Annotated in this window: 49 protein-coding genes and 10 pseudogenes (2 of these 59 cut by a window edge); 34 read left to right on the top strand and 25 right to left on the bottom strand. The window is 38.4% G+C overall.

Annotation, left to right across the window (positions count from 1 at the left end; genetic code table 11):
- Positions 1 to 1,142: pseudogene (locus AAZO_RS19050) on the bottom strand (glycosyltransferase); it reaches 41 nt to the left of the window's first position.
- A gap of 151 nt (positions 1,143 to 1,293) precedes the next feature.
- Here AAZO_RS19050 and AAZO_RS31340 point away from each other — a divergent pair.
- The 6 pseudogenes from AAZO_RS31340 to AAZO_RS19010 form a co-directional block, all read left to right on the top strand.
- A pseudogene (locus tag AAZO_RS31340) lies at positions 1,294 to 1,711 on the top strand (squalene--hopene cyclase); the annotation flags it as partial.
- Positions 1,712 to 1,865: 154 nt separating this feature from the next.
- Positions 1,866 to 2,889: pseudogene (locus AAZO_RS32920) on the top strand (IS630 family transposase).
- Positions 2,890 to 2,907: 18 nt separating this feature from the next.
- Positions 2,908 to 3,948 (top strand): annotated as a pseudogene (locus AAZO_RS19025) (squalene--hopene cyclase); the annotation flags it as partial.
- Positions 3,949 to 4,096: 148 nt separating this feature from the next.
- Positions 4,097 to 5,206: pseudogene (locus AAZO_RS19020) on the top strand (ISAs1 family transposase).
- Positions 5,207 to 5,475: 269 nt separating this feature from the next.
- A pseudogene (locus tag AAZO_RS19015) lies at positions 5,476 to 6,027 on the top strand (metallophosphoesterase family protein); the annotation flags it as partial.
- Between the two features lie 188 nt (positions 6,028 to 6,215).
- Positions 6,216 to 6,888: pseudogene (locus AAZO_RS19010) on the top strand (metallophosphatase).
- A gap of 215 nt (positions 6,889 to 7,103) precedes the next feature.
- Here the strand turns inward: AAZO_RS19010 and AAZO_RS19005 are convergent.
- Both AAZO_RS19005 and AAZO_RS39215 read right to left on the bottom strand, forming a co-directional pair.
- Positions 7,104 to 8,063 carry a class I SAM-dependent methyltransferase gene (locus AAZO_RS19005; RefSeq protein ID WP_013192499.1) on the bottom strand — a complete coding sequence of 320 codons (960 nt, stop codon included), beginning with the start codon at positions 8,061 to 8,063 and terminating at the stop codon, positions 7,104 to 7,106.
- A gap of 748 nt (positions 8,064 to 8,811) precedes the next feature.
- A complete protein-coding gene (locus AAZO_RS39215; RefSeq protein WP_228371287.1) occupies positions 8,812 to 8,961 on the bottom strand; it encodes a hypothetical protein in 150 nt (49 codons plus the stop codon).
- Between the two features lie 151 nt (positions 8,962 to 9,112).
- On the opposite strand from AAZO_RS39215, the gene AAZO_RS34220 reads away from it, so the two are divergent.
- The 3 genes from AAZO_RS34220 (at position 9,113) to AAZO_RS18990 (ending at position 10,189) form a co-directional block, all read left to right on the top strand.
- Complete coding sequence (locus AAZO_RS34220) at positions 9,113 to 9,340, top strand: helix-turn-helix domain-containing protein (RefSeq protein WP_041640488.1); 228 nt, start codon at positions 9,113 to 9,115, stop codon at positions 9,338 to 9,340.
- A 45-nt stretch (positions 9,341 to 9,385) separates the two neighbouring features.
- Positions 9,386 to 9,616, top strand: a complete 231-nt coding sequence (locus AAZO_RS44030) for a winged helix-turn-helix domain-containing protein (RefSeq protein WP_049790818.1) — start codon at positions 9,386 to 9,388, stop codon at positions 9,614 to 9,616.
- 93 nt (positions 9,617 to 9,709) lie between these two features.
- Positions 9,710 to 10,189, top strand: a complete 480-nt coding sequence (locus AAZO_RS18990) for a transposase (RefSeq protein WP_041641447.1) — start codon at positions 9,710 to 9,712, stop codon at positions 10,187 to 10,189.
- Here AAZO_RS18990 and AAZO_RS27265 read toward each other — a convergent pair.
- Both AAZO_RS27265 and AAZO_RS39210 read right to left on the bottom strand, forming a co-directional pair.
- Positions 10,184 to 10,681 (bottom strand): hypothetical protein, encoded by a 498-nt coding sequence (locus AAZO_RS27265; RefSeq protein WP_228371286.1) that lies wholly within the window; start codon positions 10,679 to 10,681, stop codon positions 10,184 to 10,186. The genes AAZO_RS18990 and AAZO_RS27265 overlap by 6 nt on opposite strands.
- A gap of 15 nt (positions 10,682 to 10,696) precedes the next feature.
- The gene (locus tag AAZO_RS39210; RefSeq protein ID WP_013192497.1) at positions 10,697 to 10,975 is read right to left on the bottom strand and encodes a hypothetical protein; all 279 of its coding nucleotides are present in this window, start codon (positions 10,973 to 10,975) and stop codon (positions 10,697 to 10,699) included.
- Positions 10,976 to 11,324: 349 nt separating this feature from the next.
- On the opposite strand from AAZO_RS39210, the gene AAZO_RS44025 reads away from it, so the two are divergent.
- From AAZO_RS44025 to AAZO_RS44640, 4 genes are all read left to right on the top strand, one after another.
- Positions 11,325 to 11,492, top strand: coding sequence for a type II toxin-antitoxin system HicB family antitoxin (locus AAZO_RS44025; RefSeq protein ID WP_144031410.1), 168 nt, complete (start codon positions 11,325 to 11,327; stop codon positions 11,490 to 11,492).
- A 17-nt stretch (positions 11,493 to 11,509) separates the two neighbouring features.
- Positions 11,510 to 11,809: a hypothetical protein gene (locus AAZO_RS44650; RefSeq protein WP_041641445.1), complete on the top strand. Its 300-nt coding sequence runs from the start codon at positions 11,510 to 11,512 to the stop codon at positions 11,807 to 11,809.
- A 298-nt stretch (positions 11,810 to 12,107) separates the two neighbouring features.
- A complete protein-coding gene (locus AAZO_RS44645) occupies positions 12,108 to 12,320 on the top strand; it encodes a hypothetical protein (RefSeq protein WP_476691468.1) in 213 nt (70 codons plus the stop codon).
- A 45-nt stretch (positions 12,321 to 12,365) separates the two neighbouring features.
- Positions 12,366 to 12,488: a hypothetical protein gene (locus AAZO_RS44640; protein WP_476691467.1), complete on the top strand. Its 123-nt coding sequence runs from the start codon at positions 12,366 to 12,368 to the stop codon at positions 12,486 to 12,488.
- A 1,093-nt stretch (positions 12,489 to 13,581) separates the two neighbouring features.
- Here AAZO_RS44640 and AAZO_RS42775 read toward each other — a convergent pair.
- From AAZO_RS42775 to AAZO_RS18960, 3 genes are all read right to left on the bottom strand, one after another.
- Entirely contained in the window at positions 13,582 to 13,677 is a 96-nt protein-coding gene (locus AAZO_RS42775; RefSeq protein ID WP_228371285.1) for a transposase family protein, read from the bottom strand.
- 271 nt (positions 13,678 to 13,948) lie between these two features.
- Complete coding sequence (locus AAZO_RS18965; protein ID WP_013192495.1) at positions 13,949 to 14,131, bottom strand: hypothetical protein; 183 nt, start codon at positions 14,129 to 14,131, stop codon at positions 13,949 to 13,951.
- 144 nt (positions 14,132 to 14,275) lie between these two features.
- Entirely contained in the window at positions 14,276 to 14,635 is a 360-nt protein-coding gene (locus tag AAZO_RS18960) for a ParB N-terminal domain-containing protein (protein ID WP_041641439.1), read from the bottom strand.
- A gap of 702 nt (positions 14,636 to 15,337) precedes the next feature.
- Between AAZO_RS18960 and acnB the strand changes: the two genes are divergently transcribed.
- The 4 genes from acnB to AAZO_RS18940 are packed head-to-tail and all read left to right on the top strand — an operon-like array spanning position 15,338 to position 18,422.
- Entirely contained in the window at positions 15,338 to 17,905 is a 2,568-nt protein-coding gene (acnB, locus tag AAZO_RS18950) for a bifunctional aconitate hydratase 2/2-methylisocitrate dehydratase (RefSeq protein ID WP_013192493.1), read from the top strand.
- Between the two features lie 59 nt (positions 17,906 to 17,964).
- Positions 17,965 to 18,078 (top strand): type II toxin-antitoxin system RelE family toxin, encoded by a 114-nt coding sequence (locus AAZO_RS44020; RefSeq protein WP_420807028.1) that lies wholly within the window; start codon positions 17,965 to 17,967, stop codon positions 18,076 to 18,078.
- A 6-nt stretch (positions 18,079 to 18,084) separates the two neighbouring features.
- Positions 18,085 to 18,213 (top strand): type II toxin-antitoxin system RelE family toxin, encoded by a 129-nt coding sequence (locus AAZO_RS41635; RefSeq protein ID WP_266886152.1) that lies wholly within the window; start codon positions 18,085 to 18,087, stop codon positions 18,211 to 18,213.
- A 20-nt stretch (positions 18,214 to 18,233) separates the two neighbouring features.
- Complete coding sequence (locus AAZO_RS18940; protein ID WP_013192492.1) at positions 18,234 to 18,422, top strand: hypothetical protein; 189 nt, start codon at positions 18,234 to 18,236, stop codon at positions 18,420 to 18,422.
- 654 nt (positions 18,423 to 19,076) lie between these two features.
- On the opposite strand, the pseudogene AAZO_RS44015 reads toward AAZO_RS18940, so the two are convergent.
- From AAZO_RS44015 to priA, 4 genes and pseudogenes are all read right to left on the bottom strand, one after another.
- Positions 19,077 to 20,710, bottom strand: a pseudogene (locus AAZO_RS44015) (IS1634 family transposase).
- Between the two features lie 227 nt (positions 20,711 to 20,937).
- On the bottom strand, positions 20,938 to 21,168 hold the full coding sequence (locus AAZO_RS18920) for a hypothetical protein (RefSeq protein WP_013192490.1): 231 nt from the start codon (positions 21,166 to 21,168) through the stop codon (positions 20,938 to 20,940).
- Positions 21,169 to 21,228: 60 nt separating this feature from the next.
- Positions 21,229 to 21,525: a hypothetical protein gene (locus tag AAZO_RS18915; protein ID WP_013192489.1), complete on the bottom strand. Its 297-nt coding sequence runs from the start codon at positions 21,523 to 21,525 to the stop codon at positions 21,229 to 21,231.
- 677 nt (positions 21,526 to 22,202) lie between these two features.
- Positions 22,203 to 24,749 (bottom strand): primosomal protein N', encoded by a 2,547-nt coding sequence (priA, locus tag AAZO_RS18910; RefSeq protein ID WP_013192487.1) that lies wholly within the window; start codon positions 24,747 to 24,749, stop codon positions 22,203 to 22,205.
- 751 nt (positions 24,750 to 25,500) lie between these two features.
- Between priA and AAZO_RS18905 the strand changes: the two genes are divergently transcribed.
- The 6 genes from AAZO_RS18905 (at position 25,501) to AAZO_RS18880 (ending at position 29,694) form a co-directional block, all read left to right on the top strand.
- Positions 25,501 to 26,670 (top strand): RpoD/SigA family RNA polymerase sigma factor, encoded by a 1,170-nt coding sequence (locus AAZO_RS18905; RefSeq protein WP_013192486.1) that lies wholly within the window; start codon positions 25,501 to 25,503, stop codon positions 26,668 to 26,670.
- Between the two features lie 138 nt (positions 26,671 to 26,808).
- Entirely contained in the window at positions 26,809 to 27,300 is a 492-nt protein-coding gene (locus tag AAZO_RS18900; RefSeq protein WP_013192485.1) for a GNAT family N-acetyltransferase, read from the top strand.
- 263 nt (positions 27,301 to 27,563) lie between these two features.
- Positions 27,564 to 27,899 carry a cytochrome c6 PetJ gene (gene petJ / locus AAZO_RS18895; RefSeq protein ID WP_013192484.1) on the top strand — a complete coding sequence of 112 codons (336 nt, stop codon included), beginning with the start codon at positions 27,564 to 27,566 and terminating at the stop codon, positions 27,897 to 27,899.
- An 86-nt stretch (positions 27,900 to 27,985) separates the two neighbouring features.
- Positions 27,986 to 28,903, top strand: a complete 918-nt coding sequence (locus AAZO_RS18890) for a tetratricopeptide repeat protein (protein WP_013192483.1) — start codon at positions 27,986 to 27,988, stop codon at positions 28,901 to 28,903.
- Positions 28,904 to 29,024: 121 nt separating this feature from the next.
- Positions 29,025 to 29,312, top strand: coding sequence for a response regulator (locus tag AAZO_RS18885; protein WP_041641433.1), 288 nt, complete (start codon positions 29,025 to 29,027; stop codon positions 29,310 to 29,312).
- 85 nt (positions 29,313 to 29,397) lie between these two features.
- Complete coding sequence (locus AAZO_RS18880) at positions 29,398 to 29,694, top strand: hypothetical protein (RefSeq protein ID WP_013192482.1); 297 nt, start codon at positions 29,398 to 29,400, stop codon at positions 29,692 to 29,694.
- Between the two features lie 756 nt (positions 29,695 to 30,450).
- Here AAZO_RS18880 and AAZO_RS18875 read toward each other — a convergent pair.
- Complete coding sequence (locus AAZO_RS18875; protein ID WP_041641430.1) at positions 30,451 to 30,678, bottom strand: transposase family protein; 228 nt, start codon at positions 30,676 to 30,678, stop codon at positions 30,451 to 30,453.
- Positions 30,679 to 31,233: 555 nt separating this feature from the next.
- Here AAZO_RS18875 and AAZO_RS41630 point away from each other — a divergent pair.
- Complete coding sequence (locus AAZO_RS41630; protein ID WP_013192481.1) at positions 31,234 to 31,368, top strand: hypothetical protein; 135 nt, start codon at positions 31,234 to 31,236, stop codon at positions 31,366 to 31,368.
- Positions 31,369 to 31,383: 15 nt separating this feature from the next.
- Here the strand turns inward: AAZO_RS41630 and truB are convergent, their stop codons facing one another.
- From truB to AAZO_RS34200, 4 genes are all read right to left on the bottom strand, one after another.
- Positions 31,384 to 32,259, bottom strand: a complete 876-nt coding sequence (truB, locus tag AAZO_RS18870; protein WP_013192480.1) for a tRNA pseudouridine(55) synthase TruB — start codon at positions 32,257 to 32,259, stop codon at positions 31,384 to 31,386.
- Positions 32,260 to 32,323: 64 nt separating this feature from the next.
- The gene (locus AAZO_RS18865) at positions 32,324 to 34,129 is read right to left on the bottom strand and encodes an alpha/beta hydrolase (RefSeq protein WP_013192479.1); all 1,806 of its coding nucleotides are present in this window, start codon (positions 34,127 to 34,129) and stop codon (positions 32,324 to 32,326) included.
- Between the two features lie 420 nt (positions 34,130 to 34,549).
- Positions 34,550 to 35,488: a DMT family transporter gene (locus tag AAZO_RS18860; RefSeq protein ID WP_013192478.1), complete on the bottom strand. Its 939-nt coding sequence runs from the start codon at positions 35,486 to 35,488 to the stop codon at positions 34,550 to 34,552.
- 763 nt (positions 35,489 to 36,251) lie between these two features.
- Positions 36,252 to 36,455, bottom strand: coding sequence for a hypothetical protein (locus AAZO_RS34200; protein WP_144031331.1), 204 nt, complete (start codon positions 36,453 to 36,455; stop codon positions 36,252 to 36,254).
- Between AAZO_RS34200 and kdpA the strand changes: the two genes are divergently transcribed.
- The 7 genes and pseudogenes from kdpA (at position 36,447) to AAZO_RS18825 (ending at position 46,180) form a co-directional block, all read left to right on the top strand.
- Positions 36,447 to 38,132, top strand: coding sequence for a potassium-transporting ATPase subunit KdpA (kdpA, locus tag AAZO_RS18855; RefSeq protein WP_013192476.1), 1,686 nt, complete (start codon positions 36,447 to 36,449; stop codon positions 38,130 to 38,132). The genes AAZO_RS34200 and kdpA overlap by 9 nt on opposite strands.
- A 124-nt stretch (positions 38,133 to 38,256) precedes the next feature.
- Positions 38,257 to 40,386: a potassium-transporting ATPase subunit KdpB gene (kdpB, locus tag AAZO_RS18850; RefSeq protein ID WP_013192475.1), complete on the top strand. Its 2,130-nt coding sequence runs from the start codon at positions 38,257 to 38,259 to the stop codon at positions 40,384 to 40,386.
- Positions 40,387 to 40,702: 316 nt separating this feature from the next.
- Positions 40,703 to 41,302 (top strand): K(+)-transporting ATPase subunit C, encoded by a 600-nt coding sequence (gene kdpC / locus AAZO_RS18845; protein ID WP_013192474.1) that lies wholly within the window; start codon positions 40,703 to 40,705, stop codon positions 41,300 to 41,302.
- Positions 41,303 to 41,397: 95 nt separating this feature from the next.
- Positions 41,398 to 42,504 (top strand): annotated as a pseudogene (locus tag AAZO_RS18840) (sensor histidine kinase KdpD).
- Between the two features lie 77 nt (positions 42,505 to 42,581).
- Positions 42,582 to 43,766: an anhydro-N-acetylmuramic acid kinase gene (locus AAZO_RS18835; protein WP_013192473.1), complete on the top strand. Its 1,185-nt coding sequence runs from the start codon at positions 42,582 to 42,584 to the stop codon at positions 43,764 to 43,766.
- A 167-nt stretch (positions 43,767 to 43,933) separates the two neighbouring features.
- Entirely contained in the window at positions 43,934 to 44,380 is a 447-nt protein-coding gene (locus AAZO_RS18830) for a hypothetical protein (protein WP_013192472.1), read from the top strand.
- A gap of 198 nt (positions 44,381 to 44,578) precedes the next feature.
- Complete coding sequence (locus AAZO_RS18825; protein WP_013192471.1) at positions 44,579 to 46,180, top strand: serine/threonine-protein kinase; 1,602 nt, start codon at positions 44,579 to 44,581, stop codon at positions 46,178 to 46,180.
- A 469-nt stretch (positions 46,181 to 46,649) separates the two neighbouring features.
- Here AAZO_RS18825 and AAZO_RS18820 read toward each other — a convergent pair whose 3' ends face one another.
- The 4 genes from AAZO_RS18820 to AAZO_RS18805 form a co-directional block, all read right to left on the bottom strand.
- The gene (locus AAZO_RS18820) at positions 46,650 to 46,847 is read right to left on the bottom strand and encodes an NblA/ycf18 family protein (protein WP_013192470.1); all 198 of its coding nucleotides are present in this window, start codon (positions 46,845 to 46,847) and stop codon (positions 46,650 to 46,652) included.
- A 420-nt stretch (positions 46,848 to 47,267) separates the two neighbouring features.
- Positions 47,268 to 48,002: a Stp1/IreP family PP2C-type Ser/Thr phosphatase gene (locus AAZO_RS18815; RefSeq protein WP_013192469.1), complete on the bottom strand. Its 735-nt coding sequence runs from the start codon at positions 48,000 to 48,002 to the stop codon at positions 47,268 to 47,270.
- Between the two features lie 17 nt (positions 48,003 to 48,019).
- The gene (locus AAZO_RS18810; RefSeq protein ID WP_013192468.1) at positions 48,020 to 49,705 is read right to left on the bottom strand and encodes an ABC1 kinase family protein; all 1,686 of its coding nucleotides are present in this window, start codon (positions 49,703 to 49,705) and stop codon (positions 48,020 to 48,022) included.
- A gap of 150 nt (positions 49,706 to 49,855) precedes the next feature.
- The gene (locus tag AAZO_RS18805) at positions 49,856 to 50,179 is read right to left on the bottom strand and encodes a DUF6825 family protein (protein ID WP_013192467.1); all 324 of its coding nucleotides are present in this window, start codon (positions 50,177 to 50,179) and stop codon (positions 49,856 to 49,858) included.
- A 775-nt stretch (positions 50,180 to 50,954) separates the two neighbouring features.
- Between AAZO_RS18805 and AAZO_RS18800 the strand changes: the two are divergent.
- Positions 50,955 to 51,697, top strand: a pseudogene (locus AAZO_RS18800) (Uma2 family endonuclease).
- Positions 51,698 to 51,884: 187 nt separating this feature from the next.
- On the opposite strand, the gene glgB reads toward AAZO_RS18800, so the two are convergent.
- From glgB to AAZO_RS18780, 4 genes are all read right to left on the bottom strand, one after another.
- Positions 51,885 to 54,176 (bottom strand): 1,4-alpha-glucan branching enzyme, encoded by a 2,292-nt coding sequence (gene glgB, locus AAZO_RS18795; protein WP_013192465.1) that lies wholly within the window; start codon positions 54,174 to 54,176, stop codon positions 51,885 to 51,887.
- Positions 54,177 to 54,381: 205 nt separating this feature from the next.
- Positions 54,382 to 54,696, bottom strand: a complete 315-nt coding sequence (locus tag AAZO_RS18790) for a hypothetical protein (protein ID WP_013192464.1) — start codon at positions 54,694 to 54,696, stop codon at positions 54,382 to 54,384.
- A gap of 24 nt (positions 54,697 to 54,720) precedes the next feature.
- On the bottom strand, positions 54,721 to 55,389 hold the full coding sequence (locus AAZO_RS18785) for a glutathione S-transferase family protein (RefSeq protein ID WP_013192463.1): 669 nt from the start codon (positions 55,387 to 55,389) through the stop codon (positions 54,721 to 54,723).
- 245 nt (positions 55,390 to 55,634) lie between these two features.
- Positions 55,635 to 55,940, bottom strand: a complete 306-nt coding sequence (locus tag AAZO_RS18780; protein ID WP_013192462.1) for a hypothetical protein — start codon at positions 55,938 to 55,940, stop codon at positions 55,635 to 55,637.
- A gap of 292 nt (positions 55,941 to 56,232) precedes the next feature.
- On the opposite strand from AAZO_RS18780, the gene AAZO_RS18775 reads away from it, so the two are divergent.
- Positions 56,233 to 56,901: a hypothetical protein gene (locus AAZO_RS18775; RefSeq protein ID WP_041643433.1), complete on the top strand. Its 669-nt coding sequence runs from the start codon at positions 56,233 to 56,235 to the stop codon at positions 56,899 to 56,901.
- 90 nt (positions 56,902 to 56,991) lie between these two features.
- Positions 56,992 to 57,671: the beginning of a peptidoglycan D,D-transpeptidase FtsI family protein gene (locus AAZO_RS18770; protein ID WP_013192460.1), read on the top strand. The gene runs 1,132 nt beyond the window's last position; the window shows 680 of its 1,812 coding nt (coding positions 1-680); its start codon is at positions 56,992 to 56,994; its stop codon lies off the right edge, out of view.

Genomic DNA, 57,671 nt, shown 5'->3' with positions numbered 1-57,671 from the left:
CTTGCCAATGACGGTTAGCAGAGTCTAAAGTCATCAAGGTATAGAGAAAGGCAATGATGCGTAAATGAAATGCTAACCAAGGGCTGCATTTGTAAAAACGGATGATGGAAAAATATGCAAATGTCATTAATAGCTAGGTTAATAAACACGTGAGAGTCATTAGCAAATTTCCTAATACTAAACCCAAGATAATTCCCATGACTGGTATTATATAAACTAAGGTCATTTTTAACACGCTACCTGTTAATAACAAGGGTGAATAATTGAGTTGTATGTAGGTACTATGGGCTACCATATTGCAGATAGAATCTAAGGAATTGTAAGGACGCAAACTATAAGTTAACGCACTTAATCCTAACCAAATTTTTCCTTGATTAGATTTAACGGCTTTTGCTAAAGAACAATCATCAATTAAAGCTTGGCGAATAACTTGCAGTCCACCAATATTGTTGAGAGTTTCGCGCCGAATTAAAATACAACCACCAGCGGCTGCGGCAGTGGCTTTTTTGGAGTTATTTACCCAGTGAAAAGGGTAGAGTTTTTGGAAGAAAAAGACAAAAGTAGGCATCAATAATTGTTACTAAAAACTTTGACAACGCAGTCGGACGATGATAGATACTAAATCTAAATTCTCTTTTTCAGCTTTGCCAATTAATCGGCGCAGATTACTAATATCATGTTCTATATCTGTATCGGTAAGTAAAAAATAATCGGGTTGTAATTGACTGGCTTTTTGTACACCTTGTTCCATTGCCCAAAGTTTACCAGTCCAAGTAGCAGGCAAATCTACACTAGAGACTATATGTAATTGTGGCAGTTTGTCTACTGCGTAAGGTACTCCCTCGGGAAAATTTGCTGTACCATCTGTACTTTGATCATCCACCAAAAAGACTTGGAAATTACCAGGATACTCTTGGAGAAGAAGCGATCACAAAGTAAAGTAATGGGGATGACTCAACTTCATTCCGCGCTGGAACTACCACACACACAGTAGGTAGTGATTGTTTTGTAGAGGGTTTGTATACAACGTCTTTATTGGTTCCTAACTGCTGATCTACCCGCCAAAACTGCCCCCAAAACAAGAGTAAAAATAACCATATTGCTAAAGATAAAACTATCAACCCCAACAAAGTTCCTACCATAACGCTTGCAAATTCTCACTAACTCAGACAAAAGACATTGTGTGTTAATTTTGGGGAAGAATATCCTCTACCCACGGTTATGTTCTTAATTATTATTTGGTGCTGAGGTAAATAATTTATGAAAACATAAGATAGGGGCAAAGTCAAGCAAATTACAGAAGCGATTGCAGTTAGTCAACAACATCTGTTGTCAATTCAAAAACCAGATGGTTACTGGTGGGGAGAATTAGAATCTAATGTCACCATCACGTCCGAAGCTGTACTGCTACATAAAACTTGGGGAACAGATAAAACTCGACCTTTGCATAAAGTTGAAACCTATCTGCCATCGCAACAACGAGAACATGTGGCCTGGGAACTATTCTACGGAGATGCTGGGTACACCTAATAACTGTAGAAGCCTAAATGGCCTGCGGTTATTAGGTGTACCCACCACAGATCCCCCCCTAATTCGCGCTAAAACTTTGATACTTGAAAAAGGTGGAATTAGCAAAACACGCATTTTCACCAAATTACATCTGGCCTTAATTGGTTGCTACCATTGGCGCGGTTTACCATCATTACCACCTTAGGTAATGCTACTACTACCCAATAGTTTCCCCTTCAATATTTATGAACTTGCTATAGAAATCATATTTGATTTTTGAAAAAGACTAAGAGATAATACCGAGAAAGTGTCTTGTCTAATAGCTAACAATCATCAACCAGGAGCTACAATCTAAAATTGCAGAACTACAAGAATTTATAGATGAGCGTCCAGATGCAAGGGAAGTAAGAAAAGCATTGGCAGTGAAGCTGGTTTATCAAAGCTACAAGTATGAGGAAATTCAAACAATTTTAGATGTTTCAGTTGGTTCAATAACAACATGGAAACAAGCCTATGAGAAAGATAGAATTTTAGGACTGCGCCTGAAACACAAAGGGAGAAAAAGCCACTTGAATACTCAACAAAGAGAAGAAGTACTGGCTTGGTTACAAACGAAGGAATGTTGGAAGCTTGGCGAAATTGAGTATAAATTGGCTTTTGAATATGATGTACTTTATGAATCAAAACGTAGTTATTATGACTTGTTTGATGCGGCAGGAATTAGTTAGAAGAAAACATCTTCAGGAAATCCAAAAGCTAATGAAGAAGCAGTTGCCGCAAAAAAAAGAGATTTCATCATTGTTGGCGACCTGCCGAGAAGATATAGAAGCTGGGCTATTGAGAGTTTTGCTATTAGATGAGTGTCATTTACTTTGGGGAGATAGTATTGGATATGTTTGGGGTAGAACTGACCAAGAAATAAGCATTCCAATTAGTATTAGTAACGAACGAGATAAACAAACTTATTATGGAGCAGTTGACTATTTAGGTAAAAATTTATTGCTGAAAACCTATGATACAGCTAACTCAAAAAATACTATTGATTATCTCAGCTATTTACTAGAAGAGTCACCTAACCAACAATTGCTTATTTTTTGGGATGGAGCTAGTTATCATCGTTCAAAAGAAATTCAAAATCCTTTAGCATCTATTAACCAAGGTTTACCTTTAGAGCAATGGAAAATTTATTGCGTCCGCTTTGCTTCTAACTGTCCCTCTCAAAACCCCATAGAAGATGTTTGGTTGCAAGGGAAAACTTGGCTGCGACGTTTTTGTGCTTTAATCCCAACATTTTCTCATCTTAAGTGGATGTTTGAGTGGTTCATTCAAAACACTACCTTTGATTTTCCATCTCTCCAGATGTACGGAGCATTTTCATAAATCAAATACTAGTCCTATAGCTGGGCGCGTTCTAGCACAGTTCCATTATTAATCGTCTTTGATCGTAAACCAATCTTTGAAATTCAACAACCCATAAATTTAGATGAACTATATCTAGAAGGTGTGAATAACGTCAAATGGGAATTACCAAAAAATGGTGATTTGTCATATATATTCAACATCTTTGATAATGGGTTTAAAATAGCAGAGGTGTTAAACTTCATACCTTTTAGAAACGAAGGAATTAAAGCCGGAGAAAAGTGGATTTTAGAACGGCAAGAAGCCACCGGTAACTGGGAGGGAATTATTGCCGCCATGTTAAATTCTCTATTATCCTTAAAGTGTTTAGATTACGATGCTAACGACCCAATTATATATGGTGCTTTAAAAGCAGTTGATAATGTTACGATTGAAACAGAAAAGAGTTACTGTGTCCAACCTTGTGTTTCTCCCGTGTGGGATACAACTTGGGCAATTCGCTCCTTAATTGATTCAGGTTTAGCACCAGATCATCTCAAAATAGTCAAAGCTGGAGAATGCTTAATAGACAAACAAATCCTCGATTATGGGGATTGGTCTGTAAAAAATCACCAGGGAAAACCCGGCGCTTAGGCGTTTGAATTTGACAACTGCTTTTATCCCGACGTTGATGATTCTGCCGTAGTTGTCATGGCTTTAGATCACGTACAATGACCCAATCAAACACTAAAAAAACAAGTAATGAATCTGGCCCTCAACTGGATTGCATCAATGCAATGTCAACCAGGAGGGTGGGCAGCTTTTGATGTTGATAATAATCAAGATTGGCTCAATTCTGTACCCTATGGTGATTTAAAAGCCATGATTGATCCTAACACAGCTGATGTCACCGCTAGAGTATTAGGAATGTTGGGGGCTTGTAACTTATCAATTCAACCAGATAACTTAGAAAAATCCCTTGATTATCTTCTTAATGAACAAGAAATAGAAGGTTATTGGTTTGGACGTTGCCGTGTAAATTACATCTATGGAACTAGCGGTGTTTTATCAGCTTCAGCTTTAATCAATCCACAAAAATACCCCACCACTTCAGGGCGAACGCATGTAGATATAGTACATATATACTAAGAAATCAGAAAGGTAGGGAGGGCTGATGATATGGAGGTTGACCAATGAGGCTCTGATGGTAAAGTCATTGTAAAAGTAGAAGAAGAAAGTCCCAAAAAGTGTGAAGCTCAAGCCCAAAATCACGATTAATGACCACCTTGCACAGATGGAAGATCCAAGAGTAGAGGGGAGGAAACGACACAAGTTAATTGACATTCTTACCATTGGAATTTGTGCAGTAATTTGTGAAGCAGATAGTTGGGTGGCAATTGAACTGTATGGCTGCACAAAATATAAGTGGTTAAAAACCTTTTTAGAACTAGGAAATGGGCTCCGGTCCCAGGACACATTTGGAAGGGTATTTGCACAATTGAATCCGCAAAAATTTCAAAATTGTTTCTTGAACTGGATCAAATCAGTACATAAGATAAGGGATGGTGAAGTTGTGGCAATTGACGGGAAAACTTTATGTAGTTCTCATGGTAAAAATAGTGACTAGAGTGCAATCCAAATGGTAAGTGTATGGGCAACTACAAATAGATTAGTGTTGGGACAGGTGAAGGTGCATGAGAAGTCACATGAAATTACAGCAATTCCCGAATTATTAAAGGTTTTAGAATTAGCTGGATGTATTGTCAGGATTGATGCCATCGGGTGTCACAAAGACATAGTAAAGTTAATTACGCAAGAAAATGCAGATTATGTAATCACTTTAAAAAAGAACCAAGGTAATCTGTATGAGTCAGTAGAACAGCTATTTAAGTCAGGGATAAGTACAGGTTTTTAAGAGCTTCAACATAGCACATATAAACCCGAAGCAATATGGCATAGTCGTCATGAGATCCGCAATTATGTGATGTTACCTGGAATTGGGTTTCAGCTTGACCCTGATTCGGTTTGGTCAAATCTAAAAAGTGTTGGGATGGTAGAATCTATCGGACAAGTGGATGATAAAACAACAGTAGAGACTCGTTATTTTATTAGTAGTCTTGACTCAAATGGAGAACAATTGGCTAATTCTGTCCGCAGCCATTGGGCAATAGAAAATTCATTGCATTGGGTATTAGATGTAGCTTTAAAACAAGATGACTGCCAGATTAGGAAAGATAATGCTCCACAAAACTTTGCAGTAATGCGGCAGATAGCAGTCGATCTTTTGGGTAAAGAGAACCCCGTGAAGCGGGGGATAAAAAATAAACAGTTTTTGGCAGCAGTGGATAATAACTCTTGAGAAAGAGTTTTAGCTTTAGCCTCAACTAACTTGTCAACAATTTACTTAATATTTTCTTCTACTTATTTTTACAGATAAGTTTACTTATTTATGGATGAATAGTTAGCTCATTTATCCTTAGCTAAGAGTTATTCAATTGGAGATAAGCTAATCCATGGCTTAATAAAAAAGTGATTGATTTTGTTTATATATCCATTAAGCTTTGCACTTATATAGGTGATTTTAAAATTTTCATTAGTTTTTATTAGGAAATAAGGTGCGTTTCCCCTGGTATCCAAGCCCACCAATGGACAAACCAAGAAATTCATTCGGAAAATCGTAAATTTTTAGCCTAATTACCCTATAACTTAAAATTAGGAAATTGAGCCTTTGTTTATGGTAGTCCCCATAGTAACCATGAATATTTATTACCGCAAATTAATAGCTTTGTTACCGTAGAAAGGGTGCTTTCTACAGTTGCAGATGTGCTATTTTGCGGACATACTCATGTTCCTTATAGTCGCATCCTTGATGAGGGTAAATTACAGGTGCGAGTTAATCGTGAAAAAGTCACCCAAGACATCTGTTTAACAGACCCTTTACAACGAATTATTAACGTAGGTTCGGTAGGAGAACCACGACATGGTATAGCAAATGCAACTTATGTAAGTTATGATGTTGATACTCAAAACGTGGTATTAAGAGAAGTCGAATATGACTATCAAAAAACTTGTGCAGCAATTATAGAAAAACGATTACCAAAAATCCTCGCTTGGCGTTTATCTCAAGGGTTGGAATTTGCAGAACGAGCAGATAATCCTACTTATGTATGTACTAGATAATTTATCTTAGGTGACGGAGTTAAAAATCTTTTGCTATCTAATAGCACAGCGTTGTCATTTCTTTATGATTACTGTATATTTTTATCCAAGTGACAACTCCTATAACGAATCAAATCTAAAATCTAAAATTGACTATGTGGGCTATTTTGAGTGGAACTGTAGGAAATCTATTAGCTTAGGAAGCTGTTATAGCTGATATTAAGTATCAAAAAAATTATGTGCAATAATTGTATATTCAGGGTGATTTGGTTGGACCAACAAAGGAATGTGAACAATTGATTAAAATGGTTCAATTACCGCGTATAGACTAATTAAAACCTATGATTTCTAAGGGATGTTGGGAATAAAGATGTTTAATTTTGCATGGTTTGGGTCTAACTGGGGACACACCAGAATTAATTGCTAAATATGGGGGTGATACAGTTAAAAGATTATGGGACTCTATTTCTCCTGCAACTGTACAATGGTTGAGGAGTTTAGATTTTGGTTTTTTTGAATTAGACTGTTTGTTAATTCATGGTTCAACACTGGGTATGAATGAAGAACTTACCCCGGAAACTCCTCCTATTCAAATGCTAGATAGACTTTCGAGAATGTCAGCAAATAACTTATTTTTTTTGTGGTCGTTCTGGTTTAACTTTTCAGTATCGGCTACATACTGGTTCTACTATCAGTAAGATCACGACTCTTGATCAACAAATTTCTCCACAGACTGTTACCGTTACCCCCCATCAAGTAATTGGTGTAGGAAGTGTGGGAGGTACAGCAGTTAAAGCAACATATACTCTCTACAACCCAGGTACCAATCCAGTGGAATTTAAAACTGTTTCTTACGGAAATAGTAAAGGTTTTCAAAATTAAGGTCAGAACAAACCATTTAAATCTAATCTTATTTACTCTATACACCAAGAGCGAAATAAAATATCAGAAATTGTGCGATGCCTAGAGGGAAGTAAGCTACGCACAGCACGTTCAAGAGAGAAAAAATATCGCCTTTTTACAGTTGATATGACAAGCGAGTACTCTCTAGAAAAATAAATCATTGAGGTGTGAAACTATTGCTAACATCACCCTATTTATCTCGTTAATTTATTTTTTTCTGCTACAATAGTACGGTGTCTTGTATCACTAGCAACAGTAGTTAGAACTTGAAAACCTACAGATTTCAAACATTCTTCAATATCAAACATATAGTAATTATCACTCCAAGGTTCTGTACTCTTCATTAATGTGAACAGTATAGGAGGTAAGTTTTGAATTACAGATGATTTTGGGTTATTATCTACTATAGCCAAGGAACCACCAGGACGCAGCAACCGTAATGCTTCTTGGAAAATAGCTTTACTAGCAAAACCAGGAAGTTCATGAGTAATAAACTGGAGAGTTACCAAATCAAAGGACTGGTCTGGTAATTCTGTATTTTCTGCTTGAGTGTGTAGCCATTGGGATATCTCATTATAAGTATCTAGTTCTTTCGCTACACTCAGCATGTAGGGAGATAAATCTAAACCCACTGTATGCACTGGATGATTTTGTTTTTGCTGGTAGTAGCGGTGCAGAGTTAAAGTAGAAATACCAACAGAACAGCCAATATCGAGGATATCTTGTACATCTTGAGTGACATACTTAGCTAGAACTTCGTGGAAACTTGACCTTAATCTGCGGTGTGCCGTTTCCCAAGTGATATTCTCTTTTGGCCATACCCGTAATGCTACAGCATAGGTAGCACTAGGCGCTTCAAAAGCAGCTTGCCAACACAGGTTTCCTTCAGCATAAGCATGAAAAGGAACTTTGTAATAATCAGGATAAACTACTTTAGGATTTGTATTTTCTTTCAGCTTTTGTTTTACCCCTGATGTCTCTAATTTATTGTAGCTTTTACCCCAGGGAATACCATTCTTTTCAGCAGTTTTGATCATAACTCGTCTAGCCTGCTGTTTCATCAAATTGTAGATAGGTTTAGTATTTATTAGCAGGTTAACAAACTGCGATAGCAAACTTTCTCCAGCCCAGTCTGGCTTAATTTTTGCAGTCATTGGTAAGGTAAGTGTAGAGGCAATTTTGTTATTTATATTGTATCTAATTTGGGTATTGTCTGAATCAGGATTGACAAGATTTAAGTATTTACAGGACTTAGGTACTTTTGATAATGAGATATTAAGTGCTCGCTCTCCAAATTTACTCTATCATTAAGAGCGAGCACCTGGAGTGATACACTGCTAACCCAGACGTAACAATCAACCTGATATAAACATAACTAATTGTAGTATAATAGTAAAGTTTCACCAATTATATTCTAGTTTACCTGGAAAATTATACAAGTTTATTTGCAATTAGAATTAAAAATGTTTTAGTATGATATATGCCCAAGGAAATTAGAGAATTAAAAACTTCATTACTTCAAGCTGGGTTTACCTGTCGTTCTGGAAAAGGTACTCATACTAACTGATATCATCCCTTGCTTACTGGAAGAGTTACTATATCAGGTAAAGATGGAAAGGATGCTAAATAATATCAGGAGAAAGATGTTAATAATGTATACCCTGAATACTTGGGGGGAAGAAGTTATTCAGGCATCCATGAGCAACCAAAAGGATCGAGAGCAGATTTTTCGTCAAAAATACTCCCCAAACAGCGAATATTCCCAACCTTAGAAAAAATGCGGTCACGAATATATTCAAAAAAGCTAATTCCCAACTTACGAGTAGTAGCAACAAGAGATATAAAAGTATCCCAAGCCTGACTCCCTTCGAGAGTCTGAGTGGCATCACTAATATTACCTCGCTACACCATAGTTCTAGCACCTAAGTCAGCCGGGTTATTGTGCAAAGGTAATTCAGGATGCTCTAAAACATAAAGCAAGTCAGAAATTTTGACTAGAGTTAATGGTTTTCGCTCATCCAATTGTTGATAACCACTGTCAGTGTGGAACAACTTCGAAAACTTATACCGGAGTTTATCTGCCGTTTGCTGACTGGGAGAATCTTGATCAGGGAGTAAGTCTCGGTAGTAATACCAAGTCTAAATGAGTGTACATAGAACTGTAGAATAAAGAATATGGAAGATAAAGAGTCATGAGGAAGCAATGGCACGCCCTTTCAATCTAGAAGTTCAAGAAAGTGCTGAGTATTTGTCAAAAAGCCTGAAAAATGCGCGGACAGCATTAGACAAAGAACGTTTACAAATGCTGTGGTGGATAAAAACAGAACAAGTAACCCAGCATCAAGAAGTGAGCCGAAGATTGGGCAGAGATGGGTCAACAATAACAGGATGGTTACAAAGGTATGGAAAAGGAGGACTATCTTCTCTTTGAGAGGTAAAAACTGCGCCTGGGGCAACTCCTTTAATACAAGGTGAAATGCTATCACAACTAATATCAAAGTTAGAATCCCCCCAAGGGTTTAGCAGTTATAGGCAAATTGTGGAATGGCTAGAGCAAGAATGGCACGTCCGAGTCAAATACAAGACAGTTTACAGTTTAGTGCCCTACAAACTAGGGGCAAAATTGAAAGTACCTCGACCCATCAGCTCATCACAAGATGAGCAAGCTATAAACCTTTTTAAGAAAACATCCCCCTTGCCTTGGTAGCTTTAGAGAAACTATTGGGTGGGGGAAAACGACTGAGTTACCTGTGCCAGGACGAAACCAGATTAGGTTTGAAGACCGAAACTGGACGAGTGAGTGATTACGGCTCGTGGTGTTAAACCTGTAGTGAGGGTGCAGTGGCCACGAAAAGCATTTTGGCTTTATGGAGTTGTTGAACCCACCTCTGGATGGCATTTTTGTCAGGAATATCCTCATCTAAACAGTGAAAATTTTCAGAAATTCTTGGATGTCCTATCTCAAGAATTAGGTTCTGATATGGGATTAATGCAGATGGATCAAGCTTCTGCACACCAAGCTTTGGCACTGTCTTGCCCTAAAAATATTATTCCCATTTTTCAACCATCTCACTCTCCTCAACTTAACCCCATGGAGCGATTATGGCAGTTTATTAAACGTCAGTTCAAAGGTGAAAGTTTCTCACATCTCGACCAATTGCGTCAAGGAGTTCAACATGAATTAGCTCAATTATCTTCTGAGGTCATCTCCTCTTTGACCAGTTATGATTTCATCCTTGAAGCTCTTTTTCACCAAGCTTTATTCTGTGCAGCCTCATAGAGAATTGGTATAATTCCAGAAACCATCCAGGAATTTATCTAAAACCTTTTCGTGACAAGCAATAAACGCACTTAACTTCTTATAATTTCTTCCTTCATCTACCCAACACAAAGCGATATTACCAGTCAGTAACTTCAATTGAGGAGCATCATTACAGACCAGAGTTTGCACCACTGGCCAATCAGTTTGTTGATGATAGAAAGCAATAGCTGCTGCTTCCATAATCCGAGTCCGTTGTTGTGAACCCAGTTTAGGCAGATGTGTATCCAGTAGGGTATGAAACTCTGCCTCACTCAACACAGTTTCTTGAGGTAATACTTGGAGAGCATTTTTCCATTTAGTTGGTAGTTGAAAATGCTCCAGCAAGTCAATATTGTCTAGGAACTCTAACAACTTGCCTTGGGTCATGTTACCCCCATAGTACAAGCTCATAATAAGGGTTTTCATTCCTAGACCGAATTCTCCCTCATAACCCCAAGGAGGTTCTGCCAAATAGGTTTTTCCTTCTCATGGTGAGTAGTATTTCTCTTTCCGGAATAGTACGTTATCGGTTGCCAGGATGATGTCTTGGATGATTACTTCTTCATACCCTTTGAACTGCGCCTCTGCTGGCAGTAATTCTTGGGGATATTCTAGTATTTCTTCTCTGTCTATTTTAATCCCAGCCTTCTTACTGCCTTTGTTCTCCTTTTTTGGCGTTTGTCGCTCTTTCTCCGATGAGTGATTGCTTGTGAAGCCTTTTTGATTCTTGGCTTTTATCTTTGCCTGACCCTTTTCTCCCTTCAATCGGTTGTTTTCATCTCTTAACCCTTGATTTTCTGCCCGTAATTCTTTTACTTCTAATTGTAACTGCTCTATTAGATTCAGTCATATCTCTACTTTCTGACCCATGGGTTCTTCTGCAATTCCTTTTCGCTCAATGCTTTGGAGCAACTCTGTTTGTGATAAGTCTTTTGCTAAAATTTTTGGCCTCATGTCTCATATTTTATAACGCCCTGTGTCCCACCCTCAACTTTTTCTTTTGTTCTTTTACCCCTACTTATTCCGCCGATACGCTAAGGATTATATCAAAAAAATAGAAGAAATTAAAAAAATGCAAGGAGGAATAATAAGAATAATTATTATTACACAATAAATAATTATTCAATGGTCTGAAGAAGATAATTGTCTTGTTGTCAGTGTTCCTGAATGGGGAGAGTTTTGTGATACTCATGGGGAAACTTATCAAGAAGCATTAGAAAATGCTCAGGAAGTTTTAGAAATGTGTAAGGATTCAGGTGGTCGGGTGTTGACAAGTAGGTGAGGCAGAATATAGCAGTTATGGAAAAGAAGCTGGGACCAAAACTAGACAGAGAGATATTGAAGCAGTTGGGAACGGAGCAACTGGTAGAAATTATTATTGATCAGGGGAAAAGTATAGAGAACCTAAGAAATAGAGTAGTAGAACTGGAAAAAGAAATAGAGAAACTTAAAGTCATTAGAGATTTAGAGACCATAACATTATCCAAACCACCGTCGGGAGACATCCTCAAAAAAACCGAGAACAAACAAGAAGAGAAACCAGAAGAAAACCAGACACAAATTTCCCCAACGGAAACCAAGAGGACAACCAGGGCATAGGGGAAAAAGTAGAAAGGGGTTTGGTGGAGTAGATAGAATAGATTTGAGATAGTAGGACGGCAAGTGTATGGATGGTGAGGTGAGGGGCAATTGTTTGGCGAACCAATAAAAATCCAAACACAACAAGTAGGGGAGTTGGTGGACAGGCCAATGGAAGTGGATTTGCAGTGTGTGTGCGGAAACACAAAGGGCACACTGGTCAGCAGAGATAGTACCGGGACAAGATATAGGAATCACAGGACAAGCTTTTTTGGGATGGATCAATAACTAGGGCCATTGACCCTATGAAAAACAACACTTGTTGTTGTGGGAACTGGGTCAAATAGAAATTGGAGTGGGAACATTAGTAGGTACCAATGAAGGAATAGATGGTCCAGTGGCTCAAAGTATTCATAGCCTCAAACGGTGGATCAAACAAACCCAGCCTCATATCCTTGGGGATGAAACACCCTGGGTAGTCAAAGGGGTGAAACAATGGTTATGGATTTTTGCCTACAGTGACTTCCCTTGATTTCATGGGTCTGATACTCGTTTTCCTGGCGAATTAGAATCCATTGTGGGTTCAAGTTACTCTGATGTACTCAGTTGTGATGACTTTACTGCCTATAACGGTTATCCGGTCACAGCTCAACAGAAATGTCAGGCACATCTACCCTACCCCGTTACTTCAAGACACTAATCAAGATTCCTGGCTTCAATCACCAAGAAATTGGCACAAAATTCATGGACCTCATAGATGAAGGTTTTAAAGACTACCCTTTATTCCAACAAACCCAAAACCTTCATAAATTCTTGACTTGGCCATCCTAGTTTCAACCGAAAGTTGAATCTTCCATTCATTCATTGATCAAGCCCCAGGGGAACCTGGTAAACTTTTACCTTCCTTAGGCAATAGACCTTGATCATAATTTAGCTGAACCAAGGTTAGGTTTAGCACTGACACAACGAAAAGTCTGTGGTGGTTCTCTTTCTCTAGAGCTATTCCAACATCCTGCCAATTTATTGACGGTTATACAAACTTGTCGCCCTCAAGCACTTTCTCTAATTGAGTTTCTTGACCAACCTATGAAAGCCATGGTTCACTCTGGTTTCCATACACCTTCTTTAATCCCTCTTCCTTAGACCTGAATCCTTACAGAAATGTTAATTGAATCTTGCTTAGAAGATAGTGAACCACTTCCAGACCCCCCAACTTTAGGTAAGTTTTTATCAGCAGCTTAGTTTTTCTATATTGCAAAAAAATTCTCTGTAGGGTGCGTTAATGAAATGTAACACACCATAATGTTGTTATAATTAGGATTTCCAGGATTTAAGGATTTAAACTAATTAAATAATGTTTAAAAGAAGCTTTAGGAGCGCCATTACAATTTCTAAAAACAGAGGTCCGAAAATTTACAAAACAGTATGTATCTGGCTTTCCATAGTGTTAAGATTACGAAAGAGCCAAGGAAAAAATCACGGTTGGGAATAGTTACGAATAGTTCCTATCCATGAAGATGTCGATGACAAATTCATAACTGACCTCATATCCATAACATTTACGAAATGGGCAAAACTAATGAACCAATTCCTAATGTGACTAAACCACAAATAGTTACTAAGAATTACTTGTGAGTAAATTGGGGAATTCAGGGGAAATCTTTGTTGAGGTACCCGGAATATTTTTACAAGTCCAATGACCTGTTCAACAACAATACCCTTGGTGGAAAACTCTTTGCTTCCTGCCTTTTGTTCTGAGTCGCCATGGCATAATCACTATCATGTTTTTCTACCTATTCAAGGAGACTAGGAGGGAAAACATCTCGTAATATCTCTAGCCAGTAATGAAATGTGTCCTTTGCTTCCGTTTTCCATATACCGAAATGCAAACCTAAAACCTAAAATGTTGGCATTTTCCTCCAATAGAACAAGCATAGACATACCTGTTATTTTATCTCTAGTTTCCCTTTCCCCCCTGCTCCTTTCTGATTTATACCTATGTTTTTACTTTCTATGTCACCTTGAAGTTTTTTATGCTACATCTCAGTTCGGGCTAACAAGTCTTGAAACTGATGGTTAGTTATTCCCAGTATTTGTTTTCTACGATGTGGATATTCTTGAATATAGTTAATTTAGTGGATTTTTCTTTTTGGTACACCCTCAAAATTCTCTTCTACCATTTTTTTCACACCAAGTGAATTTTCCTGACAGGCCTAAAGCGATAGCAATTTCCTCAAGTGTTAATGACACCCTTTGAAATCTCCAAATTAATCTGCTAGCTACTCTCCAGTCATCAACTGCAAAATCTTTTTTAACTGCATTTTTTAACTTACTTACTATCATGTCACCAAGTTTCTCTTGTGCTTTAAAACTACCACCACTAGGTAAATTATCCTTATCAAATTTAAAATCTTGAATTCATTGCAGAAGTTTAATTCTATTCTCAGTGTTAAATATTTGATATTTCCGCATGACTAAATTAAAAATTTAATAAAATGCCTTCATAAGTCCACCAAATCCCACTATCTTTAAAATATATGATTTGTGAGCATCCCATTGTTCTAAAAACACTGCCTTAATGGAACGGAAATAGATTTCAAAAACCTCATATTGTTGTTCAAAACCTAAATCACACAGTTTTCCTGTTTTTGGTTCTACATAATCTCTAATTTGAGTAACAAATTCATTTAAACATATCCCCAAACTAGCTTCTCCAGTTGTTCTGACTCTTTCATAAAAAGGACTTTCATCTGTTTTATTTAATCTAAGAGCTATTTTTCTTGCTCGTCTTTCTGCTGTCACACCTTCTCCATCAAAATCTTCAACATCTCCTTCTAATAAATTCATTAAATGTAAATATAGAGATATGCAGGAACTCCTTGAGGCAAAAAATTTTAGCATTTGAGTTTTGTTAATTGTTACAAAAAGTTTTGCCTGCTCCTTTACAGCTCATCCCAAAGTAGCAATTACCATTAATGGAAAATGAGGGTTTGCATCATACCAACCATTAAATCGATGCTGTCCATCTATAATTAGACCGAGAGATTTTGTATCTTCTAAGATGAGTAATTTCTCATTTTCTTGATAGTTAAATTTACCTTTATCAATATTTACCAGAATAGAGTTAGGTATAATACCCTCTCCTTGATTATTATAATAAATAATTTTTAATTTCTTTAATTCTGGGTGGAGAAAATGATATTTGGTATCCTAATTTTTTATTATCAATAATCCGGGAAACCTCAAAACGTTCATAGATGATTTTAACAGTAATTATAAATACAGGCATCAGTATCTTGTTTTGAATTTTTTTAAATGCAGGAATTTTAAGTGCCATAAATAATTAAGTGCTGAATTTTATTGTAAGTACTCGTCTAATAATAAGATATATTATGAGTAATCTACCTATAAAAAACTGTCCACCCAATATTATAATCTATAACTTTATAAGTTGTTATTTCTAACAAATCCGTTGATTAGTAATTAATATAACATTCCCTTTACAATAAAATAAAGAAAGCAAGACATTAGAGGAGAACAGGCTAAACCATGCTAAAAGAACATTATCAACACACTGAACAACGCGCCCAATTAGGTATTCCCCCCTTACCATTAGATGCACAACAAACATCAGCATTATGTGAATTACTGAAAAATCCACCTAAAGGAGAAGAAGAGGTATTATTACATTTATTGCGTGATCGCATTCCCCCCGGTGTAGATGCAGCAGCATACATAAAAGCAGGTTTTCTTACCGCTATTGCTAAAAGTGAAATAACCAGTCCTTTGATTTCCCCCATCGAAGCAGTAGAATTACTGGGAACAATGGTAGGCGGTTATAACGTACAATCATTAATTGATTTACTCAGTTCGCCCGTAGCAGAAAAAGCCGCAGCAGCATTAAGTAACACTCTCCTAGTTTATGATGCTTTCCATGATGTTTTGGATAGTTCCAAAACTAACAACTACGCGAAACAGGTGGTTGAAGCTTGGGCTGCAGCAGAATGGTTTACTGTGCGTCCGACAGTTGCCGAAAGTATCACTGTCACCGTTTTTAAAGTTCCTGGGGAAACCAATACCGACGACTTATCACCAGCAACCCATGCCACAACTCGCCCAGATATTCCTTTGCACGCTTTAACGATGTTAGAAACTCGTCAACCAGGAAGTTTAGAAACAATTGTCGAGTTGAAGAAAAAAGGCCATCCTGTTGCTTACGTCGGTGATGTAGTCGGAACAGGTTCTTCTCGTAAGTCTGCAATTAATTCAGTATTATGGCATTTGGGAAAGGATATTCCCTTTGTACCAAACAAACGGGCTGGGGGTTATATATTAGGAAGTGTGATCGCTCCCATCTTTTTTAACACAGCCGAAGATGCCGGTGCATTACCCATACAATGCGATGTCACCAAAATGAAAACCGGCAACGTTATCACCATCTATCCCTACAAAGGCGAAATTACCAACCAAGCAGGAGAAGTTATTTCCACCTTCAGCCTCAAACCTGACACCATCTTAGACGAAGTTCGCGTCGGTGGACGCATTCCTCTACTAATTGGACGTACTCTCACCGACAAAACCCGTCAAGCATTAGGTTTAGCACCCAGCGATTTATTTATCCGTCCCCAAGCACCCGCCGACACCGGAAAGGGCTACACATTAGCGCAGAAAATGGTTGGGAAAGCTTGCGGTTTACCAGGGGTACGTCCGGGGGCATCTTGCGAACCCATCATGACTGCAGTCGGTTCTCAGGACACCACAGGACCAATGACCAGAGACGAATTAAAAGAACTCGCTTGTCTCGGTTTTAGTGCAGACTTAGTAATGCAAAGCTTCTGTCACACAGCCGCATATCCCAAACCAGTAGACATCAAAACCCACCAAGAACTACCCGACTTTTTCGCCCAACGTGGTGGTGTAGTCTTGCGTCCTGGTGATGGTATCATCCACTCTTGGTTAAACCGGATGCTGTTACCGGACACCGTAGGAACAGGAGGAGACTCACACACCCGCTTCCCCTTGGGTATATCCTTCCCCGCAGGTTCTGGGTTAGTAGCCTTTGCTGGTGCTTTGGGTGTCATGCCTTTGGATATGCCAGAATCAGTTTTGGTAAGATTTAAAGGAGAATTGCAACCAGGAATAACGCTGAGGGATGTTGTTAACGCCATACCTTATATCGCCATGAAGAAAGGTTTGTTAACAGTAGAGAAGCAGAACAAAAAAAACATCTTCTCAGGTAAGATTTTGGAAATTGAAGGTTTACCAGATTTGAAAGTTGAACAAGCTTTTGAATTAACCGACGCTTCCGCAGAACGTTCTTGCACAGGTTGCACAATTAACTTGAGTGAAGAAACAATTGCTGAATATCTCCGTTCCAATATTACCCTTTTGAGAAACATGGTAGCACGGGGTTATCACGATGAGCGAACCATTATGCGCCGAGTAGTGAAAATGGAAGAATGGTTAGCACATCCTGTATTAATGTCAGCTGATGCAGATGCCGAGTATGCAGAAATAATTGAAATTGATTTACACGAAATTAAGGAACCAATTATTGCTGCTCCCAATGACCCAGATAATGTTAAGTTATTATCGGAAGTTGCTAATGATCCTGTACAAGAAGTATTTGTTGGTTCTTGTATGACAAATATCGGACATTATCGAGCAACTGCGAAGGTTTTAGAAGGTGCAGGTGAGCTAAAAGCTCGTTTGTGGATAGCGCCCCCAACTCGCATGGATGAATATCAATTAAAGGCAGAAGGTGTTTATAATGTTTTCGTAGCTGCAAATGCAAGAACTGAGACCCCAGGATGTAGTTTATGTATGGGAAATCAGGCACGAGTTGATGATAACACAACTGTGTTTTCTACCTCTACTCGTAACTTCAATAATCGCATGGGTAAAGGCGCACAAGTTTATTTAGGCTCGGCAGAATTAGCAGCAGTTTGTGCGTTGTTGGGACGTATTCCTAATGTGCAGGAATATATGGATATTGTCGCAGAGAGAATTCATCCTTTTGCTGATAATTTGTATCGGTATTTGAACTTTGATCAAATTGCTGGTTTTGAGGATGAAGGCAGGGTGATTTCTAAGGAGGAGCAGGCTTTGTTGGTATAATCTAGGTTAGGGTGAGTCCATCAAGACTCACCTAAATATATTTCAAGAGGTTAAAATATGTGCAGTACCAAATAGAATTTAAGCCCAAAGCCATTAAAGATTTAGAGCAGTTTTCTGTAGATATTCGAGAACTTATTATTAGCAGAATTGAAGCAATGCAAGATGATTTATAGGGAGATGTGAAACGCTTAACCAAGTTAACTCCGGAATATCGTCTTAGAGTTGGTAATTATCAAGTTTTATTTGAATTAGAAGAACAAACTGTCATGATATATAGGGTTAAGTATCGCAGTAAGGCTTATGATTAAATTGATAAGGATTTGAAAGAATGATTGAATTACATGCTGAGTTTCTAAGAAAAGACGGTCAAAAGCAATTTGCTGTTTTACCTTATGAGGAATTTTTAAAGATTAAGGAATTGTTAGAGGATTTGGAAGATTTAAGAGATTTGAGAGATTCTAAGAAAGAAGATCAATCAGTATCTTTATCTGATGTAAAAAAAATGCTAATATATTGATTTATTTCTCTGCGATTCGTTGTTAGAAAATATTCCCACTTACTAGGAATCTTTGGATATTATGGCGAAGAAAATCAATCCTTATGCTGATAATTTTCATTAGTATTTGAACTTTGATCAAATTGCCGATTTTGAGGATAAGGGAAGAGTGACTTCTAAGGAGGAGCAGGCTTTGTTGGTGTAATCTAGGTTAGGGTGAGTCTTGATGGCTCACCTTAATTCTTAATCAATAAATAAGCTAACTTTTATCCTTAAAACGGAATTGGTAAACCAAGTAATTTTAACAGTGGTACACCTAGAGAAATAGCATCAGCAGTAATACAACTCACATTCGGCACCCTAAAGTGCCACAGAGAGGAATTACGGAGAGAAAAAATCCAAGGGAGCATAAAAAGAAACATATGCAGTGAAAAAAGGCATTGGAGAAACAGTAAAGCACCAAAAATACCATCAAAAGCTATTCTCAATAAGGAGCAATAAGAAAGAATACCGCCCAGAGGAGTCAACAGATAAATGAAGATATTCAAGAGATAAATCATAACTTAGACTAATAGATTGAAGTAAAAAAAGAAATTATGGACATAGTAAAATAGAGCTATAAATCAACGACATGAGGTTATTTTCTGATAGAAATTAAATTAATAGAGAGAGAAATTAGGTAACTAATTGATAGTAGGGAAAACAATGCTCTGGTAAAAGATTCACAATGAAATCTCTCTCTTGAGTCCAGTAACAGATGTGTTTTTCTTGGTTAAGTATAACTAAATAAATAGACTGAAACCATGGAAAAATCCAGCGTAAAGTGGGGCGGTCAGTTGGTTTGCCCAATTGATTTTTTACTGTTGATTTAGACTCTCTCACAGCTGTTCTGATTTGTCGTTGCGCTCAAGTATAAACCAGCAGATATAAACCCATAATCATTCCCAGGGACTCTATTCTCTCTGGACTTTTTAGGAAAATACTGTCTGCACAAAATAATGGGTCTTTGAGAAAAGCAAACCCTCTCTGGCAAGACTGTTGAGCTTTATATTCACTCAAGATGGAGTCATGGGTAAGTTCATTGGAATCCAAAAGGTTTGTACCAATAATAAAAGGCCATGCCCTCAGAAATTCTGTATTAATTTTACTTTCATTCTGGGAGACTGTAGCTGATATTTCAGAGGATATCTCTCCTGAACTATCTTTTTTTTTAGATTTGATTTGAGTAACTTTACTCTGGTTAATTTGGTGATATTTGAATTGTTTGAATAGTTTAGATAACCCCTTGATAGCATCAGCTTCAAAAGCGAATTTTTCTGGTGATAACTTTTTGAAATCTTGCACAGCTTTTGATTGTGCCTTGGTAATTTTTTGTGAGAGTTTACCCAGGTCTAATTCTCTTATTTCTTGACTTTGCACTACTAACCATCTTTGTCCTATTCCTGCATAATTTACTGTTTTTGAAGCTAGTTTATATCCGGGTAAGTTACTATCAATAAATTCTGGTTCTGGTAATGTTGATATTAATGATTGTGCTGATTCTACGCTTAATGGCACTGGACATAACCAGCTTAAATCTGACATCATTCATCATTTTCAGATTTGATTCTGTATATAAGGCCCAGTCTGCTACTATGAGACTGTTAACTTTTAATTGTTTTTGGTACTCTACTGCTATTTTACCAAAGCATGATGAATCTGCTTGGTTTCCCGATGCTAGTATTAAAAATATATATTGGTATGTCTCCATCTCCTGAACATATCATTTCTATGATGAACTGTTTTAACTCCGGTCTATGGTCACCAGAATAACCGTAGGTAATGGTTATTTCTTTTGGTGATTTTACTGCTAATTCTTCTAGTTCTTGATTATTTCCTAGTTTTTGACTCTCAAATATCACTTCTGGTAAGCTGGTATTATATTGCCCATATACGTCCATTTATGATGAGTCTAGATGCCCTGCTCATAGGGATACTCCAAATTTTTGGGCTGCTTTTAAGGCGACAATAAAAAATATTCTATCCAATCCTTTTATAAATAGTTTATCCATGACTCTCCCCAGTTTATCGTCCTTGAGATATTCTGGTTTTACTCCTGGTCCTATTAGATGGTCACAGGGGATTGTTTCAAAATCTTGGGGAAACATATATAAGGGTTTTTATACAAATCCTAACCCGTTTATTATCATGGCTTTTACTACATGACCCGCACTTACTTTCTCTCGAATTTCAAGGATTATTTCTACTACTCCTATGGGGTCTATTATTCCTGCTACTATGCCTAAATGGTCTAAGTTTTGAATTTCCATTTTTTGAAGCTTTGATTTCACAACAGAACTATCCACAACTCCTGTTGTGATTAAATCATTTCTTCTTCTGTTCTAATTTAATTTTTAAATCATTAAATCTTCTTTTCTTTTATCTTCTTTACAGAACTTTATTTTCTCACTCTATTGCCATTTTAATCATACTATTCTTATTAAGCCTTTTCTTCCTTGCAGGAGCTTTAGTTCCTGTGTACTACTATCTGTGACAGTTAGGGTGCGGAAGGTGGGATACTTAAATATTTTCGTGCTTTTTCACTAATACGGCTAAACCATTTTCGCCAATTTGTAACAGCTTTAGCGTGTTCTTCTTGATCTTGATTTTCACTAGCTTCCTTAATAGCTAACAGCTTACCTACTGCTTCATAAGCTGTCAATTTAGAAACATCATCAGATGCTTTTTCATTGGGTGAACGGTTAGCAAGTTGTTGTAATTTACTCAAAGATTTAGTATCTAAACTTGTTGATTCTAGTTCTTGTTTAACCTGAATGAAAGTGTTGTTTTAAGTATTAGCATTACGTCCTACAGCACCAGCCTGTCCTGATACTTCATAATGAGCACCATTACCAATGGTAACAACTTTTTCGCCTCTGTGTATAATTATTGGTTTATGGGCATGAGGAAGTAGATTGTTTTGTCTTCTCTTGCTCTCCTCCTTCCCTAGAGTAGCAATTGCTTGTGAATATTTTTCATCTTTAATACCTTGAAATATATGTTGAATTACTTGAAATATGTCGCCATAAGACAGTTGATATAATGGTATAGTTTGATGGTTTTCGATGTTACCTTGCCAAAGCATAAAAGCTGGAATAACTGTTACCTTTATATTTAGATTTCTTAATTCACTATTAATTCGATAGCCACTAACTGCTTCTGTTAGGTAGTTTCAACTATAGTTGAAAACTATAATATATTAATATATTGTCCTATTAGATAGTGTAAATATTCCCAATAGTGATTAATGAATTTAGGAAAATCATCATTTTTATCAAATAGAACAATACCATTAAACTGATCTTTTTTAACTTTCTATCCTTCAATTTCCCAATCTTCTATTTTTAACCCTTTAACTCTGACAGAATCCTTAGTATTATGAGTCACTAAAATTAAATCATGAGACAGTGCAATAAAATTAGCAGGCCAACCTTTTCCTTTAGGCTTATTTTGCTGTTCTGAATCATTAATAGCTTAAAAAAAAAGTAACAGTTAAATCAGCATTAGTAACATCTACAGAAATATCTAAATGTAATATTGCCTCTTGCCCAATGTGAAAGTTCAGAGTTATTGTTTGCATAGCATTGAATTACATTACATAAACTGGTTTTTACCAGAAAATACATGGTTATACATTATATATTCAAAATTGCTAGCTTGAACATAACACAAAGAGCGATAGAGCAAGTGCTGACTTCTCAGTTCAATATTTTGCTATAGGGAGTTAGTGGTGCTATCACAAAGCTGACCAAAGATATGGCGTTACATAATATTGATAGGATCTACATCAATTGTTAAACTGACGGTAGCAGGACAAAGCACCCGAATTTCTTGCCAATCGGATAAAGTAGGTAGGGCATCAGCAGCAAATTTCAATAATATTTGCCAACGATAACGATTAGCTACTCGTAAAATACTAGCCGGTGCTGGACCTAATATTTCTAATCCTTCCTGATCACTGAAATTTGTGGCAATAATTTGGGCTGTATTCTGGACTTGAATCGGATCAACACTACTCAAGCGTAATAATATTAACCTGCCCATAGGCGGATAATTCAATGCTTGACGTTGTGCTAATTCTGCATCACAGAAAGATTGATAATCATGAGTTTTAACTGCTTCAATAACCGGATGCTCTGGGGTATAGGTTTGCACAATTACCCTTCCCGGATCTTCCCCCCTTCCCGCCCTTCCTGCAACTTGAGTTAAAGTTTGAAATGCACGTTCACTAGCGCGATAATCTGATAAATGCAGTAACCCATCAGCTGCAACTACACCGACAAGGGTAACTTGAGGTAAGTCTAAACCTTTGCTTAGCATTTGTGTTCCTACTAATAAATCTGCTTCACCGTTTGCAAATTGGGTTAGTAAGTTACGGTGTGCGCCTTTGTTACGGGTGGTGTCCCTATCAAAGCGAATTAAACGCAGGTGAGGAAATTGTTTGTTGAGTTCTTGCGCTACTCGTTGAGTACCACTCCCAAAGAATTTGAGGTAAGGGGAACTGCATTTGGGACAATAGGGGGGATGTGATCGCCCATAATTGCAATAATGACATCTTAATAACTGTGGTGTGCCTTCTTCTACATGGTGATAAGCCAAAGAAACATCACAATTTGGACATTCCAGCACATAACCACAACTGCGACAAGAAACAAAGGTGCTGTGTCCGCGACGATGAATAAATAAAATTCCCTGTTGTTTTCTCTCTTGTAGCTGTTCTAGGGCTTCTTGCAGCGATCTACTAAATATAGAACGATTTCCCTCCTGCAACTCTTGCCGCATATCCACAATTTCTACCGGTGGTAATGGCCGGGAATTGATGCGTTCAGGAAGAGAGAGATATTGGAGACTGGGGACTGTTGACTGGTAACTGGTGATTAGGTTATTTATCTCCCCTTCTCCCCTGCTTCCCTCCTCCTTCACACTCACCCAGCTTTCTAAGCAGGGAGTAGCTGAACCTAAAATTAAGGGACAATTTTCCAATTCTGCACGCCACTGGGCGACTGTACGGGCGTGGTAGGTGGGAATGGGAGAATCTTGTTTAAAGCTGCTGTCGTGCTCTTCATCTAGGATGATTAAATCCACGTTGGGTAAAGGGGTAAAAATGGCGCTGCGTGTACCGATGACTACTTGCACCTCTCCCATGAAAATTTGTCGCCAGGTGTCGTAGCGTTCACCCTCGGAGAGGGCGCTGTGATAAACTTGGACTTTATTACCAAAGCGGGCACGAAATCTATCTGTGAGTTGGGGTGTGAGTCCAATTTCGGGGACTAAGACAAGGGCGGATTTACCTTCCTTAAGTAAGGGTGCAATCGCTTGTAAGTAAACCTCTGTTTTTCCTGAACCTGTCACCCCATGTAATAAAACTTTAGCAAATCCATTTAAAGATCTTATTCTTTCTAAAGCGTGAGTTTGGGCATCTGTTAAAGATTTCGCTTGATCCCCAGCTATCAAGGGACTCTGTTCTCTCCGTAATATTTCCCGTTCTTCAATAAGAATGCAACCCTTTTGCTCTAACCCTCTTAAGGTTGGGGGTGTTGTTTTACAAATTTCTACACACTCCGTTAGCCACAACTCACCACCATGATCTCCCAGAAGTTTCAAAATTTCTTGCTGACGCTTATTTAGCTTTGTATATAGCCCATTATTAACTAGCATCACTGCTAGTTTCGTTTGTGGTTTAGAGTATCTAGGTAATTCTAAATAGTTCTCCGCCCAGCCCCGTTCCAGTAATTGTTTTTTTCCCCAGTCAAAACCCTTAACTTGACGTTTGAGATATTTAAAACTGTAGTCTCCATCTTGTTGAGATTGGAGTATTTTCAGTATTTGGAGTGCAGCTGTTGAACGCAAGAAGTTCTCTGCGCCGTTGGGAATGTTTTCTGGCTTAAGACGTAAACGACGTTGCGATCGCCCTAATAAACCCGGTGGTAAAGCTACCCGAATTACCTGAATTAAGGGCGTATAGTAATAAGCGGCGATGCGATTGAGCAATTCCCAATAGGTGCTAGGAAAGAATCCTCTACTGACTACATCTTCTACTTCCCGAATTTTTTCTGGTGCTAAATCTGCCGGCGGTTGAGACAAAAAACGAATAGCGATCGCACCTACCTGTTGCGCCCCAAAAGGAACAGTCAAAATATCCCCTGGTTTTATTTCTAACTGTTCTGGTAATTTATATGTAAATAGGTCTGAGCTTCCCGGACAATCTACAAGCACTTCAATCCAGCTATAAAAAGTTGTTTTCGACTGGTATAACTCAACAGGTTCACCTACAGCCACAGCAGATAAACTTACATCCTTAATATACATAATTCCTAGCTTTTTTAATAGATATTTGCTCACCTATCTGGAGAAGACTCACGCCAACTTACTTAACTTTAATTTCCTACTTTACTACAGCTAAACTGTATTTAGCAATACTTTTATTACTAACCATACTTGATAAGTTTTTATTTATGTAATCTACCAGACAAATTATTTTCCACAGTACGTGCAATAAATATTTGATGCTAACTACACAAATGCAAGTATATTAGATGTTAATAAAACGTTGTTTTATCTACTAAATAGGGAGTATGGTTTTTCCACCTATTGATAGATATTCAATGGTTTTTCAATATGAGATGCTTTTATACAATCAAGATTATCCGGATTTTAAGCTATCATTTTTGTAATTTGTATTGTTTGGGAAGCATTTCCTTCGAGCCTTCATTTATCCTCCAAAGCAAAGAAAATTTAGGAAAATATATGGGAGATTAAGATATAGACAGTTTAGATGGAATTTTTATATTTGTTAAGATTGAGAATGTTTGAGGGGTTTTGACATAGTTGGTGATTAGCAAAAAAAAGAGGAATATGTCTGCTGGTAGTGGAAAAAGATGGTATTTTGGGTGCAAAGACCATATAAGTTGTATCTAAAAGTAAGCAAAATATGATAGGCAGATACAGATTTTTATTCCGACTCAGGAATTTTCAAGAAGATTGTATTTCGCCAAATAAATGGGTGTATTTGTCTCTTAGGGAAACTACCAATCCTCACACGAGCAGCTATCACTAAATTATGTACCAAACAAAGCAACAATCCCGAAAGGAAACTATGAATCTTGCTGAATTGGGAACAATGGAAATACTAGAGACTGCTGCTGATCATGAAGAACCATCACTTGATAGTTTAGAAGCAGTAGTATTTGAAGACTCTTCAATCATAGAAAATTTGGAGTTAGATGAACGCGATGGCGATGAAATGGCCGCGGCTCGTCCTTCCGGATACAATAAAACCGAACATGACGATGCTGTAGGCGCTTTTTTCAAAGAAATGGCGCGTTATCCCCTCCTTAAACCTGATGAAGAAGTAGAATTAGCACGACGAGTTAGGTTTTTAGAAGAAGTAAAAGACTTACAAGCGGCTTTAGAAGAAGAACTAGGACAGCAACCAAGCAGAAGCGAAGTAGCTGCTAAGTTTGAGATGACAGAAAAACAACTAGAAAGCCGCTTATATCAAGGACGGGTAGCCAAGCGAAAAATGATTCGCTCCAATTTAAGGCTAGTAGTATCTATTGCTAAACGATATCTTAACCGGGGAGTTCCTTTTCTAGATTTGATTCAGGAAGGAGCAATGGGTTTAAACCGCGCTACAGAAAAGTTTGACCCCGATAAAGGATATAAATTCTCAACCTACGCTTATTGGTGGATTAGACAGGCAATTACAAGAGCGATCGCTAATGATGCCCGCACCATTCGCTTACCGATACATATTGTTGAAAAACTTAACAAACTCAAAAAAGCTCAACGCGAACTAAAGCAAAAACTAGCTCGTAACCCCTCGGAAGCAGAAATGGCCACAGCCTTAGAAATTAGCATCCAACAACTGCGTCAACTCCAACAACTGCGTCGTCAAGCACTCTCCCTTAACCACCGTGTCGGTAAAGAAGAAGACACCGAATTAATGGACTTACTAGAAGACGAAGATAACCAATCTCCAGAAGCAAAAATGAACGAAAACATGATGCGTCAGGAGATTTGGGAAGTGTTAGGAGATGTCCTCACCCCACGAGAAAAAGACGTAATCTCTCTGCGCTATGGACTAACAACCAGCGAACCCTGCACCCTAGAAGAAGTTGGTAATATGTTCAACCTTTCCCGTGAACGAGTACGCCAAATTCAAAGTAAAGCCATGCGAAAATTACGCCGTCCCCACATAGCTAAACGTTTAAAAGGGTGGTTGATATGAGTCATTAGTTCAGTTATCAGTTATCAGTTATCAGTTATCAGTATTTCTACTGTTCACTGTTAACTGTTCACGGTCACCTGTTCCCTATTACCTGCTGTAACTATAAACTATGGACTGTGGACTATAGACTAAAGACTAATGACATCCCATAGCGATTTAATTGTCCGTTTTGCCGAACCCAGTGATTGCACTGTACTGTTTGAATTAATTCAAGGATTAGCAGAATACGAAAAATTATCTGATGCTGTTACTGGTAACGCTCAAGCATTAAAAGAACATCTATTTGGTGAACCAAAATATATAGAGGCAATCTTAGCCGAAATTGCAGGTCGAACCGTGGGTTTTGCTTTATTTTTTCATAATTATTCAACCTTTCTCACCAAGCCAGGAATTTATCTCGAAGATATATTTGTTTTACCAGAATATCGAGGGCAAGGTATTGGTAAAGCACTCTTGACTAAATTGGCAAAGATAGCTATAGAATGCAATTGTGGACGTTTAGAATGGAGTGTTTTAGATTGGAATATTTCCGCACAAACATTTTATCGCAACATGGGAGCAGATATTTTAGAAAATTGGCGAATTTGTCGCGTTACTGAGGAAGGATTAACACAGTTAGCAAATCAATAAAAATCTTCAAGGATAAAGGATAACTTGATTATAATTGCCTTTAATCCTTAATTTTTGATTTATTCTTTGGCATTGCTCAATCTGACTTTACATAAATTTACATCTCTCTTAAACCCTTGATATCACAATCAGTCAATCTCAATTTCTCAATTATCAACTCCAAGTTTTACAGCCTGTCATTTGACTAATACAACTTAATCAAAAGAGAATTATGAAGGAAGGATATTGCACGTAATCAGCAATTGTTGTAGAGAGAACACGAGATGAAAAAGATAATTTCAGTATTACTGTTAGGCATCACCATCTTCACCTTTGCCTTCAGTAGTCCAGCTTTAGCGGCAGATGCTGCTGCTGGAAGAGCAGTATTTACAGCTAACTGTGCTTCTTGTCATGCAGGTGGGAAGAATCTAGTTAATGCTGGTAAAAGTCTGAAAAAAGCAGACTTAGAAAAGTACAATATGTACTCCGAAGAAGCTATTCTTGCTCAAGTTACAAAAGGTAAAGGTGCTATGCCTGCCTTCCAAGGTAAGTTACAACCTGCCCAAATTGAAAATGTAGCTGCTTATGTATTTGAACAAGCAGGTAACGAATGGAAGTAAGTTAATTAGCATTTGATTAATTTACAATATGCGGGGCTTTTTGTCCCGCTAATTTTGTCATACTGAAATTATCAAAGGAGATGTTTATGATTTATTTCTGGCGATTAATTTTCAGTGTCATTATAGCTTTTTCTTTGATATTTATCACTCCCAGTGCCCATTCATTAGCTGTTACTGACAACGAAATTACAGCTACTGATTTATTTAAATTGGGTGTAAAACAAATGCAGCAAGAGAATTACCAAGCTGCTATTGAATATTTAAATTTGGCTATTAAAATGCAACATCAGTATACAGCAGCATACAAAAATCGCTGTTTAGCTTACCTGCAACTACAAGATTATCATCAAGCGATCGCAGATTGTACCCAAGCATTAAATTTAGTAACTGATGACTCAGAAGCTTATCTCAGGAGGGGATTAGCAGAATACAGAAAAGGTAATTATCTAGATGCTATTACCGATTATAATCAAGCACTGGCTATAAAACCTGATGATTTCCGCGCTTACTATAATCGGGGTATCACTTTTGCAGAACAAGGGAATTACTTCCAGGCAATTATTGATTATAATCAGGCTTTAAGTAATATTACTCCAAACAATAATCTCTTATTATCAGATATATATAATGACAGAGGTTTAGCTTATTTTGATTTGCAAAATTTATCAGCAGCTATGCAAGACTTTGGTCTAGCAATTGAATTAAACCCTAATGATGATAGAGCTTATTTTAACCGAGGTTGTATTTGTGGACGCATAGGTGATAATCTGGGAGCAAGGCATGATTTTTCCCAAGTTATCAGACTCAATCATAGTAATGCTCTAGCTTATCTAAACCGAGGAATAGCTAACTATAACTTAGAATATTATCAAAGAGCGATCGCTGACTTACAACAAGCATCTAAATATTTTGCAAAACAAGAACAAACACTTGCTTCCCAGAAAACTTTAGACTTGCTTAAAATTGTTCAACAAGAAATATCATCAGTATCAGAAATCGCATAACCCTAACATTTGATGTTAAATATCTAAGCATTAAACAAACTATCAGCAGTCATCTAAATTCTTATCTCTAGCTGGTGTGAAGGTTTGAATTGTTGAAGATGATGCTGATTCGCGAGATTTTGTGGTTTTGGTATTAGAGCGAGAGGGGGCTGAGGCGATCGCAGTATCTTCGGCTTTTGAAGTATTACAAGTCTTAATACAGACAAAGCCTTATGTTTTGGTCAGCGATACTAGTATGCCCGATATGGATGGCTATATGGTCATCCGTCACCTGAGAATGTTGACTCCAGAAGCCGGTGGAAAAATCCCGGTGATCGCCTTAACCGCCTATGCTAGAGATGATGACCAGAAACAAGCACTACAAGTAGGGTATCAAATTCATTTATCCAAGCCAACGCAGAAAAATTAGTTACAGCTGTTGTGAAACTCGTCGCAACAGGAGTGCAATATCAGTCCTATGGTTAGACAACCTGTTTTTAAAATCTAAAATTGCTATGCGCGCGAGAATTGAAAATAATGTTTTATTTCTTCACCACGAAGATTTACCTGAATTTAAAAAAGGTGGTTCTGTGGTGAGAAATTCTTATTTTTGGGCCCTACGTTCAATTGCTGGTCGTTCTAGACGTTATAGTGATTGGGAATATGAATCTGATGTGTGGTTAGCACTAGGGCGGATGCTGATGTCTTTTACTGAATCGGGATATTTGGTATATAGAGAAACAGTGTTAGAGTTTCCCCTATCACAAGGGGAAATTCCTCATGTTTTACGGGATGTGGCAACTTGGGAATAAGGAAAAAAATTAGGGAGGATCTGTCTTCAGAATTACAAATGATTGTAAAGTACCATTAATATTTTTTGCCTATTTTGAGGGCAGCACTAGCTGGAATCGTAACTTGGACTATTCCCTGCTCAAGAGGGATCAAATCGCTTTGATAAACTTCATTTCCCAGGTCATCTATTAACACAAGTTATCCAGATTTTGTGGTATTTTGGGGAACATATACATACAAATTTGGATTTTCAGAAACCGTTTGGCCTTCATGATTCCATCTTAGCATTAAAGTAGTGAGAGATAGTTTTTCATTATTTAGTTGTCACACAAGAATTTCTTCTTCTTCCTCCTCCACCTGTTCTAGTCAGTTCGCCACCATGAGACGCAGATGGCAAACCAAATATTGATCCTGCTGTACCTCTAGTTCCAGGGCTATCTCGGTCAGGTTGTTGAGGAGGTTTAGGACTTGAAGTGGACTGTGATAATAGAGAGGGCTGAAAATTTAGAAAGGATTATGTGTCTGGCTTTCCATAGTGTTAAGATGAGGAAAGAGCCAAGGAAAGAATCAGGGTTGGTAATAGTTACGAATAGTTCCTATCCATGAAGATGTTGATGACTAATTCATAACTGACCTCATATCCATAACATGTATGAAATGGGCAAAGCTAATGAACCAATTACTAATGTGACTAAACCACAAATAGTTAGTAAGAATTACTTGTGAGTAAATTGGGCAATCCAGGGGAAATCTTTGTTTAGGTACCCGGGATATTTTTACAAGTCTAATGACCTGTTTAACAAAAATACCCTTGGTAGAAAACTCTTTGTTTCCTGCCTTTTGTTCTGAGTCACCATGGCATAATCGCTATAATCTTTTTCTACCTGTTTAAGGAGACTAGGAGGGAAAACATTTCGTAATATCTCTATCCAGTAATGAAATGTGTCCTTTGCTTCCGTTTTCCATATACCGAAATGCAAACCTAAAACCTCAAATGTTGGCATTTTCCTCCAATAGAATAAGCATAGACATACCTCTTCTTTTTTCTTTTATCTCTAGTTTCCGTTTCCCCCCTCCTCCTTTGTGATTTATACCTATCTTTTTACTTTCTATGTCACCTTGAAGTTTTTTATGCTACATTCCACATTGGGCTAACAAGTCTTGAAACTTATGGTTAGTTATTCCCAGTATTTGTTTTCTACGATGTGGATATTCTTGAATATAGTTAATTTAGTGGATTTTTCCTTTTCCTACACCCTCAAGATTCCCTTCTACCATTTTTTCCACACCAAGTTAATTTTCCTGATAGGTCTAATGTTGGTAAACAAAAACTTGATAAAATTATCAGGGCTGGAGAAAGTCCGACTACATTTTTTAAAACAGTACTAATATACCTTTAGAAATTCATCATACTAAAATAGCCCTTAATACTTTATTTAAAATCCACATTTACAAAAGCCAATTCCGTAGTTATATAAAAATATGGCTGCTGATAGGGTGGAAATACAGAATTTCCACTCTCCACAAGTAATTTAATCAATCAAATCGGATTTCTGCAAATGGTATTTTCCTTGAAACGTAAGAATTCAGGAGTCAGGAGTCAGGAATCAGGAGTTAGAATATTTGAGAAATTTGTTAATTATCAATTAGGTATTATTGGCGTTAGCCTGAAAAAGCTGACTGCTTATGGCTGAATGCTTACCTTGAAACTAAGAAATAGGTTCAAAAACCATTTGGGGAATCAAGATATGGTCTTGGATTTGGGCAATACCTAAAAAGCGGGCTTCTTCATAGACTCTTACCAGTCCCAGCAAATCAATATCTAGAGGAACTTGCTGACCTTGACACCATTTTTTGGCAAATGTTCCCGATATATTTACAGATGGTAACGTTTGTAAAGCTGCATCTGCGGGTATGGGTTGAAATGTACCGGTTTGAAGTTGGGTTTCTAAATCTGTGAGGGTGACACTGTCTTGTAAGCAAAAACTGCTGCTTTCTGTTCTTATCAAAGCGGCGAGAGTGCCACCCGTATTTAGAACTATACCTAAATCACGAGCGATCGCTCTAATATAGGTTCCTGCACTACAAGCGAGCGCCAGATCCAATTCTGGAAAATCCCCATCACGCCAGTCTAAAACTTCTATATTTAAAACTTCTACTGTTCTCGTTGGTGCAAGTACCATTTCGCCTTTTCGTGCCAAATCATACAAACGTTGTCCATCAACTTGAATGGCGCTATAACTGGGAGGAATTTGCTCAATTTTACCTATAAATTGTGAAAGTGCTGTTTTTATATCTGCCAAACTTAACCCAGCACAAGGTTGAGAAGTAATCACTTCCCCTTCTAAATCATCAGTAGTTGTACGTACACCAAGGCGAACAGTAGCTTGATAAGCTTTTTCACCAGGTAAATATTGTAATAACCTGGTAGCTTTACCCAAAGCGATCAGTAAAATCCCAGTAGCTGCTGGATCTAAAGTTCCTGCGTGTCCCACCCGTTTTAGACGCAAGAGTTTACGTACCCGCGCTACGCAGTCGTGGGAAGTCCAGCCATAAGGTTTGTTTAAATTCAGAAAGCCCTGCACAAAATCATTGGTAATTCGTAATTCGTAATTAATTATATTCGATGGAGTGAGCAAGATGAATAGATTAAAAATACATCACAAAAAAATCATGACATGAAGCAAGGATACACCAATATCTCAAATCCAAAATCCAAACCTGATTATGGTTGTAGGAAGTTTTTTTCCCGGGGATCACTTCCTGAATATTACTACCTAATACTGAGGCGAATTCTTGACTATTCAAAGACTGCACAAGACTCAACCCCAAAAACTGACTAGAAATAGTTTTAGCGTAACCCGCATTCAGGTAGGGAATATATTGTGGCTTTTGAGAAACATACGTTTGGAAAAACGACAAGCTAAACGCATTTATATAACTACGCGCTTGGGAAGCATTACCAATCATATCTGTAGGTAATCGGACTTGCTGACTACCAGTATTACTATTACCAATACTAGAAAAATGAGTTCCACCCACAAGCATAACCAGATATTTATGGGGATGCGTTAACCAGGAAAACGGTAAAATTTGTTCATATAAAGCTGGTGCAACAGTATCTTCACTGCTACTAACAAACATGACAGGAGTTTGAATTTGATTCAAGCCAACTTGACCGAAAATAGAGCTAGTAATGGGATTAACAGCAATTGCAGCTTTAACTCTTTCATCCCGTAAATTAAAATTATATTTTTGTCTGGACTTCGTTTGTAATTCTAAAGCGCGACATTGCAGCAGTAAAGACATATTCCAGGTATCTCGCAGCACATCTGGTTGACAATCTTGTTCTAGCTGTTCGAAATTAATCTTTGCACCTGCTAAAACTAGAGCAGTGTAACCACCAAAAGATTGACCAAATACTCCCACCTGTTCCAAGTTTAATTTACCTTTAAAAATTGGATCATATTGGTTAGAGTTTTGGAGTTGATCTAATATGTATTTTATATCTAAAGGTTGATCTAAAAATTCACCAGCCTCTATAACTTTACGCGTATTTCTCTTGATGAAAAATTGCTTTTGTGGCTGTTGATCCTGACTAACTGGATGATTAGGAACGACAACAGCTAATCCGCGGGAAGCCAAATGATGAGCTAAATAACGAAAGTTACTGCTGTCTAAACCTAAGCCATGAGAAATCACAATTACTGGTGTGGGGTGGGGAACGTTAGGAATATAAACATCTGTAAACAAACGGCGATTACGGGTAGAGTCAAAAAATTCCAGCGTGTACTTATTTGATTGAAAATTTCCTTCAGTTTGTAAATCTGGCAATGGCGATAGATTTACATTTCGGATCTTACCAGCTTCGATATTTGATAATTGTTGAATTGCTGCGATTGCTTTATCAGTTTCACTAATTAGTTGTTCTAGTTTACCAGCTATTTCTAAACTATCACCTAACTTAAGATGAACAGTGCTGCTGGGATAGTTCCGTAACAAATTCAATAAACTCAAGCCTTCCGGTTCACCAGAAGCAGCAATGATCGCATCACGTAAAGCATTGAATTCTGATTCAGGTACCAAAGATTTAGTTTTTATTACTTCTGCTAGACGTCGCAGTAGGAATTCTCCTTGTTGGGTGTGGAGAAATCGTGCAGCAATAGCCGGACTAATTTTTACAGACCTTAGTAAAATTTGTCGTAATTCTTGCAGTTTTTTAAATGAAATATACTGTTTAGAAATTGCTAACTCATCATCAATTACTCCCGTTTTTACATAAGTTTCCAAACTAATCACGGGAATGGGAATTTCTAGTATAGAATAAGAAGCATAGATTTTCTCGGCTGCCATGACAGAATTACTAATTCCCAATGTTGGCAGCAGCATTAAAAGTACCAGCAATAGAGAATTTTTTCTCAGGGTGTTGGCCCAATTACCAAACAAACTATTCATCGCTCAAATGTTTCAGTGACGTTGTTTAGCGAGGCGTTAAATTTGGTAGTTATTCAGACACCCTGTTGATTATATTGATTAATTATTTATATACTATATATTCCCTGATATTTGTGGATGTTTTTGAGATTTCTCACCTTAAGATCCTAACAAACTAAAAAATACTTTACCTCAGTGTTTATTTAGTAGCTTTGGATGATATCAAATAACTTGACATATAGTAGGAATTCAGAACTATTGCGATAGCTTATGTGACGATATAGGAGTCAGGAGTCAGGAGTCAGAATGTTTGAGAAATTGGTTAATTATCAAATAGGTATTTTTGCCGTTAGCCTGAAAAAGCTAACTGCTGATGGCTGTTCGTGTAGCATGACGTTAGGCATTAGCTGAATGCTTACAAAAATATCCCCCTCATTACCCTCATCCCCCTGTCCCCTTTTCTTCAGATTTACCCAACGCAATCGTTACCGAACTAGAAACAACTAACAATGCGCCAACAATTCCTATTAATGTTATATGTTCTGGCGTAATTAAAGTAGGGAAAATATTTGCAACCAACCAAACTGATATTAAAGTTACAAGAGGAGCTAAAGCTAATATAGCACTCACTCTTGAAGCTTCCCAATGTTCTAATGATTCAGCAAAAGCACCATAGGCAATGAGAGTGTTTAATCCACAAAACAGCAGCATTCCTAAATGAAGAATATCAAGGGTAAAAATTGTATTGAGTTTCGCTAAAGGAGTGAATAATAAAGTACATCCACCATAAATTATGAGCATGATATTAGAGGATGAAAAAGATTGTAATAGCTGCTTTTGTATCAAGGCATAAATTGCCCATGCTACTGCACCTATGACTATTAATCCACTGCCTAAAAGATATTGTCCCTGTGCTGTGATTAAATTCGTTAATTGAGCTTTAAAAAATAGCATAAAACCTAAAGTTAAGACACTAACACCAAACCATTGCCGTAATGTATAACGCTCTTTAAAAATTACCAAACCACCAAAACCTAATAAAACAGCAGCTAACTGAATTATCACTTCAGCATTAACAGCACCTGCTAACGCTAAACCTTGCATGAAGAAAAAGTAATTAGCTGCCAAAAATATTGTTGCTATTGCTAATAATTTGCGAGAATTAGTCTCTAATTGTTCTAAAGTTGGTAATTTTTTCTGCACATATAAATAAATCATCAGCAATACAAACGACATCAAAAAGCGAAACCAAATGACAGTGTAGACATCTAGTGCTTGTAGCGTTACCTTGAGGGCAATTGGTAGAATACCCCATAAAAAAACCGTTAGTAAGGATAAACCTAGGCCTAAACGCCAGCGACCGGAAGTTTGATGCATCATTCAGTGATATTTAGTACAGTACAGCGTAAAGAGACCAACCATTTAAAATAAACAAAAACCCTAATTCCTAAAATTTTAGGGTGTGTTATGGCTAATTCTTACTCTCTCAAATTCCTAAATCCTGACATAGCCGTAAGTAACACACCCTACTTAATATTTATTTTATAAATAGGGTCTAAATCCAGTTTAATTAACCAATAAGCTCTGGTATAAATAATCCTGTTTGGGTGGCGATTGTTCTCTCCATTAATTAATTATACACATTATTTTCTTGTTCCCTATTCCTTGTTAAAAGCCTCTACGTTCGCGTAGCGTCTCTTAGGGAGTAAGTATAGCCACGTCACGTAAACTATTACAAATCCAGCTATATTCTCTATCTTAAATGTCGCACTCTTAACTACCGCTATACCGCTAGGTTAGTGGGAGAGTGTCAATGCCATGATCATACTTTTACGATAATTTATATACGCAAATATACGATTTACAGCCGTATGTATGGATTGAGACTAATAATATGTATGGGAAATAATCAAAAAAAAATTATATCTAACGAGCAATTTAATTAATTGCAGATCTTGTGTCAAAATATCTAACTGTTGAGGTAATAAATCAAGTAGCATAAAATTTTATCTAAATTTACTGAAACTACGGAAAGTAGGTAAAAAAAACTGATTAATCAGAAAATTACTCTCACCTCAATCATTTTCAATCATTGAGGTGAGAGTAAGTATAATTACAGGAGTCATCGCCATTACAACCCCATTTAAAAGTGTAGGGTTGCAGAGGTGCAGAGTTGCTCCCGTTGCAGGGGTAAATAATGTACCCTTTTTCCTTCTGATAGCACAGCTTGGCTGATGACTCCTACGTTGTCACGTAAGCTATAGCCATAGTGCCGACTAGGAACTAATATCTTTTGCAGTAGTTTTATAAAATTTAAGTTTAATCGAGTAGAAAGTACATGGGACAAGGTTTTTTACAAATTGCGTTAACGCTATCTATTGTCGTATTAATTACTCCCCAATTAGGTAGATACATAGCCCGTGTCTTCTTGGGAGAAAACACAATACTTGACTTGATACTGAACCCGATAGAGAAGATTCTTTATATACTAGCAGGAGTCCGTAAAAAAGAGGAAATGACTGTTTGGCAGTATATTCGAGCAGTAATATATAGTAACTTAGTCATGGGTATTTCTGTGTATGCATTAATCTCTTTTCAGAGATTATTACCTTGGAATCCTAACAGATTTGGTACGCCTACATGGGATATATTGCTACACACAACGATATCTTTTTTAACTAATACTGACCAGCAACATTACACCGGTGAAACAACTTTAAGCTACTTTAGCCAAACAGCAGCTTTAGGTTTTTTGATGTTCACATCAGCAGCGACTGGTTTATCCGTAGGTATAGCTTTTATTCGCGGGTTGACAGGAAGAAAGTTAGGGAATTTTTATTTTGATATCACCCGTGCTATTACCCGGATATTATTACCCCTTTCGATAATTGGGGCGATCACACTTATAGCCCTTGGTGTACCACAAACATTCAACGAAACTCTGGTTGTTCAAACCTTAGAAGGAGGAACCCAATATATTGCTAGAGGGCCAGTAGCCTCCTTTGAAATGATTAAAATGTTAGGTGAAAACGGAGGCGGCTTTTTTGGTGCGAACTCTGCCCATCCCTTTGAAAATCCTAATGGTGCTGCTAACTTGATAGAAATCATCGCCATGTTAGCTATTCCGACATCCTTAATTTATACCTACGGCGTATTTGCCAATAATCTGAAACAAACTTGGTTGCTGTTTTGGACGGTATTTATCATCTTCGTAGTTTTAATTTGGATTACAGCAGCAGGTGAACTACAAGGAAATCCCCTGATTAATAATGCGTTGGGTGTACAATTACCAAATTTAGAAGGTAAAGAACTACGACTTGGCTGGGCAGAAACAGCATTATGGGCTGTTGCCACTACGGCTACTATGTGTGGTGCTGTGAATGGAATGCAGGATTCCCTGATGCCTTCTGGCATATTTTCGACTTTATTTAATATGTTCCTCCAAATTATTTGGGGTGGACAAGGAACAGGAACAGCCTACCTATTTATTTACCTAATTCTCACTGTTTTCATCACCGGGTTAATGGTAGGACGCACCCCGGAATTTTTCGGGCGCAAAATTGAACAACCAGAAATTGTCCTGGCCAGCATAGTCTTTTTGATTCACCCGATTGTAGTTTTGATTCCCAGTGCGATCGCCCTAGCATATCCTATTTCCCTATCAGGAATTAGCAACCCAGGCTTTCACGGCATTTCTCAAGTAGTTTATGAATATGCTTCAGCCTCAGCTAATAACGGTTCTGGCTTAGAAGGATTAAAAGATAACACTTTGTGGTGGAACTTAAGCACAAGTTTCAGCATTTTAGCAGGGCGGTACATTCCCATTATGGCCATGCTCCTCTTAGCTGATAGTATGTCCCATAAACCAAAACCACCAGAAACCCGTGGTACTTTCAGAACCGATTCCCTACTGTTTACCACCGTCACGGCTGGCGTAACTATTATTTTGGGACTCCTCACCTTCTTCCCCGTTTTAGCTTTAGGACCCATAGCCGAAGGTTTTAAACTAGCTGGTGGAAGCTAGGTAACTGGTGACTGGGGACTGGGGGAGATGAGGAAGATAGGGAAGACGGGGAAGTAATTTTCCTAATGACCAATGACCAATGACTAATGACCAATCATCAATGACCAATCACCAATCCCCGTTTATGAATTCCGCTACAACTACTCCTAGACCAAAGTCACCCCGTTCTCGTCCTAGTGATCGCCGTCAAAAACGCAAAAAAGTCCGAGTCAGTACCAAACTACTCTATACCAGAGTAATTAGAGATACCTTTATCAAGCTATACCCCAAATATGCTATTCAAAATCCCGTCATGTTTTTGGTTTGGTTAGCAACAACTACCACCCTAGCCGCTACAATTTACCCACCATTATTTGGGCCAGTCACCCAGAAAAACCCCCAACTATTCAATGGTTTATTAACACTAATTTTGTTTTCGACAGTTATTTTTGCCAATTTTGCCGAAGCCTTAGCAGAAGGAAGAGGTAAAGCCCAAGCAGATGCATTACGATCTACCAGATCAGAAACCATCGCCAAAAAAATTGTTGTTGATGGCACAATCACAGAAATTTCTTCCACTACCCTCAAACAAGGTGATACTGTTTACGTTGTTGCTGGTGATATGATCCCCGCCGATGGCGAAGTAATTCTGGGTATCGCCTCTGTAGATGAATCAGCAATTACCGGCGAATCAGCCCCAGTCCTCAAAGAATCAGGTTCAGACGTTTCCAGTTCCGTTACAGGTGGTACACGTATCATCTCCGATGAATTAATTATTCGTATTACCGCTGACCCTGGTAAAGGATTCATTGACCGGATGATTGATTTGGTCGAAGGGGCAGAATGTACTAAAACACCTAATGAAATTGCTTTAACAGTATTACTAGCAGTTCTTACCACCGCCTTTTTCATTGTCGTCGCCACCTTGCCAGTCTTTGCCTACTATGTTAAAAGTCCTGTCAGCATCCCTGTACTAATTGCCTTGTTAGTTGCCCTCATCCCCACCACCATCGGCGGCTTACTCAGTGCCATTGGTATCGCAGGTATGGATAGAGTGGCCCAATTTAACCTGATTGCCACCTCTGGCAGGGTGGTGGAAGCCTGTGGGGATATCAATACTTTGGTTTTAGATAAAACAGGTACAATTACCCTGGGCAACCGTTTAGCAGAAGCCTTTCTTCCCATCAATGCTCACTCAATGGCAGAAATTGCTAACGTTGCTTTAGGCGCTAGTATATTTGACGATACTCCAGAGGGTAAATCTATTGTCCGACTAGCAGAAAAATGTGGCGCAAAATTTGATATCGATCGCAAAAAATGCCAAGGTGTGGAATTTTCAGCGACAACTCGCATGAGTGGCACTAATTTGCCAGGTGGACACGAAGTACGGAAAGGCGCAGTCGGAGCAATTAAAGGTTTTGTGCGATCGCGTAGGGGCTCTTCTGGAGCATCGCACAATGGAAATGAAACCCCAGAACTAGTCACTGCTTATGAAGCAGTTTCCCACCAAGGCGGTACACCCCTATTGGTTTGCCTAGATAATGAAATCTATGGTGTCATTTATCTAAAAGATATTGTTAAACCTGGAATCCATGAACGTTTTGATCAACTACGACGCATGGGAGTCCGAACAGTGATGCTAACTGGAGACAATCGCATCACGGCTTCTGTCATTGCTAAAGAAGCTGGAGTAGATGAATTCATAGCCAAAGCCACACCAGAAGATAAAGTCAGCATTATTCAACGGGAACAAGCAGAAGGCAAAGTGGTGGCGATGACCGGAGACGGCACTAATGATGCACTCGCTTTAGCGCAGGCTGATGTAGGAATAGCCATGAATACAGGCACTAAATCCGCTAAAGAAGCTGCTAATATGGTGGATTTGGATTCTGATCCCACAAAACTAGTTGATATTGTCAGCATTGGTAAACAATTGCTCATTACTCGTGGAGCATTGACCATATTCTCCATCGCCAATGATATAGCTAAGTATTTTGCCATTATCCCGGTGATTTTTGCTGCTGCTAATCTCAACAGCTTAAATATTATGAAATTAACCAGTGTTAACTCTGCGATACTGTCAGCACTGATTTATAATGCTTTAATTATTCCAGCTTTAATCCCTTTAGCTTTGAAGGGTGTAAAATTTCGACCCTGGACTGCTAATCAACTTCTGCAACGCAATATTCTTATTTATGGCTTGGGTGGGGTGATTGTTCCATTTATTGCCATTAAATTCATAGATATGTTGATTACATTTGCAGGTTTAGCTTAATTAAGAATAGGGTGTAGGGAGCAGGGAAAATTTTCTGATAGCGTAGGGTGGCGCAAGCCATATCAGTATGTCTAGAATTTAAGGTTTTCCAGGAGTAAAATAACTATTTTATTACCAATCACCAATCACCAATCACCAATCACCAATCACGAATTACTAATTACCAATTACCAATTACCAATTACCAATTACCAATTACCAATTACCAATTACCAATTACCAATTACCAATTACCAATTACCAATTACCAATTACCAATTACCAATTACCAATTACCAATTACCAATTACCAATTACCAATTACCATAATTAAATTATGATGTTTATTCCAGAAGCTATCCGAGCGATTCGTGTGACTTTATTACTTTGGTTATTAACAGCAATAATCTATCCTCTGGCTATTCTGGCATTTGGTCAGTTTGCTTTCCCAACTTCCGCAAATGGCAGCATTATTTTAAATATAGAAGCTCAACCAATAGGTTCGTCTTTGATTGGTCAAATTTTTACATCAGATAAATATTTTCATAGTCGTCCCAGTGTGGTGAAATATAGTCAGGGAAGAAAAGCCAAGCCTACAGGTATATCTGGAGGAAGTAATCTTGCTGCTAGTAATCCAGAGCTAACTACTAGAATTATTGAGGAAGCTACTGAATTTCAGGATGAAAGTATTCAGCCATCACCTGATTTAATTTACACTTCTGGATCAGGTTTAGATCCTCATATTTCTTTGAAAGCTACACGACAGCAGTTAGCAAGGGTTACACAGGCAAGAGGGATAAAAGAGGATGAAATAATTCCTCTCATTAATAAGTATACAGATGGCAGATTTTTAGGAATTTTTGGTGAACCAGGTGTCAATGTTTTGCGGTTAAATTATGCTCTTGATTTGCAGGAGTTTAACCGTAATCAAGATTAATCATTGGGCATTGGGCATGAAATTTTTCCCCTCTGCTCCGGGAGCAACGGGAAAAAGTGAGATTATTATCAAATCAAATTAAATAGGAATCCTATATGTATTCACAAAGAAGGGGAAAACACAAAATATTTATTGATTGGTATGGCTTCTGGGGTGGGTAAGACCTACAAAATGTTAGAAGAAGGCTACGCACTCCAACAGGAAGGGATTGATATTGTTATAGGATTGTTGGAAACTTACGGAGGGAAGGAAACCGCTGAAAAAGCTGAGGGTTTAGAGGTGATACCGCCACAGTTATGGACTCATGGGGATGTAATGTTACCGGACATGAATACGGAAGCAGTGATTGAGCGATTGCCCCAATTTGTTTTAATTGATGAACTTGCTCATACTAATGTTTCTGGTTGTCTACGAGCAAAACCTCATGAAGATGTAGAAATCATTTCGTATGCGGGTATTTATGTTTACTCCAGCATGAATGTTCAACATTTGGAAAGTCTGAATGATTTAGTAGCTAGAATTACAGGTGTAGTTCTGCGTGAGCGAATTCCTGACCGCATTCTGGAAGCTACTAATGAGGTGATATTAGTAGATATCACACCGGATACTCTCCAAGTAAAGATTACTGGAAGGAAAAATATATGCACCCCAAAATATCCAAGAGGCTTTAGATAACTTCTTTCAAAACCGTAACTTAATCGCTTTGAGAGAGTTGGCTTTACGGGAAGTGGGAGATAATCTGGAAGAAGATCCAATTGCTGCTGCACCTCAAGGCCAATTTTATAGTATTCAAGAACGAGTTTTAGTGTGCATATCTACTTAACCCTAATTCGATGCAACTTTTACGCCGGGTTGCTAGGTTGGCTGGCTACATAAATGCTCCTTTGTATGTTTTGTTTGTCGCTAGTCCTGATCGGTTTCTCACTCAGGAAGAAAGTTTGCACGTTCATACTTGTGAAAAATTATGTCAAGAATTTACAGGGACTTTTATTTTGGTAGACCTCAGTAATATTACTTAAGCATTTGCGGAAGTTGCTCAAAAATAAAAATATCATATTACTCAAATCGTGATTGGCGAAAGTCAACATTCTCGCTGGAAACTTCTTTTTAAAGATTCTCTAACTCAACAATTGGTGAGATTGCTCAAGAACATAGATTTCCACATTATTGCCACTGAAAAAAAATCAGTGTTTAAGAATTAAAAGTGGCCTCTTTTGATGTTAATTTGAGTAACATTTGAGTTAAACTACCTGTTGAAATCACACTAAAATCTTTGTATATGCAACAAAATGGCGTTATAGGATTGATGAGTGGCACATCGGTGGATGGTATAGATGCTGTCTTAGTAGATATTATCGGTACAGATTTAGATATAAAAGTTGAATTATTAGCAGGGGAAACTTACCCTTATCCGACGGAACTGCGATCGCGCATTTTAGGCATTTGTGCTGGTGAGGCGATATCAATGGCAGAATTAGCAGCAGTAGATGATGCGATCGCCATTGTTTTTGCCCAAGCAGCCCAAAATATTCAAATCGGTCATCCACCAGCGACTTTAATTGGTTCCCACGGTCAAACCGTTTTTCATAGACCACCAGGTTTTTACGGCTCAGGAAATATTTTACCCAGTCCCCAATCACTCGGTTACAGTCTACAACTTGGTCGAGGGGCGGTTATTGCTCACTTGACAGATATCACTACGGTCAGTAATTTCCGTGTAGCTGATATCGCTGCTGGTGGTCACGGAGCGCCACTAGTTCCTAGAGTAGATGCTTTTTTGCTCAGTCATCCCCAGGAAAGCAGATGTGTTCAAAATATAGGTGGTATTGCTAATGTTGCGTATTTACCACCCCGAAATCATGACTGGCTTTCCCAAATTCGCAGTTGGGACACTGGCCCTGGAAATAGTCTGTTGGATTTGGCAGTGCAGCATTTTACCAATGGGGCTAAAAGTTACGATGAAAACGGCAGTTGGGCTGCTAGTGGTACTCCTTGCCATACCTTGGTAGAAGAATGGCTGAATCAAGATTATTTCCATTTACCACCGCCTAAATCAACAGGGCGTGAGTTATTTGGTGTTAGTTATCTACATGATTGTTTAGAAGATGCACAAATCTATCAACTTAGCCCCGCAGATGTGCTGGCAACACTTACAGAACTAACAGCGGCTTCTATAGTCCACAGTTATCATACTTATTTACGAAAAATGCCAGAACGGGTATTATTATGTGGGGGTGGTAGTCAGAATCTATACTTAAAACATCGGTTAGAATCATTATTGGCAGTAGTGCCAGTTTTAACTACAGATGAAGTCGGTTTGAGTGCGACATTTAAAGAAGCGATCGCCTTCGCAATCCTGGCCTACTGGCGACAGTTAGGTATTCCTGGCAATCTCCCTACTGCAACTGGAGGAAATCAAGAAATGCTGTTGGGAGAAGTGCATCAGGTGACAGGTAATAAGTGACATTTGACAGGTAACAGGTGAAAGGTAAGAATTTTTTCCTACTTGTGAAATACTGAGATAACGAAATGCTGAAATACTGAAATACTGATACCGCAGCGTGTCTTTAGCCATACTCCTGACCTCCTAGTAATTATTGCTGTGTTTAAAAACTCAAAGGAATTTACAAGGTGGCTCACAGTTTTTTGTTAGAACCAGGACGCTGGATTATGCAAGGAAGTTGGCTGGAACGCGATAGTATGCCGATCAGCTTTAAAGGAATGACTTTGGTGGTTTGGAATCGTGATGACTGGTTTTCTATGGCAACAAGGTTGGTATTTCCTGGTAGTGATCGCTCGGAAATATCTTGTCAATATAAAGGTAGACTCCATGACGGCGATCGCCAATATACTTTTCTGTTGCAACACAATATCTTAGGGCAAATAGAAGGTGAAGGCTGGATTTGTCCAGATACTATTGTGCAGCGTTACTGGGTACTAGGTGATCGCGAACGTCGTAGCGGTTTTGAAACCTTACATCAGGTTTCTGACGATAACTACTACCTTACTAGCGGTATTTTAGCTGGTCATTTTTTAACTAGTACAATGGAAGCAAGCCTGGAGCGTCAATTAATATAGATAACTTAATAAGCTAGAAGACTAATTACTTAAGGGATAATTACTCCCATGTTCCCGTTGAGGTAATAAGTAAATATCTAGGGTTGTCTATTTTTTACATAGCAGAATCCTGTTAATTGTTAATCACCTTGAATTAAATCAAAGGCAACACATAAACTCATATACCAAGTATTGTTGAACATTGGAGTCGAATTTCTTATGTCAGACCCCAACACTGGTCGCTTACTCGGCAAACGCTACCAGCTTCAAGAATTAATTGGTACTGGAGCAATGGGACGGGTTTATCGTGGGAAGGATACTTTGTTGGCAGGTGTCCCCGTAGCCATTAAGTTTCTTGCTTTATCAGTTCAAAACCAAAAAATGCGTTTACAAGAACGTTTTGAACAAGAAGCAAAAACCTGTGCCTTATTAGGCCAAAAAAGTATTCATATTGTCCGCGTCATGGACTATGGATTAGATGAAAATAGTACTCCATACTATGTTATGGAATACTTGCAAGGACAAAACTTAAGTGCTATTATCCGCAACCAAAATCTTTCTTTATCCAGATTCCTGAGCATGGCCAGACAAATTTGTCTGGGTTTACAGTGCGCTCACAATGGTATCCCCCTAGATGGAGATGGAGCAATCTACCCAATTATTCATCGTGATATTAAACCTAGCAATATGCTAGTGATTCAAGATGCCAGTTTTTGGGAATTGGTCAAGGTTTTAGATTTTGGAATTGCCAAGTTACTCATGTCTGATAGTGATCAGACCAAATTTTATTTGGGTACTCTGGCTTATTCTTCTCCTGAACAAATTGAGGGAAAAGAACTAGACAATCGCTCTGATATTTATAGCTTGGGTGTGATGATGTTTGAAATGCTCACAACCAAAATACCGCTTATACCATCCTCCCATTCATTTGGAGCATGGTATCAAACCCATAAATTTCAAAAACCAATGTCTATAGCTGAGGCTAATTACACATTAAAAATACCAAAGCCAGTAGAAGATATGGTCATGAGTTGTTTGGAAAAAAAGCCAAGTGATCGGCCCCAAACAATCAGTGAAATCATCAATGTCTTAGCAGTCGCAGAACAACAAAACAAACTTCAGCAAAAGAATAATCCAAATATTCCTCCCAGTAATCAGAAATTAAAAATTAACCCCAAACCTGAAAACAAGACAAAAGATGAACAACGGGTATTACCAGTACAAAAAACAGTCAAAACTGAACTGCGGGTATCTGCAATCAATGATGATATTACTCGTCTAACTTCTTGGCCATCCAATAAACCAATTGCGGATATTGTTTTTCCCGAACCCATTTATAACAGTGGCGACTTTTTACCAGCCTTGTGGGTGATGCTACCTCAACAGGAAATTCAAAAACGTTTAGTTTGTAATCGCTACAATCAATTTTTGTTTATTTCTGTTCCCCATCCAATAGTGTTATGGATTACAGTTATCTACAACCGCGAACATGGAGCTAAATGGCTACCTTACTACCTTGATCTGAAAACCAATTCTGGTCAAGAAATCATTCGCCTATTGCAACATAAAGGTTATTATCGCTTGTTATTCTTTGAGCGAGAAACACCCACTCGCTGTAGCCATGTTCTGATTTCGACTATTCCTCCCATTCAGTGTCAACGACTACAAGAGTGGATGGAAATTAGCAAAATTACAACCACATCCATGAATGCTCAAATTAGTAAAACTCTGTTAAAACAAGAATATGAAAAGCTTAAACCGCAAATACTAGCTAAATTACAAACAATTGATACTGATTCACCCTTTGGTATGCCAATTTAATGTATATGCATGCATATACATATATGGTACTCACTATTACAATACAGCGGAAATAAAAAACTATTCCAAATCTCTGAAAAGCTTACACCCTATTCATTTTTAATTTTTAACTAGAGTTTTTACTCAAATAAAGTAAAGTTTTTTAAACGAAATATCTTTATGCTTGGAAATTATAGTTATATAAAAAATGTAAAGCTTGAAAAAAACAGACATACCAATCTGGTATGATTTAAGTGCTGAAGTCAGGCTATACTCTAAATATAGGCAATCCAAAGTCCACAGCAGCAAGTCTAAGCAACAGATAAATTCCCAGTGATTAGATAGTGGATTGATTACCTGAATAAACCTTGTGGGTTTTAGTAGGTGATTATTGGTGATCGAAGTTGACGCCCCAACATCCCCAGCCCTTTTCCTTCCTGGAACAAAGCAAGAGAAGGAGGTCGCCCACTGCGACAAAAGCAAAGCTACTCTATGCCATAGTGAAACCTGAATCTAATCCCCACTGATGCTTGAGAAGCTCCTTATAGGAGGCTTCGCGTACAACCATCTGTTCATAGAGTTGGACTAAAAAGTCTTGTGCCTGTTCGTGGCTCATTTGCTGGACTTGGTTGGCAAATGAACGGATGCTAAATTGCTGTTCTAAGGAAAGCTCAATTGGTTGATTCATAGTTAAAACCGAGAAAACAACACTTATAAAGAGGTATGTGTGACAGAAAAGCCAAAGCTGTAATGCCTGGGCTGGTATTTGCCATAATCATTTGTACCTCCGTATTAAGAAAGATAACAATTGTTTTACAAAATGCCCAGTGTCTTTTGGCTAATCTTAATCTTTCTGATCAGGGATTCTGCACTTAGATTATGTAAATTTAGCCTGTTTAGGTGAATTGAAAGGCTTAAAGATATTTGAATCAATTTAGAAATAGGAAAAATGCTCAAGTTGAACAAAATGCTGAGTATATTTACTCGATTGATTAATTGTCAGTGGTCAGTTGTCAGTTCTCAGTGGTAAAAGTGAGTTTTTTGAATGTTTAGTTGGTTTCTCTACCTACTTTGTTCCATGACCAATGACTAATGACCAATGATTAAATCAAAAATTTTCTTCTACAGCAACAAGGATTACGGTAATGTTATCGTGTCCACCTTCCTCTTTTGCGGCTTCTACTAGAGAGATAGCAATTTTATCTAGGTCTGGTGTATCTTGAAGGCATCTGGAAATTTTTGGATCAACGAGTTCTTCTGTGAGTCCATCAGTACACAAAAGCAAGCGATCTCCTACTTTTACATCTAGTGGTTGCAAATCAACATGGTGTAAGTCTTCACGTCCTAAACAGCGTGATAGAACATGACGATAAGGATGCACTCTAGCTTCATCAGCAGTGATATCACCAATTTTGATAGCTCTGGCTATCCAAGTATGATCTTCTGTGATTTGTTGTAGTTGTGATTCTCGAAAGCGATATAAACGGGAATCACCAATATGAGCGCATAAAGGCTGTTCTTGAGAACGGAAGACAACGACAACCGCCGTTGTACCCATGTCACCACGTTCGGGATGGTTTTCCTGATCCTGTAAAATTGCCTTGTTTGCAGACCACAAAGCCTGTTCTAGTAATTGTGTTGCTGATTGGAATGATTCCCAGTTTGCTAACAAATAAGCTGTTATTTCTTGGGTAGCAATGCGACTTGCTTCCTCACCTCCTGCATGACCACCCATACCATCAGCAACTATAAAAAATCGCCCTTCTTGGTCTATATAGAAAGCATCTTGATTATTAGAACGAATAAGTCCCGGATCAGTACAACCCGTGAAGTTAAGTTTCATAGATTTTCAAGCAAAAATTAATACTTTTGATCATAACGGTCAAGGCGTAAAAGCAGACGAATCCACAGGAATGATACTGCTGCTGCAATTAAAGCAGTGAAAACTGCTAACCACAAATACTCGCCAATTAGGAGAATTGTGGCTGCAATTGTGAAACCACTAATTATAAGAGCATAGCTCATTCCGAGTTGAATGTTACTCTGTCTGCGTATTAGGCGTTCTGTTTCCACGGAACGAACTCGGAAACGAATATCCCCACGTTCGATTTTATCGAGTGTGTCTTCTAGTCTGCGTGGTAATCCTAAAGCACTGCTACTGACTTGTACTGCTTGACGACTTAACTCATTCAAGAAACTATTCCCCTCTAAACCATTTTTACCACTCATAAGCTGCATTGCATAAGGTTGGGCAACTTCCATAAAATTAAATTCTGGATCTAGACCTTTACCTACTCCTTCTAAAGTAGAAAAAGCACGCATGACAAAGGTGAAAGTTGCTGGAAATCTAAAAGGTTGATTGTAAGCTATTTCGTACAGGTCTTCACTGATGGCGGACACTGATTGGTTTTCAAAGGGCCTATCCATGAAGTTATCCAGCATATACTGGACAGACCGACGTACAGGTCCCATGTCATCGACTGGTGCAATCGCACCCAAATCAATTAGAGACTGTACCACGCGATCGCCATCTTTTTGAGCGATACCAAACAGCGTATCCATGAGTCCTTCGCGGACATTGGATTTAATTCGCCCCATCATCCCGAAATCGTAGAAAATCAACGCTCCGTCGGGACTAACCGCGAGATTACCAGGGTGAGGATCAGCATGGAAGAAACCATTATTGAGTAATTGGTGTAAATATGCTTGTGCGCCATAACGAGCGATCGCCTTTCTATCCACACCTGCCGCTTCTAAAGCCTCATATTGGCTAACTTTAATACCGGGCATATATTCCAAGGTAATTACCCTAGAAGTACCATAACGCCAATAAACTCGTGGTACTTTCACCCAATTATAAGCACGAAAGTTGCGACGAAAAGTATCAGCATTGCGGCCTTCATTCAGATAATCAATCTCTTCCCAAAGAATGCGACAACATTCTTCATATATACCCATCCAATCCCGTCCATGTCCCCATTTAGGATGATTTTGGAAATAACTAGCAATACCTTTGAGAATTTTTAAATCAATTTCAAACAGTTTTTTTAATCCTGGACGTTGTACCTTCACAACAACAGACTCCCCAGTATGCAGCACAGCTTTATGAACTTGTCCCAAACTAGCAGCAGCCAAAGGAATGGGTTCAAAACTATGGAACAATTGGGGAACTTTTTTCCCTAATTCTTCTTCAATAATCGTTTCTACCTGCTCATAGCTAAATGCTGGAACTCTATCTTGTAACTTAGATAGTTCTTCCACATATTCACTAGGGAAGATATCCGCACGAGTAGAAAACAATTGTCCCACCTTAATAAAAGTCGGACCCAAATCCAAAAAAGTATTTCTAATCCAAATAGCTTGAACTTTACGTCTTGTAGCCTGTTTAGGCTCTGTCATACCACCTGGATAAGTCCAAGCTTTGTTATAGCGCCAAAGCTTAAACATTAAAGTCAAAACAAAAGACCAAATATCTACAAAGCGACGTTTGCTAGAATAATGTTCCCGATTCCAACGGTATGCTTTATCTGAATAACCTTTTTCCATATTTTCTTTATACCGCCGGTTTGTCACGGAGTCATCTGTAATAAAATTACTAAAAATAGATTTCGGGAAGAGGCAAAGTGAGAAATCAATTCAAAATTCAAAATCACTTTTGCTTTTTGCCTTTTGCCTCTTGCCTCTTGCCTCTTACTTCTATTTTGCCGTATTACGATACTTTTGTAATTCAGTTCGCAATAAAGCTATTTCTGCCCTTAATTCATCGATTTCTGTCTGTAGATCCACTGAATCACCACCCGATGAACTGTTACTGGTAGTTGTTCGAGTTTCCGCTGCCTTTACGGCATGGTTAGCTCTTACTATCACTTCTGCTGTGAACTGGCGTAGCTGTTCTCTGGCTTCAGCATCAAATTTGCCCAATTCACTCAAAGCATCAGTCAAGGCGACTTCTACACGCTCATTGATCACTTCTGCTACTGCTCTGCCTACAAAAAAGGCTTGCACAAGGGGATTACTCATAAATTTTTGTAAAGTTGCTCCGCAAAAAGATTATAACTTGGCTGGATGCTGGAATGCTTCCATCTGAGAGTTTGTTGAGTTTATCGAATCCAGCTAGTGTAGAAACATTTTATGAAATGCCTCTAAGTTCTTATCCTTAGCATTGATTCATCAAACTAATAAACGTATTGCATCTCCAGAAAAAGTAGTATCTTAAAAACGCTTATCTAAACTAAGCGTATTCTTAAAGTAAAATAAAACTACAATATCACTCTTATACCCATCCCTGGAAATATGAGCAGCTACCCTGATTTCCAAGAACAAGGCTATCAAATTTTATTCCTGAAATTGTTTGCATAGGTAGGCAAGAGGCAAAAGTCAATAAGCAAGAGGATTGTAGAGAATTTAGTTGTACCGAGTTTTGTATGGCTACGCCACGCAAGCTATCAAAAATCAAATAGGAGTCCTATAGAACATCCTGGTATTCTAAATTATTTACGACTATGCTGATACTACTAATATCAGGTTTTGGAATTTGTGTAGGAACGGGAATAATAATAGGCTTTCTTAATCCCTGTATTTTGTTAGGACTTACTGGAAGAGGTTTACCTGCACTTTCTATGCTGTTTTATGCACTCTAAAAAGACGCAAGTTAATTGCTAAATATCGTCAGTCTGAGGAATCTTTAATCAAGCCGTGAAAATGTCTGATAGCGTAGCGTTGCTTACGCCACGCTACGCTATCAGACAATAAATTTTACAATCAACAAATAACTACTTGATGCCATATCAATTTTATGATCACTGCTCAAGAATTAGAATCTCAACAAAACATCTCCCAGTATATAATTTTTCCCCCAGGTGATTTATATAGTGACGAACCTCCAGTGGAAACAGAACTGCATCTAGAGCAAATAATGTTCTTAGTTAAATGTATCAAATGGTTGTGGGAAGATGGATATGATTTCTATGCTGCGGTAAACCTCACTATTTACTATAGTCCTAACCAAAAAAAACAGAAGATTTCTGGGATTGATATTTTTTTGTAGTCTTAGTAACTGAAGGAAAAACTTGCAAAAGTTGGGTAGTTTGGTAAGAAGACGGTCAATATCCTAATTTCATTTTAGAAATCCTCTCACCAACTACAACTAATACAGATAGAGAATTTAAAAAACAACTATATCAAGATACTTTCCCCACACCGGATTATGTTTGGTTCGATCCTTATACATTAGAGTTTGCAGGTTTTCATTTAGTAGATGGAAAATACCATGCCATAGAACTAAATGAAAAATGACATTTGTGGAGTGAAAAACTAGGTTTATTTTTAGGAATTCATAAAGGATTATTGAGGTATTTCACAGCAGAAGGAAAACTAGTCCTGACACCTAAAGAAACTGCAGAACAAGAAATTAAAAGAGCAGAACAGGAAAATAGAGAAGCAGAAATACAAGATAAGAGAGCAGAACAAGAAGCTAGAAAAGCCGAACGTCTAGCTGCAAAATTGCGGGAATTAAATATTGATCCCGATACAATTTAAAATCTAGGTTGGGTTAAAACAGTTTTCATTTATTTTTACCACACTCAACTTTTCTCTATTTATTGCTGATTTTGCATCTTTGCGCAAAATTAAAAATCGTTGTAAATAGATTTTTATATCCACAAAATAAGGACACAGCATTGCTATGTCCCTACAAATGGCCAATTTAAGTAGATAACTTAAACTATTACTTCATCACCTCAGCCATCTTTTGTTTATCCAACTTGAGCATTAAAACCCCCAAAGGTGGTAAACACAAATCCAAGGAATAAGGACGATTATGTAAAGACCAATCATCAGTCCATTTACCGCCTAAATTGCCCATATTGCTACCGCCATATTGACGTGCATCACTGTTGAACAACTCAGTATAAAATCCTTTTTCAGGTATACCAATGCGATAGTGAGAATGTGGTTGAGGTGTAAAATTACAAACCACAACTATAAACTCATCAGAATCCTTAGCACGTCGGACGAAAGAAACTACACTGTGACGGTTATCGCTACAGTCAACCCACTCAAATCCTTCCCGTGCAAAATCTTGGGTGTACAAAGCAGGTTCAGAACGGTAAAGATGGTTGAGAGACTGGAAAAAGTCCTTTAACTGTTGGTGTGGTTCATATTGGAATAAATGCCATTCCAAATCAGCCCACACATTCCACTCACTCCACTGGCCAAACTCCATACTCATAAACATGGTTTTCTTGCCAGGGTGAGCAAACATATAGGCAAATAAAGCCCGCACGTTAGCTAACTTTTGCCATTTATCTCCGGGCATTTTGCCGATGATATTGCTCTTACCATGTACCACTTCATCGTGGGACAGAGCCAGCATAAAGTTTTCGCTGTGGTTATACCACATACTGAAAGTAATATTATTTTGATGGAACTGGCGGAACCAAGGATCCATGCTGAAGTAGTCCAACATATCATGCATCCAGCCCATATTCCACTTCAGGTTAAAGCCCAGACCACCTGTATAGGTAGGCCAGGATACCATAGGCCAGGAAGTAGATTCTTCAGCAATGGAAAGTACACCAGGAAAATAACTAAAGATGGTGTGATTTACTTGACGTAAGAAATCCGCAGCTTCTAGATTTTCTCTCCCACCATACTGGTTGGGCAACCATTCTCCTTCTTTACGGCAATAGTCGTTGTAAAGCATGGAAGCCACAGCATCCACACGAATCCCGTCAATGTGGTATTTATCAAACCAGAAGAGGGCATTGGCTGCTAAGAAATTTCTAACTTCGTTACGGGAGTAGTTAAATACTAAAGTCCCCCATTCTTTATGTTCACCTTTGCGGGGGTCAGCATGTTCGTATAGATAAGTACCATCAAAGAATGCTAAACCATGGCCATCTTTGGGGAAGTGACCGGGAACCCAATCTACCAGTACACCAATGCCGTTTTGGTGACATTGGTCAATAAAATACATGAAATCTTCAGGGCTACCAAATCGGGAAGTGGGAGCATAGTAACCAGTTACCTGATAACCCCAAGAACCATCAAAGGGATGCTCGGCAATTGGCAGCAATTCTATATGGGTATATCCCAATTCTTTGACGTAAGGAATGAGTCTTTCTGCTAATTCCCGGTAAGTAAGAAAGCGTGCCCCAGGATTCAGTTCAGAAACCGGAACGACTGCTTGAGTTTCCCCATTAGGTAATTTAGCGGGTTCTGAACTGGCAGCGTGTAACCAAGAGCCTAAATGGACTTCGTAGACAGAAATTGCTTGGGTGAGCGGGTCTGTCTGCCGCCGCACTTCCATCCAGTTTTCATCGTTCCAAGTGTAGGAATTTAAGTCAGTGACAATAGATGCTGTTTTGGGACGTGGTTCTTGCTGAAAACCGTAGGGATCAGATTTTTCGTAAATATGTCCTTCAAAATTTTTGATTTCATATTTGTAATGCTCTCCCATACCGAGTTCGGGAATAAACAATTCCCAAACGCCTGTATCTCCTTTCCTCATTTGGTGTTTACGTCCATCCCATAGGTTAAAATCTCCCAGAACAGAAACATTACGGGCATTAGGAGCCCAAACAGCAAAATACACACCTTTGACACTATCTACTTCTGTTAAGTGCGCTCCTAGTTTCTCGTAAATGCGGTGATGGTTGCCTTCTCCAAACAGATGTAAGTCAAAGTCGGTGAGATGGGGAGAACGGAAGGCGTAAGGGTCGTAAGTGACAAGCTCGTGTTCCCCTTCTTTAATCCGTAATTGGTAGTTGCTAAGTTCTGGTGTTTCAATTGTGCATTCAAAAAAGTGGGGATCATGCACTGTGTACATGGGGTATTCTTTTCTGTTTTCTGGAACTACCACCCATGCGGCACTGGCATTTGGTAGGTAGGCTCGCACAGCCCAGACATTTTTCCCATTTTGTTCTATGAGATGTGAACCAAGTACTTCAAATGGATCGTGATGCTGATTCCAAACGATACGGTTAACTTGCTCAGAGGCGATCGCGCTGATGGACATGAAGCTACCTACGTAAAATAAGGTGATTAACTAAATTTAGTTTTTTATAACTACTATATATATTCTTTACATTTATTTGCATTTTTGTCGTCACGGTTATCCTACATCAGAATGTATCTTATTGGGGATTGGGGACTGGGAACTGCGGATTGGGGGAGATGAGAGAGATGAGGAAGTAATGTTCCTAATAACTAATGACTAATGACTAAATAACTAGAAATGGGAATAGCTCTAATAATGCCTTACGTATCCGCAACAGAAATATTTTCTGTCGGATTTGGGAATTGAGTTTTGGCGGTGGACTTGTTTGGAGTTGTGTTTGTAATTCTGCATATTCGGCAGCGGTTAGGCGTGTACCATCAATAGGTGATCGCGCTTCAGTAATAATCTCTGTCCGCAATATTTCCTCTGGTATATCTTCTACTGGTGGTAATGCCATCACCTTTGTTCCCCAATAGCTACTGACCACCACAAAAATAGTGGCACTAATACTCAAAACCAAAAATTTTATACATTTCATTTTCTAATTTTGAATTTTGAATTTTTAAAGTCCCGGTGGTAGTTGCTCTCCACACAATTGATGAATCTGCACAATACGCTCAAACAACCATGGATATCCTTGACGGTAATGAGAAATAAGTGCTAAGGGACTCAGTAAAGCTACTGCGGCAATATCTGCCACACTCAAATGATCACCCACCAAATATTCACTTTTTTGCCAGCGGCTAGATAATTCTTCCAGGGCTATAGTTAATCTTTTAGTAGCTAATTGTACACTGCTATTGTTAATACCATACTGGTTCCTAATAACACCAATCACTATCTGACTAAATAATGATGGGTCAATTTGTTTACCTGCATCAGCACGGAAGTGATAATATACAAATCTTGTTGCCGTGCCAATGCTCTCATCTAACCAATCTTCGAGCATCAAAGCTTCTGTATGTTGTTCGTGGTTGGTTAAAAATAGTGCAGGTTCTGGCTGATAAGATTCTAGGAAGCTTAAAATCTGGGTAGAATCGCCAATGGCTTGCGGTTGTCCTTCGATTTGGGGTAACAAGACAGGCAGAGTAGTCAAACCAGTTAGAGGCTTCAGTTTCAGGATATGCAAGCCAGGAGTAAGATTTTCTACCTGGTAATGAATTCCTTTATAGCCTAGTGCTAGGCGAGCTTTACGACAATAGTGAGACGTAGTAAATTGCAGTAGTAACATAAAGCTACTTATTTATTAAGGAAGGAAAGGAATTTTTTCCAGTTTCAACTAGTTAGTTTCAATTGATATATGGACACTGAGAAGCCGTAGAAACCGGTTTTTCTCGTGTCCTACACTTATTTGTTGCTTTAATTAAATTAAACAAAAATTTAGCACTCTCAAACCGAGAGTACTATTAATTGTTTAATCGATACCTGAGCAAATGTAGGTGACAGCGATGTAGTGAATATCGCTTGTCCTAGTTATTAGGGTTTCTTAGTCGGAGTAGCAGCAGGGCTAACAGGAGGGCTAGTTTTAGGTGCAGTTGTCACAGCAGGGCTAGTTTCAGGTGCAGTTGTCGCAGCAGGGCTAGTTTCAGGTGCAGTTGTCGCAGCAGGGCTAGATCCAGGTGCAGTGGTAGTACTGGGGGTAGTACCAGTATCAGCAGGTTCACCCGCACCAGGTGTTGCAGCGGGGGTAACAGTACCAGCAGGTTCGCTGCCACCTTCACAGGCGCTGAGCATACTAGCGAGACTTAAAACGAGAGCCAAACCTAAGATTTTTGTTTTCATAACTCCTCTTTCACCAAAATAAAGGCAATAAAAATATTGCTCCTGTTGAATACGATAGCTTATTTGTTGATTTTTGTTAAATGCTTTGAGATTAGAAATTTAAACCTATTTTTTCGGCTAAGGCAAACTTCAGCATTAATGTGAAAAATCAGGGGTTAGGAGTGGGTGTAGGGGAAGAATCTGCGTGGAAAAACAGTATTCAGGTATTGCCTCTGACTGCGCCACATTGCCATAATCTTAGAGATATAGAATGAAGCAACCTCAAAGACAATATCTACGTTTTACAAAAATTATGGCTGTTGCCCGCAAATCGGCGGTTTCTACAAAAAGTTCTTGGTTCAGGCGTGATTCTAGCTTACCTTCGGAGCAGCGGCGCTCTGAGAGCCTGGGTAAACCTATGCAAAGCACCTCTACACTAGCAAGTGAATCGACAGCAGTGCGCTCCAGGAGAAGAGGGAATCCTTCTAGGAATTTATCATTTTCTCCCATAAAGGAGGCAGTTAAACAGAACTTAGTTAAGGACTCTGGCAAACAAGCAGTAGCTAATATTCCTGAAAAGTCCAGCGGACGCTTACCGATGATGTCTACTGCTAGGGCTGTACCTGTGTGGTTACTACGCTTGTATACCGTTTATCGTTATTCGTCAGCAGCAGCCTTTTTATTTGTGTCTGCAACATTGGTGGTGTATGGTTGGACGGTATATTCTCAAGAGCTTTGGAGTCAAGCTTACCGTACCCTGCAAAGTTTACAACGCAATGAGCGTCAGTTAAATACAACCAATGCTACCCTAACTAGCAAAATGGCTGAAGAGGGAGAACAGCCAGCCGCAGGATTAGTATCACCTAATCCTGGAGGGACAATTTTCTTGCCACCGACTTCTCATAATCCTAATTCGGCATCTTCCAATACAATTGCCAGTTCTGAAGAACAACCTCAAGCTCCCACACCTCTGGGATATTAATGAGTCAGGAGTATGGCGATTGCCACGCTGCTCTATCAGGAGTCAGGAGGAAAAGAAAGTAATTCCCAATGCCCCATGCCCCATACCCCAATGCAAAAGTCACCAAGTAGAACAAAATTCAGAAATTTGCCAAATTTAGAGTTTACAAGGCAGAGGAAGTTTTCTAGACAAACTGGATCTGAAAATGGTACTCCTAAAACGATAGTTTCAGCAGCAAGTCTGAGGTCTCGACTGTTCATAGTTTGGGGTGTCTTGATGGCTACTGGGTTGGGGTTGTCCTTAAATTTGTATCGGCTGCAAATTATTGAGGGATCAAAGTTGACACAAAGGGCAAGAAATCAGCAAATGGTAAATTTGCGCCCTTTTATGCCTCGTCGCCCTGTGGTCGATCGCAATAACAATATATTGGCTATTGACCGTCCAGTATATACTTTGTACGCCCATCCCAAGCTGTTTGATAAATCTAATGAGGAGATGGCACAGCAACTTGCGCCCATTCTCAATAAAGATGCTGGTAAGTTGGTTAAGATATTCCAAAGTAAAAGAAGTGGGATTCTTCTGGCTGATGGTGTGGCTGAGAATATTGCCGATCACCTGATTTCTTTTCGCTTGAATGGCTTTGAATTTATTCAAAAATATTCCCGTTTCTACCCACAAGATGATTTAGTAGCTAATGTGGTGGGCTATGTTAACCTTGACCGACGTGGTCAGGCTGGGGTGGAATATAGTCAAGAGAAGTTACTAGAACGTTCTGTCCAAACAGTGCGTCT

Origin of the sequence: 'Nostoc azollae' 0708 (assembly GCF_000196515.1) — a bacterium.
Lineage (GTDB): Bacteria > Cyanobacteriota > Cyanobacteriia > Cyanobacteriales > Nostocaceae > Trichormus_B > Trichormus_B azollae.
The sequence above is the reverse complement of the archived record's forward strand: the minus strand, read 5'-3'. Positions and strand labels throughout refer to the sequence as shown.

Excerpts from the sequence above, each read along its gene's own strand:
- AAZO_RS19005 (WP_013192499.1), bottom strand. The coding sequence starts at position 8,063 with ATGACTGCAAAAATTAAGCCAGACTGGGCTGGAGAAAGTTTGCTATCG.
- AAZO_RS34220 (WP_041640488.1), top strand. The coding sequence starts at position 9,113 with ATGGCACGCCCTTTCAATCTAGAAGTTCAAGAAAGTGCTGAGTATTTG.
- AAZO_RS44030 (WP_049790818.1), top strand. The coding sequence starts at position 9,386 with ATGCTATCACAACTAATATCAAAGTTAGAATCCCCCCAAGGGTTTAGC.
- AAZO_RS44650 (WP_041641445.1), top strand. The coding sequence starts at position 11,510 with ATGGAAAAGAAGCTGGGACCAAAACTAGACAGAGAGATATTGAAGCAG.
- AAZO_RS18965 (WP_013192495.1), bottom strand. The coding sequence starts at position 14,131 with ATGATAGTAAGTAAGTTAAAAAATGCAGTTAAAAAAGATTTTGCAGTT.
- AAZO_RS18960 (WP_041641439.1), bottom strand. The coding sequence starts at position 14,635 with ATGAATTTATTAGAAGGAGATGTTGAAGATTTTGATGGAGAAGGTGTG.
- acnB (WP_013192493.1), top strand. The coding sequence starts at position 15,338 with ATGCTAAAAGAACATTATCAACACACTGAACAACGCGCCCAATTAGGT.
- AAZO_RS18940 (WP_013192492.1), top strand. The coding sequence starts at position 18,234 with ATGATTGAATTACATGCTGAGTTTCTAAGAAAAGACGGTCAAAAGCAA.
- AAZO_RS18915 (WP_013192489.1), bottom strand. The coding sequence starts at position 21,525 with ATGCTTTGGCAAGGTAACATCGAAAACCATCAAACTATACCATTATAT.
- priA (WP_013192487.1), bottom strand. The coding sequence starts at position 24,749 with ATGTATATTAAGGATGTAAGTTTATCTGCTGTGGCTGTAGGTGAACCT.
- AAZO_RS18905 (WP_013192486.1), top strand. The coding sequence starts at position 25,501 with ATGTACCAAACAAAGCAACAATCCCGAAAGGAAACTATGAATCTTGCT.
- AAZO_RS18900 (WP_013192485.1), top strand. The coding sequence starts at position 26,809 with ATGACATCCCATAGCGATTTAATTGTCCGTTTTGCCGAACCCAGTGAT.
- petJ (WP_013192484.1), top strand. The coding sequence starts at position 27,564 with ATGAAAAAGATAATTTCAGTATTACTGTTAGGCATCACCATCTTCACC.
- AAZO_RS18890 (WP_013192483.1), top strand. The coding sequence starts at position 27,986 with ATGATTTATTTCTGGCGATTAATTTTCAGTGTCATTATAGCTTTTTCT.
- AAZO_RS18880 (WP_013192482.1), top strand. The coding sequence starts at position 29,398 with ATGCGCGCGAGAATTGAAAATAATGTTTTATTTCTTCACCACGAAGAT.
- AAZO_RS18875 (WP_041641430.1), bottom strand. The coding sequence starts at position 30,678 with ATGCCAACATTTGAGGTTTTAGGTTTGCATTTCGGTATATGGAAAACG.
- AAZO_RS41630 (WP_013192481.1), top strand. The coding sequence starts at position 31,234 with ATGGTATTTTCCTTGAAACGTAAGAATTCAGGAGTCAGGAGTCAGGAA.
- AAZO_RS18865 (WP_013192479.1), bottom strand. The coding sequence starts at position 34,129 with ATGAATAGTTTGTTTGGTAATTGGGCCAACACCCTGAGAAAAAATTCT.
- AAZO_RS18860 (WP_013192478.1), bottom strand. The coding sequence starts at position 35,488 with ATGATGCATCAAACTTCCGGTCGCTGGCGTTTAGGCCTAGGTTTATCC.
- kdpA (WP_013192476.1), top strand. The coding sequence starts at position 36,447 with ATGGGACAAGGTTTTTTACAAATTGCGTTAACGCTATCTATTGTCGTA.
- kdpB (WP_013192475.1), top strand. The coding sequence starts at position 38,257 with ATGAATTCCGCTACAACTACTCCTAGACCAAAGTCACCCCGTTCTCGT.
- kdpC (WP_013192474.1), top strand. The coding sequence starts at position 40,703 with ATGATGTTTATTCCAGAAGCTATCCGAGCGATTCGTGTGACTTTATTA.
- AAZO_RS18835 (WP_013192473.1), top strand. The coding sequence starts at position 42,582 with ATGCAACAAAATGGCGTTATAGGATTGATGAGTGGCACATCGGTGGAT.
- AAZO_RS18825 (WP_013192471.1), top strand. The coding sequence starts at position 44,579 with ATGTCAGACCCCAACACTGGTCGCTTACTCGGCAAACGCTACCAGCTT.
- AAZO_RS18820 (WP_013192470.1), bottom strand. The coding sequence starts at position 46,847 with ATGAATCAACCAATTGAGCTTTCCTTAGAACAGCAATTTAGCATCCGT.
- AAZO_RS18815 (WP_013192469.1), bottom strand. The coding sequence starts at position 48,002 with ATGAAACTTAACTTCACGGGTTGTACTGATCCGGGACTTATTCGTTCT.
- AAZO_RS18810 (WP_013192468.1), bottom strand. The coding sequence starts at position 49,705 with ATGGAAAAAGGTTATTCAGATAAAGCATACCGTTGGAATCGGGAACAT.
- AAZO_RS18805 (WP_013192467.1), bottom strand. The coding sequence starts at position 50,179 with ATGAGTAATCCCCTTGTGCAAGCCTTTTTTGTAGGCAGAGCAGTAGCA.
- glgB (WP_013192465.1), bottom strand. The coding sequence starts at position 54,176 with ATGTCCATCAGCGCGATCGCCTCTGAGCAAGTTAACCGTATCGTTTGG.
- AAZO_RS18790 (WP_013192464.1), bottom strand. The coding sequence starts at position 54,696 with ATGAAATGTATAAAATTTTTGGTTTTGAGTATTAGTGCCACTATTTTT.
- AAZO_RS18785 (WP_013192463.1), bottom strand. The coding sequence starts at position 55,389 with ATGTTACTACTGCAATTTACTACGTCTCACTATTGTCGTAAAGCTCGC.
- AAZO_RS18780 (WP_013192462.1), bottom strand. The coding sequence starts at position 55,940 with ATGAAAACAAAAATCTTAGGTTTGGCTCTCGTTTTAAGTCTCGCTAGT.
- AAZO_RS18775 (WP_041643433.1), top strand. The coding sequence starts at position 56,233 with ATGGCTGTTGCCCGCAAATCGGCGGTTTCTACAAAAAGTTCTTGGTTC.